This is a genomic window from Ralstonia pickettii (genome assembly GCF_030582395.1).
In the GTDB taxonomy this organism is placed as follows: domain Bacteria; phylum Pseudomonadota; class Gammaproteobacteria; order Burkholderiales; family Burkholderiaceae; genus Ralstonia; species Ralstonia pickettii_D.
The window spans coordinates 281,606-337,397 of sequence record NZ_CP104381.1 but is presented as its reverse complement, the minus strand read 5'-3'; the positions used below and the strand labels follow the sequence as shown (position 1 = coordinate 337,397).

The 55,792-nt window shown below is 63.5% G+C and carries 57 protein-coding genes and 1 tRNA gene (2 of these 58 cut by a window edge); 41 read left to right on the top strand and 17 right to left on the bottom strand.

The window, feature by feature from the left end:
* The 5 genes from N5B55_RS01595 to N5B55_RS01575 form a co-directional block, all read left to right on the top strand.
* On the top strand, positions 1–190 hold the 3' portion of the coding sequence (locus tag N5B55_RS01595; RefSeq protein ID WP_304538925.1) for a polysaccharide deacetylase family protein. It extends 662 nt beyond the left edge of the window; only the last 190 of its 852 coding nucleotides appear in the window; its start codon lies beyond the left edge, outside the window; the stop codon is at positions 188–190.
* An 82-nt stretch (positions 191–272) separates the two neighbouring features.
* Positions 273–1,490, top strand: a complete 1,218-nt coding sequence (locus N5B55_RS01590; RefSeq protein ID WP_304538924.1) for a beta-ketoacyl-[acyl-carrier-protein] synthase family protein — start codon at positions 273–275, stop codon at positions 1,488–1,490.
* Entirely contained in the window at positions 1,487–2,290 is an 804-nt protein-coding gene (locus N5B55_RS01585; RefSeq protein ID WP_304538923.1) for a beta-ketoacyl synthase chain length factor, read from the top strand. The genes N5B55_RS01590 and N5B55_RS01585 overlap by 4 nt, the downstream gene beginning before the upstream one ends.
* On the top strand, positions 2,287–2,748 hold the full coding sequence (locus N5B55_RS01580; RefSeq protein WP_154206298.1) for a hotdog family protein: 462 nt from the start codon (positions 2,287–2,289) through the stop codon (positions 2,746–2,748). The genes N5B55_RS01585 and N5B55_RS01580 overlap by 4 nt, the downstream gene beginning before the upstream one ends.
* Positions 2,749–2,771: 23 nt before the next feature.
* Positions 2,772–3,029, top strand: coding sequence for a hypothetical protein (locus N5B55_RS01575; RefSeq protein WP_065859629.1), 258 nt, complete (start codon positions 2,772–2,774; stop codon positions 3,027–3,029).
* Between the two features lie 88 nt (positions 3,030–3,117).
* Here N5B55_RS01575 and N5B55_RS01570 read toward each other — a convergent pair whose 3' ends face one another.
* Entirely contained in the window at positions 3,118–3,669 is a 552-nt protein-coding gene (locus N5B55_RS01570) for a single-stranded DNA-binding protein (RefSeq protein WP_065859628.1), read from the bottom strand.
* Positions 3,670–3,716: 47 nt separating this feature from the next.
* Positions 3,717–4,880: an MFS transporter gene (locus N5B55_RS01565; RefSeq protein WP_049779079.1), complete on the bottom strand. Its 1,164-nt coding sequence runs from the start codon at positions 4,878–4,880 to the stop codon at positions 3,717–3,719.
* A 242-nt stretch (positions 4,881–5,122) separates the two neighbouring features.
* Between N5B55_RS01565 and uvrA the strand changes: the two genes are divergently transcribed.
* Positions 5,123–7,987 carry an excinuclease ABC subunit UvrA gene (gene uvrA, locus N5B55_RS01560; RefSeq protein ID WP_154206295.1) on the top strand — a complete coding sequence of 955 codons (2,865 nt, stop codon included), beginning with the start codon at positions 5,123–5,125 and terminating at the stop codon, positions 7,985–7,987.
* Between the two features lie 80 nt (positions 7,988–8,067).
* Complete coding sequence (locus N5B55_RS01555) at positions 8,068–8,553, top strand: adenosine-specific kinase (RefSeq protein ID WP_304538922.1); 486 nt, start codon at positions 8,068–8,070, stop codon at positions 8,551–8,553.
* Positions 8,554–8,583: 30 nt separating this feature from the next.
* Here N5B55_RS01555 and N5B55_RS01550 read toward each other — a convergent pair whose 3' ends face one another.
* Positions 8,584–9,204, bottom strand: a complete 621-nt coding sequence (locus tag N5B55_RS01550) for a LysE family translocator (protein ID WP_304538921.1) — start codon at positions 9,202–9,204, stop codon at positions 8,584–8,586.
* Positions 9,205–9,328: 124 nt separating this feature from the next.
* On the bottom strand, positions 9,329–9,937 hold the full coding sequence (locus tag N5B55_RS01545; RefSeq protein ID WP_012761106.1) for an adenine phosphoribosyltransferase: 609 nt from the start codon (positions 9,935–9,937) through the stop codon (positions 9,329–9,331).
* A gap of 108 nt (positions 9,938–10,045) precedes the next feature.
* Here N5B55_RS01545 and N5B55_RS01540 point away from each other — a divergent pair, with 108 nt between their 5' ends.
* Together N5B55_RS01540 and N5B55_RS01535 are read left to right on the top strand one after the other, a co-directional pair.
* Positions 10,046–10,624: a DJ-1/PfpI family protein gene (locus N5B55_RS01540; RefSeq protein WP_304538920.1), complete on the top strand. Its 579-nt coding sequence runs from the start codon at positions 10,046–10,048 to the stop codon at positions 10,622–10,624.
* A 40-nt stretch (positions 10,625–10,664) separates the two neighbouring features.
* Positions 10,665–11,066 carry a ribbon-helix-helix domain-containing protein gene (locus N5B55_RS01535; RefSeq protein ID WP_304538919.1) on the top strand — a complete coding sequence of 134 codons (402 nt, stop codon included), beginning with the start codon at positions 10,665–10,667 and terminating at the stop codon, positions 11,064–11,066.
* A 16-nt stretch (positions 11,067–11,082) separates the two neighbouring features.
* Here the strand turns inward: N5B55_RS01535 and N5B55_RS01530 are convergent, their stop codons facing one another.
* Positions 11,083–13,062: a monovalent cation:proton antiporter family protein gene (locus tag N5B55_RS01530; RefSeq protein WP_065858690.1), complete on the bottom strand. Its 1,980-nt coding sequence runs from the start codon at positions 13,060–13,062 to the stop codon at positions 11,083–11,085.
* Positions 13,063–13,371: 309 nt separating this feature from the next.
* Between N5B55_RS01530 and N5B55_RS01525 the strand changes: the two genes are divergently transcribed.
* The 12 genes from N5B55_RS01525 (at position 13,372) to N5B55_RS01470 (ending at position 23,173) form a co-directional block, all read left to right on the top strand.
* Positions 13,372–14,355 carry a KpsF/GutQ family sugar-phosphate isomerase gene (locus N5B55_RS01525; protein ID WP_037027665.1) on the top strand — a complete coding sequence of 328 codons (984 nt, stop codon included), beginning with the start codon at positions 13,372–13,374 and terminating at the stop codon, positions 14,353–14,355.
* A gap of 16 nt (positions 14,356–14,371) precedes the next feature.
* A complete protein-coding gene (locus tag N5B55_RS01520) occupies positions 14,372–14,956 on the top strand; it encodes a KdsC family phosphatase (protein ID WP_304538918.1) in 585 nt (194 codons plus the stop codon).
* Positions 14,957–14,960: 4 nt separating this feature from the next.
* Entirely contained in the window at positions 14,961–15,593 is a 633-nt protein-coding gene (lptC, locus tag N5B55_RS01515) for an LPS export ABC transporter periplasmic protein LptC (protein ID WP_012761100.1), read from the top strand.
* A 58-nt stretch (positions 15,594–15,651) separates the two neighbouring features.
* Complete coding sequence (gene lptA, locus N5B55_RS01510) at positions 15,652–16,239, top strand: lipopolysaccharide transport periplasmic protein LptA (protein ID WP_154206292.1); 588 nt, start codon at positions 15,652–15,654, stop codon at positions 16,237–16,239.
* Between the two features lie 30 nt (positions 16,240–16,269).
* Complete coding sequence (lptB, locus tag N5B55_RS01505; RefSeq protein WP_004633384.1) at positions 16,270–17,058, top strand: LPS export ABC transporter ATP-binding protein; 789 nt, start codon at positions 16,270–16,272, stop codon at positions 17,056–17,058.
* Positions 17,059–17,154: 96 nt separating this feature from the next.
* Complete coding sequence (locus tag N5B55_RS01500) at positions 17,155–18,666, top strand: RNA polymerase factor sigma-54 (RefSeq protein WP_304538917.1); 1,512 nt, start codon at positions 17,155–17,157, stop codon at positions 18,664–18,666.
* A 50-nt stretch (positions 18,667–18,716) separates the two neighbouring features.
* Positions 18,717–19,070: a ribosome hibernation-promoting factor, HPF/YfiA family gene (hpf, locus tag N5B55_RS01495; protein ID WP_004633388.1), complete on the top strand. Its 354-nt coding sequence runs from the start codon at positions 18,717–18,719 to the stop codon at positions 19,068–19,070.
* Positions 19,071–19,416: 346 nt separating this feature from the next.
* Positions 19,417–19,872, top strand: coding sequence for a PTS IIA-like nitrogen regulatory protein PtsN (gene ptsN / locus N5B55_RS01490; RefSeq protein ID WP_012761097.1), 456 nt, complete (start codon positions 19,417–19,419; stop codon positions 19,870–19,872).
* Positions 19,873–19,945: 73 nt separating this feature from the next.
* Entirely contained in the window at positions 19,946–20,920 is a 975-nt protein-coding gene (gene hprK / locus N5B55_RS01485) for an HPr(Ser) kinase/phosphatase (RefSeq protein ID WP_004633393.1), read from the top strand.
* Between the two features lie 182 nt (positions 20,921–21,102).
* Positions 21,103–21,432, top strand: a complete 330-nt coding sequence (locus N5B55_RS01480) for a PsiF family protein (RefSeq protein ID WP_154206290.1) — start codon at positions 21,103–21,105, stop codon at positions 21,430–21,432.
* Positions 21,433–21,526: 94 nt separating this feature from the next.
* A complete protein-coding gene (gene rapZ / locus N5B55_RS01475; protein WP_012761095.1) occupies positions 21,527–22,420 on the top strand; it encodes an RNase adapter RapZ in 894 nt (297 codons plus the stop codon).
* 99 nt (positions 22,421–22,519) lie between these two features.
* Positions 22,520–23,173: an LON peptidase substrate-binding domain-containing protein gene (locus N5B55_RS01470; RefSeq protein ID WP_012761094.1), complete on the top strand. Its 654-nt coding sequence runs from the start codon at positions 22,520–22,522 to the stop codon at positions 23,171–23,173.
* A gap of 30 nt (positions 23,174–23,203) precedes the next feature.
* Here N5B55_RS01470 and mutY read toward each other — a convergent pair whose 3' ends face one another.
* From mutY to mutM, 3 genes are all read right to left on the bottom strand, one after another.
* On the bottom strand, positions 23,204–24,352 hold the full coding sequence (mutY, locus tag N5B55_RS01465) for an A/G-specific adenine glycosylase (RefSeq protein WP_304538916.1): 1,149 nt from the start codon (positions 24,350–24,352) through the stop codon (positions 23,204–23,206).
* 103 nt (positions 24,353–24,455) lie between these two features.
* Positions 24,456–26,399, bottom strand: coding sequence for a dynamin-like GTPase family protein (locus N5B55_RS01460; protein WP_027678307.1), 1,944 nt, complete (start codon positions 26,397–26,399; stop codon positions 24,456–24,458).
* Between the two features lie 288 nt (positions 26,400–26,687).
* Positions 26,688–27,563 carry a bifunctional DNA-formamidopyrimidine glycosylase/DNA-(apurinic or apyrimidinic site) lyase gene (gene mutM / locus N5B55_RS01455; RefSeq protein WP_304538915.1) on the bottom strand — a complete coding sequence of 292 codons (876 nt, stop codon included), beginning with the start codon at positions 27,561–27,563 and terminating at the stop codon, positions 26,688–26,690.
* A gap of 101 nt (positions 27,564–27,664) precedes the next feature.
* Between mutM and N5B55_RS01450 the strand changes: the two genes are divergently transcribed.
* The 8 genes from N5B55_RS01450 (at position 27,665) to N5B55_RS01415 (ending at position 34,479) form a co-directional block, all read left to right on the top strand.
* On the top strand, positions 27,665–29,602 hold the full coding sequence (locus tag N5B55_RS01450; RefSeq protein ID WP_304538914.1) for a tetratricopeptide repeat protein: 1,938 nt from the start codon (positions 27,665–27,667) through the stop codon (positions 29,600–29,602).
* Positions 29,602–30,225: a lipoprotein insertase outer membrane protein LolB gene (lolB, locus tag N5B55_RS01445; protein WP_065858770.1), complete on the top strand. Its 624-nt coding sequence runs from the start codon at positions 29,602–29,604 to the stop codon at positions 30,223–30,225. The genes N5B55_RS01450 and lolB overlap by 1 nt, the downstream gene beginning before the upstream one ends.
* A gap of 14 nt (positions 30,226–30,239) precedes the next feature.
* Positions 30,240–31,109: a 4-(cytidine 5'-diphospho)-2-C-methyl-D-erythritol kinase gene (ispE, locus tag N5B55_RS01440; RefSeq protein WP_304538913.1), complete on the top strand. Its 870-nt coding sequence runs from the start codon at positions 30,240–30,242 to the stop codon at positions 31,107–31,109.
* Positions 31,110–31,159: 50 nt separating this feature from the next.
* Positions 31,160–31,236 (top strand) — tRNA-Gln (locus N5B55_RS01435).
* A gap of 78 nt (positions 31,237–31,314) precedes the next feature.
* Positions 31,315–32,265 (top strand): ribose-phosphate pyrophosphokinase, encoded by a 951-nt coding sequence (locus N5B55_RS01430; protein WP_004633415.1) that lies wholly within the window; start codon positions 31,315–31,317, stop codon positions 32,263–32,265.
* A 152-nt stretch (positions 32,266–32,417) separates the two neighbouring features.
* Positions 32,418–33,044 (top strand): 50S ribosomal protein L25/general stress protein Ctc, encoded by a 627-nt coding sequence (locus N5B55_RS01425; RefSeq protein WP_037027681.1) that lies wholly within the window; start codon positions 32,418–32,420, stop codon positions 33,042–33,044.
* Between the two features lie 169 nt (positions 33,045–33,213).
* A complete protein-coding gene (gene pth, locus N5B55_RS01420; protein WP_304538912.1) occupies positions 33,214–33,816 on the top strand; it encodes an aminoacyl-tRNA hydrolase in 603 nt (200 codons plus the stop codon).
* A 24-nt stretch (positions 33,817–33,840) separates the two neighbouring features.
* Entirely contained in the window at positions 33,841–34,479 is a 639-nt protein-coding gene (locus tag N5B55_RS01415; protein ID WP_065858763.1) for a DUF4124 domain-containing protein, read from the top strand.
* A gap of 69 nt (positions 34,480–34,548) precedes the next feature.
* On the opposite strand, the gene N5B55_RS01410 is transcribed toward N5B55_RS01415, so the two are convergent.
* From N5B55_RS01410 to N5B55_RS01390, 5 genes are all read right to left on the bottom strand, one after another.
* Positions 34,549–34,812 carry a YfhL family 4Fe-4S dicluster ferredoxin gene (locus N5B55_RS01410; RefSeq protein ID WP_004633424.1) on the bottom strand — a complete coding sequence of 88 codons (264 nt, stop codon included), beginning with the start codon at positions 34,810–34,812 and terminating at the stop codon, positions 34,549–34,551.
* 50 nt (positions 34,813–34,862) lie between these two features.
* The gene (gene coaD / locus N5B55_RS01405; protein ID WP_004633426.1) at positions 34,863–35,366 is read right to left on the bottom strand and encodes a pantetheine-phosphate adenylyltransferase; all 504 of its coding nucleotides are present in this window, start codon (positions 35,364–35,366) and stop codon (positions 34,863–34,865) included.
* 197 nt (positions 35,367–35,563) lie between these two features.
* A complete protein-coding gene (gene rsmD / locus N5B55_RS01400) occupies positions 35,564–36,220 on the bottom strand; it encodes a 16S rRNA (guanine(966)-N(2))-methyltransferase RsmD (RefSeq protein ID WP_304538911.1) in 657 nt (218 codons plus the stop codon).
* A 94-nt stretch (positions 36,221–36,314) separates the two neighbouring features.
* Positions 36,315–37,667 (bottom strand): M16 family metallopeptidase, encoded by a 1,353-nt coding sequence (locus tag N5B55_RS01395; RefSeq protein ID WP_304538910.1) that lies wholly within the window; start codon positions 37,665–37,667, stop codon positions 36,315–36,317.
* Positions 37,667–39,163 carry a M16 family metallopeptidase gene (locus N5B55_RS01390; RefSeq protein ID WP_178959244.1) on the bottom strand — a complete coding sequence of 499 codons (1,497 nt, stop codon included), beginning with the start codon at positions 39,161–39,163 and terminating at the stop codon, positions 37,667–37,669. The genes N5B55_RS01395 and N5B55_RS01390 overlap by 1 nt, the downstream gene beginning before the upstream one ends.
* A 60-nt stretch (positions 39,164–39,223) precedes the next feature.
* Here N5B55_RS01390 and ftsY point away from each other — a divergent pair, with 60 nt between their 5' ends.
* The 6 genes from ftsY (at position 39,224) to N5B55_RS01360 (ending at position 45,077) form a co-directional block, all read left to right on the top strand.
* A complete protein-coding gene (gene ftsY / locus N5B55_RS01385; RefSeq protein ID WP_304538909.1) occupies positions 39,224–40,432 on the top strand; it encodes a signal recognition particle-docking protein FtsY in 1,209 nt (402 codons plus the stop codon).
* Positions 40,433–40,695: 263 nt separating this feature from the next.
* Positions 40,696–41,058, top strand: a complete 363-nt coding sequence (locus tag N5B55_RS01380; RefSeq protein ID WP_304538908.1) for a PAAR domain-containing protein — start codon at positions 40,696–40,698, stop codon at positions 41,056–41,058.
* Positions 41,059–41,069: 11 nt separating this feature from the next.
* Positions 41,070–41,681 carry a PAAR domain-containing protein gene (locus N5B55_RS01375; protein WP_012761080.1) on the top strand — a complete coding sequence of 204 codons (612 nt, stop codon included), beginning with the start codon at positions 41,070–41,072 and terminating at the stop codon, positions 41,679–41,681.
* Positions 41,678–42,301, top strand: coding sequence for a hypothetical protein (locus N5B55_RS01370; protein WP_304538907.1), 624 nt, complete (start codon positions 41,678–41,680; stop codon positions 42,299–42,301). The genes N5B55_RS01375 and N5B55_RS01370 overlap by 4 nt, the downstream gene beginning before the upstream one ends.
* Before the next feature lie 74 nt (positions 42,302–42,375).
* Positions 42,376–42,840: a hypothetical protein gene (locus N5B55_RS01365; protein WP_258035441.1), complete on the top strand. Its 465-nt coding sequence runs from the start codon at positions 42,376–42,378 to the stop codon at positions 42,838–42,840.
* Between the two features lie 1,706 nt (positions 42,841–44,546).
* Positions 44,547–45,077: a hypothetical protein gene (locus N5B55_RS01360; protein ID WP_304538906.1), complete on the top strand. Its 531-nt coding sequence runs from the start codon at positions 44,547–44,549 to the stop codon at positions 45,075–45,077.
* Between the two features lie 76 nt (positions 45,078–45,153).
* Here the strand turns inward: N5B55_RS01360 and maiA are convergent, their stop codons facing one another.
* Positions 45,154–45,798 (bottom strand): maleylacetoacetate isomerase, encoded by a 645-nt coding sequence (maiA, locus tag N5B55_RS01355; protein ID WP_304538905.1) that lies wholly within the window; start codon positions 45,796–45,798, stop codon positions 45,154–45,156.
* Between the two features lie 26 nt (positions 45,799–45,824).
* Entirely contained in the window at positions 45,825–46,526 is a 702-nt protein-coding gene (locus N5B55_RS01350) for a fumarylacetoacetate hydrolase family protein (RefSeq protein WP_304538904.1), read from the bottom strand.
* A 147-nt stretch (positions 46,527–46,673) separates the two neighbouring features.
* Between N5B55_RS01350 and N5B55_RS01345 the strand changes: the two genes are divergently transcribed.
* The 5 genes from N5B55_RS01345 (at position 46,674) to ybiB (ending at position 52,504) form a co-directional block, all read left to right on the top strand.
* Positions 46,674–47,300, top strand: a complete 627-nt coding sequence (locus N5B55_RS01345; RefSeq protein ID WP_065858742.1) for an ANTAR domain-containing response regulator — start codon at positions 46,674–46,676, stop codon at positions 47,298–47,300.
* A gap of 487 nt (positions 47,301–47,787) precedes the next feature.
* Entirely contained in the window at positions 47,788–49,068 is a 1,281-nt protein-coding gene (locus N5B55_RS01340; RefSeq protein ID WP_304538903.1) for a CmpA/NrtA family ABC transporter substrate-binding protein, read from the top strand.
* Between the two features lie 55 nt (positions 49,069–49,123).
* Entirely contained in the window at positions 49,124–49,975 is an 852-nt protein-coding gene (gene ntrB / locus N5B55_RS01335) for a nitrate ABC transporter permease (protein ID WP_065858738.1), read from the top strand.
* Positions 49,976–49,993: 18 nt separating this feature from the next.
* Positions 49,994–50,797 carry an ABC transporter ATP-binding protein gene (locus N5B55_RS01330; RefSeq protein ID WP_304538902.1) on the top strand — a complete coding sequence of 268 codons (804 nt, stop codon included), beginning with the start codon at positions 49,994–49,996 and terminating at the stop codon, positions 50,795–50,797.
* Between the two features lie 696 nt (positions 50,798–51,493).
* Complete coding sequence (ybiB, locus tag N5B55_RS01325) at positions 51,494–52,504, top strand: DNA-binding protein YbiB (RefSeq protein WP_304538901.1); 1,011 nt, start codon at positions 51,494–51,496, stop codon at positions 52,502–52,504.
* A gap of 14 nt (positions 52,505–52,518) precedes the next feature.
* Here the strand turns inward: ybiB and N5B55_RS01320 are convergent, their stop codons facing one another.
* Both N5B55_RS01320 and N5B55_RS01315 read right to left on the bottom strand, forming a co-directional pair.
* Positions 52,519–53,388: a pirin family protein gene (locus N5B55_RS01320; RefSeq protein WP_304538900.1), complete on the bottom strand. Its 870-nt coding sequence runs from the start codon at positions 53,386–53,388 to the stop codon at positions 52,519–52,521.
* 12 nt (positions 53,389–53,400) lie between these two features.
* On the bottom strand, positions 53,401–53,805 hold the full coding sequence (locus N5B55_RS01315; RefSeq protein WP_027678335.1) for an OsmC family protein: 405 nt from the start codon (positions 53,803–53,805) through the stop codon (positions 53,401–53,403).
* 240 nt (positions 53,806–54,045) lie between these two features.
* On the opposite strand from N5B55_RS01315, the gene N5B55_RS01310 reads away from it, so the two are divergent.
* On the top strand, positions 54,046–55,792 hold the 5' portion of the coding sequence (locus tag N5B55_RS01310) for a diguanylate cyclase domain-containing protein (protein WP_304538899.1). Its footprint extends 1,172 nt past the window's final position; the window shows 1,747 of its 2,919 coding nt (coding positions 1–1,747); the start codon lies at positions 54,046–54,048; its stop codon lies beyond the right edge, outside the window.

Here is a 55,792-nt window from a genome sequence, read left to right as displayed (position 1 = left end):
GCTCCACGGTCTCGCGCCGCGGGACATCCTGCTGCTGCACGACGGCCATGCAGCGCGCGATGCATACGGGGCACCTGTGTTGCTGGACGTGTTGCCGCAGGTGCTCGAAGCCGCGGCCCGCGCGCAGTTGCACTGGACGACGTTGCGCGCCGCCCTTCCGGCCCAGGCCGCGCAGGCCGCCCGCTCATAGATGCCCGTTTGATAAAATTTGTGCACGATCTGCGCTCCAGCCCGGCAGATCCCCATCCCACAATCGCCCCCACTCCATCCCCGTGAAGCCCGTCCTGCTCACGCATTTCACCGCCACGAGTTGCCTCGGACGCGGCCTTGACGCCACGCTCGATGCGTTACGCGGGCAACGTAGCGGGCTCACGCCGTGTGACTTCCCGCGTGCCGAACTCGACACGTGGATCGGCAAAGTGCCTGGCGCCGATGCTGCGCCCGTGCGCGCAGACCTGGCCGATTTCGAGTGCCGCAACAACCGGCTCGCCCAGATCGGCCTGACGCAGGACGGCTTTGCCGAAAGCGTTGAAGCCGCCAAAGTGCACCATGGCGCCGCGCGCGTCGGCGTGTTCATCGGCACCAGCACGTCGGGCATTCTCGAAACGGAACGCGCCTACCAGCAGCGCGATCCGCAAACGGGCGCGCTGCCTTCAAGTTTTCACTACGCGCATACGCACAACATTTATTCGCCGGCTGCGTTTGTGCGTGCGTACTTTGGGCTGAGCGGGCCGGCCATGGTTATCTCATCGGCGTGTTCGTCGGGAGCCAAGGTGCTTGCCTCTGCGCGACGCATGCTGGCTGCGGGGCTGATCGATGCGGCGGTGGTCGGTGGCGTCGATTCGCTGTGCCTGACTGCGCTGTACGGGTTCAATTCCCTGGAGCTGCTGTCGCGGCAGCCGTGCCGGCCGTACGACGCGGCGCGCGATGGCATCTCCATTGGCGAGGCAGCCGCCTTTGCGCTGCTGGAGCGCGCCCCCGACGCCAAAGACGCGTTGGACGACGATGCCATCCTGCTGCTCGGCATTGGCGAATCGAGCGATGCGCATCACATGTCGTCGCCGCATCCGGAAGGACTGGGGGCGCGCGCTGCCATGGCCCAAGCGCTTGCCACCAGCGGCCTGAGCGCAACGGACATCGATTACATCAACCTGCACGGTACCGGCACGCCCAGCAATGATGCTGCGGAGGCCCGGGCCATCGAGGCGCTGTTCAACGGCACGGCGTGCAGTTCGACCAAGGGCGCGACCGGCCACACGCTGGGCGCAGCCGGGGCTTTGGAAGCCGTGATCACAGCGCTGGCGCTGCGCCATCAATTTCTGCCTGCCGGCATCAACATCACACGGCCCGATCCGGCCTTGAACGTCAATTACCTGACAACGGGCCGCGATGCGCCTGTTCGCGCGGCACTCAGTAACGCGTTTGGATTTGGCGGCACGAATTGCAGCCTGCTGTTTGCCCGCGCAGGCAATGTCGGGGGGGCGTCATGACCCGCCTGGGCGTCTTCATCGAAAGCATTGGCGTGCTGGGCCCCGGGCTGCGGGATTGGCCGCACACGGCTGACGTGCTCGCAGGCCGCGCACCCTACGCACATGCGCCGACGGAATTGCCTCCGCCAGCCGGCCTGCCGCCGGTGGAACGTCGTCGGACGGGGCCGGTGATCAAACTCGCGCTGGCGGTCGGCCACGAAGCCGTCGCAGCCAGCGGACGCGATGCCGCCACGCTGGCCACAGTCTTCAGTTCGTCCGGCGGCGACGGCCATAACTGCAACGCCATCTGCGAGACCCTGGCAGGCGACGATCGCAAACTCTCGCCGACGCGCTTCCACAACTCCGTGCACAACGCGCCGGCCGGCTACTGGAGCATCGCCACGCACGCGATGGCGCCGTCCAACGTGCTGTGCGCGTATGACGGCAGTTTTGCCGCCGGGCTGCTGGACAGCCTCTGCCAGGTCGCAATTGACGCCACGCCAACGCTGCTGATCGCCTATGACGGCGACTACCCGGAACCGCTCAATGCAGTGCGGCCTGTGCCCGATACGTTTGCGGTGGCGCTCGTGCTCGCGCCCGAAGCCGGCCCGCGCACGCTTGCGCGCATTGACGTTGCGCTGACCGACGCGCCGCCGACAGCGTTGGCACACCAGGAACTGGGAACCTTGTGGCACGGCAACGCCGCAGCCCGCGCCCTGCCGCTGCTGGAAGCGCTGGCCGGAATGCGCCAGGGCCCGGTGGTGCTGGAGTATCTGGCAGAAACCCGCGTGCAGGTCGACATCACTCTCGGCACGACATGACGTCCAGCGCGCAGTCAACCCCGCCGCTCGATCGCGACTGGATTGCGGCACGCATTCCGCACAGCGGCGCGATGTGCCTCCTGGACGCGGTGGTCGCCTGGGACGACGCGCACATCCATTGCAGCGCCACGAGTCATCTTGATGCGGCCAATCCACTGCGCTCGCACGGCCAGTTGGCCGCCGTCTGCGGCATCGAATACGCCGCTCAGGCGATGGCCGTGCATGGTGCGCTGTGCGATGCTGCGCAAGCCCGACCGCGCGCCGGCTTTCTCGCCAGCGTGCGCAGCGTTGAAGCCCACGTGCCACGCCTCGACACCATCGAGACACCGCTCGACGTGGAAGCCGATCGCATCGGCGGCGACGGCAACAACGTGCTGTACCGATTCACCGTGCGCAGTGGCGCACGCATCCTGTTGACCGGTCGCGCCGCCGTGGTGCTCGACGCGTCCGTTGCATGAACCTGTCTGTGAGGATTCCCGCCGTGAAAGGTCGTCTGCTTTTGATCGCCGCGCTGCTGGCGCTGCTCACCCCCCTGGCCCATGCCGACTTGTCCGAGACCAAGGAAAACATCAAGCAGGACACGAAGGAAGCAGCCCGAAAAACCGGCCATGCCGCGAAGGAAGCCGGGCATGCGACAGCGAATGCCGCGCGCACAGTTGGGCATGGCGTGAAGAATGCGGCGCATGCGACCAAATGCGGCGTGAAGCATCTCTTCAAGAAGCCATGTGAGAGCGACTAGTACACTGCGACCCTGCAGACGAAAGGCCAACAAAAAACCCGGCGTCCTAGGCGGACTGCCGGGTTTTTTGTTGTGTGCCGAGAGGGCCTTAGAACGGAATATCGTCGTCCATATCCTCAAAGCCATTCGACGGTGCGGGCTGACGACGTGCTCCGCCGCCCTGACCACCACCTTCGCTGCCGCGCGAGTAGCCACCGCCTTGGCCTTGGCCTTGACTGCGGCCACCGCCGTAGCTGCCGCCACCACCGCCGCCGCCTTCACCGGCGCGCGAATAGCCGCCACCACCACCGCTGCCGCCGCCCTCACCGCCGCGGCCGCCGAGCATCTGCATCTGGTCTGCGACGATCTCGGTGCTGTATTGCTTCTGGCCGTCCTTTTCCCATTGACGGGTCTTGAGGCGCCCTTCGATGTAGACCGACGAGCCCTTCTTCAGGTATTCGCCCGCAATTTCTGCCAGGCGGCCGAAGAAGGCGATGCGGTGCCACTCGGTGGCTTCCTTCATTTCGCCGCTGGCCTTGTCCTTGTAGCGGTCGGTGGTTGCCACGCGAATGTTGGTGACAGCGTCGCCGCTGGGCATGTAGCGCGTTTCAGGATCGGCGCCGAGATTGCCGACGATGATGACTTTGTTGACGGACGCCATGATGAGTTTCCGAAGGTAATTGAAGTGATGCCGCCGTGTTGCCCGGATTAGTGTCGGCGCAATGCCGGCATCTGCATGGGGCTCGCAATTATAAGCCAGGCAAAAGCCAGCGCGGCGCAGGTTAGGAATACCGCGTGCTGCCCGGCGTGCAGCAGAATCCAGCCGCCGCCCGCGCCGCCGGCAAACAGACCGAGCGCTTGCGTCGTGTTGTACACCCCCATGGCCGCGCCCTTGCGCACGCCCGGCGCGTACTTCGAGACCAGCGACGGCTGCGACGCCTCCAGCACATTGAAACCGAGGAAGTAGACCAGCAGCGCAATCGCCAGCGCGGCCAGTGTCGGGTTGACCTCGCCCAGTGCCAGCTGCGCCACCATCACCAGCGCCACGGCAGACAGCAGCACGGCCTTCATCTTGCCGCGCTTCTCAGCGGCAATGATGGCCGGCACCATCAGCACGAACGACACGCCCATCACCGGCAGGTAGATTTTCCAGTGCGAATCGACGGGCAGGCCGGCAGCTTCCAGCATGTGCGGCAGCACGACGAACAGTGCCGTCTGCGTGGCATGCAAGGCGAACACGCCAAAGTTCAGGCGCAGCAGCTCTGGGTTGCGCAGGACCTCGCCGAATGGCGCTTTCACGTGCTCCGGCGGGCGCGGCGGGTTGGGCACCACCCACAGCACCACGCCGATGGCGACGATGGCCAGCACGCCAATCGCCGTGAACATGCCGGGCATGCCGACCCAGCGGAAGATGACCGGCGCACTCACGATGGCCACGGCAAACGACAGGCCGATGCTGCCCCCGATCATGGCCATGGCCTTGGTGCGATGCTCCTCACGCGTGAGGTCGGCCACAAAGGCAATCACCGCCGACGAAATCGCCCCCGCGCCCTGGATGGCCCGCCCCACGGCGATGCCCGCGACGCTGTGCGAAAACGCCGCCACCAGGCTGCCCACCGCAAAAATCACCAGCCCCGTCACGATGACGGGCTTGCGTCCGAAGCGATCCGACAGCCAGCCGTAGGGGATGTAGAGCACCGCCTGCGTGAGGCCATACACGCCGATGGCGAACGCGACGAGCTGGGTGTTGTTGCCGTCGGGCAGCGTTTTCGCGAACACCGCGAAGACCGGCATGATCATGAACAAACCCAACATGCGCAGCGCGAAGATGCCGGCCAGCGAGGCGGCCGCGCGCAGCTCAAGGCCGTTCATGCGGCCGGAAGCGGAAGTCATGGATGGGGAAGCGGAAGACATGATGCGGAAACCGCCGCGGAAACCGGAAAGAAAAGCGGCGACAAGAACACTTGAACGGCTTTGCGGATTGCCCCATCTGGGAGCAGATACCGGCAAAACCGAAGTTCGGTATATTAGCAGGCTTACCCTTTTCCACCCCTCCGCCGATTGCCGCAGGCGGTCCGCACTCCGACGCCGCATTCAGCTGCACTCAGCCGCACATGGACGAAATCAAGATTCGTGGGGCCCGTACCCACAACCTGAAGAACATCAACCTCGATCTGCCGCGCAATCAGCTGATCGTGATTACCGGGCTTTCGGGGTCGGGCAAGTCGTCGCTCGCGTTCGACACGCTGTATGCGGAGGGGCAACGGCGCTACGTGGAATCCCTGTCGGCATATGCCCGGCAATTTCTGCAGTTGATGGAAAAACCCGACGTTGACCTGATCGAAGGTCTGTCGCCGGCCATTTCCATCGAGCAGAAGGCCACCAGCCACAACCCGCGTTCCACGGTCGGCACCGTGACCGAGATCCACGATTACCTGCGTCTGCTGTATGCGCGCGCCGGTACGCCTTACTGCCCCGATCACGGCCAGCCACTGGAAGCGCAAAGCGTGTCGCAGATGGTCGATGCCGTGCTGGCGCTGCCGGCCGACACCAAGCTGATGATCCTGGCGCCGGTGGTGGCCAACCGCAAAGGCGAGCACGTCGACCTGTTCGAAGCGATGCAGGCCCAGGGTTTTGTGCGCTTTCGCATCCGCTCGGGCGGCGGCACGGCGCACGAGGCCGAGGCCAAGGTCTACGAAGTCGACAACCTGCCCAAGCTGAAGAAGAACGACAAACATTCGATCGAGGTCGTGGTCGACCGCGTGAAGGTGAACCCGGAACTCAAGCAGCGTCTGGCCGAGTCATTCGAAACCGCGCTGCGCCTGGCAGACGGCCGCGCGATCGCGCTGGAAATGGACACCGGCAAGGAACACGGCTTCAGCTCCAAGTTCGCTTGTCCCATCTGCTCGTATTCACTGCAGGAGCTGGAGCCGCGGCTGTTCTCGTTCAACAACCCGATGGGCGCGTGCCCGCACTGCGACGGCCTGGGCCAGATCACGTTCTTCGATCCGAAGCGCGTGGTGGCCTTTCCGAATCTGTCGCTGGCGTCTGGCGCGATCAAGGGGTGGGACCGCCGCAACCAGTTCTATTTCCAGATGCTGCAAAGCCTGGCGGCGTTCTACGACGTCGACATCGATGTCGCGTTTGAAGACCTGCCGGCCGAAATCCAAGAGATCGTGCTGCACGGCTCGGGCAAGCAGCAGATTCCGTTCACGTATATCAACGAGCGCGGCAAGACCACCGTGCGCGAGCACGCGTTCGAAGGGATCATCCCCAACCTGGAGCGGCGCTACAAAGAGACCGACTCCATCGCCGTGCGCGAGGAGCTGGCCAAGTACCAGAACAACCAGCCGTGCCCAGAGTGCCACGGCACCCGCCTGCGCCGAGAGGCCCGCTTCGTCAAGATCGGCGAGGCCGACCAGGCACGCGGCATCTACGAGATCAACGGCTGGCCGCTGCGCGATGCGCTCACGTATTTCCTGACGCTGAACATGCACGGCGCCAAGCGCGAGATCGCGGACAAGATCGTCAAGGAGATCACCGCGCGGCTGAACTTCCTGAACAACGTCGGGCTCGATTACCTCTCACTGGAACGCAGCGCCGATACGCTGTCGGGCGGCGAGGCGCAGCGCATCCGCCTGGCGTCGCAGATCGGCTCGGGGCTGACCGGCGTGATGTACGTGCTAGACGAGCCGTCCATCGGCCTGCACCAGCGCGACAACGATCGGCTGATCGGCACACTCAAGCACCTGCGCGATCTCGGCAACTCCGTGCTGGTGGTGGAGCACGATGAAGACATGATTCGCGCGTCGGACTACGTGGTCGACATCGGCCCCGGTGCCGGCGTGCATGGCGGCCAGATCATCGCTGAGGGCACGCCCCAGCAGGTCGAGCAATCGCCGGCGTCGCTGACGGGCGACTACTTGTCCGGCAAGCGCCGCATCGAGGTGCCCAAGCAGCGGACAGCGCCGGACGAGGAGCGCTGGCTGCGCATCATCAACGCCAGCGGCAACAACCTGAAGAACGTGTCGGCCGATATTCCGATCGGGTTGCTGACGTGCATCACGGGCGTGTCGGGTTCGGGCAAGTCGACGCTGATCAACGACACGCTGTACCACGCAGTGGCGCGCCATCTGTATGGCTCGACGCCGGAGCCGGCAGCGCACGATCGCATCGACGGCCTGGAGCATTTCGACAAGGTCATCAACGTCGACCAATCGCCGATTGGCCGCACGCCGCGCTCGAACCCGGCAACCTACACGGGCTTGTTCACGCCGATTCGCGAGCTGTTTGCCGGCGTGCCGTCCGCCAAGGAGCGCGGGTATGACCCGGGCCGCTTCTCGTTCAACGTCAAGGGCGGCCGCTGCGAAGCGTGCCAGGGCGACGGCGTGCTGAAAGTCGAGATGCACTTCCTGCCCGACGTATACGTGCCCTGCGACGTGTGCCACGGTAAGCGCTACAACCGCGAAACGCTCGAAGTGCTTTACAAGGGCAAGAACATCACCGAAGTGCTGGAGATGACGGTGGAGCAGGCGCACGAGTTCTTCGCGCCGGTGCCGGTCGTGCGCCGTAAGCTGCAGACACTGCTGGATGTGGGCCTGGGCTACATCCGCCTGGGGCAATCGGCGACCACGCTATCCGGTGGCGAGGCGCAGCGGGTGAAGCTGTCGCTGGAGCTATCGAAGCGCGACACAGGCCGCACGCTGTACATCCTGGACGAACCGACGACCGGCCTGCACTTCCACGACATCGAACTGCTGCTGAAGGTCATCTACAAGCTGCGTGATCACGGCAATACGATCGTGATCATCGAGCACAACCTCGACGTGATCAAAACGGCGGACTGGCTGCTCGACCTGGGCCCCGAAGGCGGCGCGGGCGGTGGGCAGATCATCGCCAAAGGCACGCCCGAGGATGTGGCCAAGAGCAAGGCGAGCTTTACCGGCAAGTACCTCGCGCCGCTGCTCAAGCGCAGATAAGGCGGCACCGGCGCAGCCGCTTGCAATCAAGCCGCTGCGCCCTACGATGAAGAGCGTTCCCATCGCACAGGAGCGTCGCCATGGACCTCACCGTGGTGCCCATCGTCAAGCCGGAGGCGACCAACTTCATCTTCGGCCAGTCGCATTTCATCAAGACCGTGGAAGACCTCCACGAGGCGCTCGTGGGCGCGGTGCCGGGTATCCGCTTCGGCATTGCGTTCTGCGAGGCATCGGGCAAGCGGCTCGTACGCTGGTCAGGCAATGACGATACCGCTCTTCAGCTCGCGCGTGACAACGCGCTCGCCATTGGCGCGGGCCATACCTTTTTGATCTTCCTGGGTGACGGGTTCTTTCCCGTCAATGTGCTGGCTGCCGTGCGCGCGGTACCGGAGGTGTGCCGCATCTACTGCGCCACAGCCAATCCAACGCAGGTGATCGTCGCGCAGACGGAGCTGGGGCGCGGCGTGCTCGGCGTGGTGGACGGCGCCTCGCCGCTGGGTGTCGAAACCGATGCCGACATCGCTTGGCGCAAGGACCTGCTGCGGCAGATCGGCTACAAGCTCTAAGGCAAACGCCCGCGGGATCCGGGCGTTTGCTTATTTGGTCAGGGCCACGCGCAAGCCCAACCCGATGAAGATGCAACCGCTCAAGCGATCGAGCCACAGCGACGCGCGTGGCGTGCGACGCATCCAACCGCCCAGCGCGGCCGCGCACCAGCCGTAGAGACTGAACACGACGATGGTCTGCGCCATGAACACGCCGCCCAGCAGCAACATCTGCGGCGCTGCGTGCCCCGCCTGCGCATCGACGAACTGCGGCAGGAACACCACGAAGAACAACGTCACCTTCGGGTTGAGCAGATTGGCGAAGACACTCTGGCGATACACGCGCCAAAGGTCGGGCGCCGCCTGCGGTCCAGCAGGATTCAGGCCGACGCTGCCCTTGCTGCGCAGTGCCTGGATGCCCAGCCAGATCAGGTACGCCGCGCCCAGCCAACGAATCGCCTGGAACGCCACCGGGGACGACTGCAGCACGGCGGCCAGCCCGAGCGCTGCCAGCGTCGTATGAAAGAGGCACCCTGATGCAAACCCCGCCGCGGCAGAGAGCCCCGCCTTGCGGCCTTGGCTGGCACCGCGTGCGATCACCTGAAGGTTGTCCGGCCCCGGCATCACGGTAATCGCGATCGAGGTCAGAAGAAACAGCACTACGTGTGGCATCGACGTCTCCCGGTGTGCGTCGAAAATGGGAAGGCTTATGCTACGGCGCGCGGCAGTCCAACGACATATTTTTGTCACATGAATGCGTGCGGCTAGCGCATCGCGCCACGTCGTTGCCGGCCGCTCAGTGTCCGTCGAAGCGGCAGACCGTGAAGAGCGGCAGACCGCCTTCGATCAGCAATTGCGAGCCGCCGAGTTCGGGCAGGTCGACAATCGCGGCGCCCTCCACCACCGTCGCACCCAGCCGCTCAAGCAGGCGCTTGCCGGCCATCATGGTACCGCCGGTGGCGATCAGGTCATCGATCAACAGGACGCGGTCGCCGGGCTTGCAGGCATCGGCGTGGATTTCCACCGTCGCGCTGCCGTATTCGAGCATGTATTCCTCGGTCACGGTGTTGAACGGCAGCTTGCCCTTCTTGCGGATCGGCACGAAACCGAGGTTCAGCTCATACGCCACGATCGAGCCCAGGATGAATCCACGCGCGTCGATGCCCGCCACCAGGTTCAGCCCCTGCCCCATGTAGCGATGGACGAACACGTCCACCAGCACCCGCAGGCTCTTCGGGTCCTGCAGCAGCGGCGTGATATCGCGAAACATCACCCCGGCCTGTGGCCAGTCCGGCACCGTGCGGATGCGGTCACGCAGGTAGCGCGACACATCGCCCAGCTCAGTGGCAGCGGGAATGGACGACGGCGTCAGCAGCGCCGCCTGATGATGGGGGACTTGGCTCATGGCAAAAACAGGAACGCAGGAAGCGTGGTCTGCGGTAATGGGTTACCACCCGGGCCGATTGGCGCCGAACCACAATGGGGAAACCGCAACCATACAGGAGACACGGCGATGGCAAAGAAAATTCTGATGCTGGTTGGCGACTACGTAGAGGACTACGAGGTCATGGTTCCCCACCAGGCGCTGCAGATGGTCGGCCACACGGTGCACGCTGTCTGCCCGGACAAGCGCGCCGGCGATTCCGTGGCGACCGCCGTTCACGATTTCGAAGGTGCACAGACGTATTCCGAAAAACCCGGTCATCGCTTTACCGTCAACGCCACCTTTGCCGATGTTGACCCGGCAGCGTACGACGCGCTGGTCGTGCCCGGCGGCCGGGCGCCCGAATATTTGCGACTGAACGCCCGCGTGCTTGAGGTCGTACGTCACTTCTTCCACGCGGACAAACCCGTCGCAGCGATTTGCCACGGTGCTCAGTTGCTGTCGGCGGCGGGCGTGCTGGAAGGCAAGACGTGTTCCGCCTATCCGGCATGTGGCCCCGAAGTCACGGCAGCGGGCGGCACTTTCAAGGACATTCCCGTCGACCAGGCGCACACCGATGGCAAGCTCGTCACGGCTCCCGCCTGGCCGGCACATCCGGCTTGGTTGGCGCAGTTTCTTGAAGTCCTGGGCACGCGGGTTCTACACTGATCCGGCTGCCCGCACGCCGGGCACTCCAGGAGCCCCGGCCATGTGCGAAATCTTCATCCGCGCCAATCCCCATTCGTACGACAGCCTCGCGCGATCGCTACGCCTGCATGGCGTGGCGACCAGCGTGCGGCTGGAATGCCTGTTCTGGGAGGTGCTGGAAGAGATCGGCCAGCGCGATGGTCTGACGGTCAACCAGCTCATCAGCAAACTCTATGACGAGCTGTTGGAGCGACGCGGCGAGGTGGCGAATTTCGCGTCGTTCCTGCGCGTCTGCTGCCTGCGGTATCTGAAGCTGCAGCAGGACGGGCGCATTCCGGCCGATACGCGGGTGTCGATCAGTTCGCTCGATGCCGCGACGGTGCTAGATGGCCTGCCGCCCAACATGGCGGATGCGCCGCCGCGCCGCTCGCGCGGGCCTCTGCTGGAAACATTCATCAAGTAAGCGCGGCGGGTGCGCCTCAACGCGGCGAGAGCCGCTCCTCTGCCATCTGCAGCCCCTCAGGCGTGCCGCGCAGCACGACGATATCGCCCAGTTCCAGCACGGTGTCCGGATCAGGATCGAGCGCGCGAATGCCCTGGCGCCGGATCGCCGTGACCGAGGTCTTGAACGTCTCCAGCCCCATCGTCCCGAGCTTGCGGCCGATGGCTGGCGACCCCTTCGCCAGCGGCACCGAATGCAGACGCACGGCGTCGCGCTCGAGCATGTCTTCTTCGTCATCCTGACCGTGAAAGTAGCCGCGCAGCAGGCTGTAACGCGCATCGCGCATCTGCTGCGCGCGCCGCACCACACGGCGCAGCGGCACGCCCAGCAGCACCAGCGCGTGCGAGGCCAGCATCAGGCTGCCTTCGATGATCTCGGGGACGACCTCGGTGGCGCCGGCCTGCTGCAGGCGGTCAAGGTCCGCATCATCGATCGTGCGCACGATCACGGGGAGGGTCGGCTCCAGCGCCTGCACGTGGTGCAGCACCTTCAATGCAGACGCCGTGTCGGCATACGTTATGGCGACCGCCGCAGCACGGTGGATGCCGGCGGCCACGAGTGACTCGCGCCGCGCCGCATCGCCGTAGACCACATGTTCGCCCGCTGCCGCGGCTTCGCGCACGCGGTCGGGGTCCAGATCGAGCGCGACGTAGCCGATGCCCTCCTGCTCGACCATATGCGCCAGGTTCTGGCCGCTGCGCCCGTAGCCGCAGATGATGACGTGGCGCTCGGTGGCGATGCTCTGTGCGGCAATTTTGGTCATGGCCAGCGATTGCATCAGCCAGTCGGTGCGCGACAGCCGCATGGCGATCACGTCGCTGTACTGGATCAGGAACGGCGCCAGTAGCATCGACAGCAGCATCGCCGCCAGGATCGCCTGGCCGAGCAGCGGGTCGATCAGGTGGAGCCCGTCGATCTGGTTGAGCAGCACGAAGCCGAATTCACCGGCTTGGGCCAGCCCCAGCGCCGTGCGGATTGCCGCGCCGCCGCCCGAGCCGAAGGCGCGCGCCAGCAGCGCGATCAGCACAAACTTGAACAGCACGGGCCCGGCCACCAGTGCCAGCACCAGGGCCCAGTGATCGACCACCACTCGGGGGTCCAGCAGCATGCCCACCGTCACGAAGAAGAGGCCCAGCAGCACGTCGCGGAACGGCTTGATATCTTCTTCCACCTGCAGCTTGTACGGTGTTTCCGACACCAGCATGCCGGCCAGGAACGCGCCCAGCGCCATCGACAGGCCCAGCCGCTCCGTCAGCGCGGCCATGCCCAGCGTGACCAGCAGCAGGTTCAGCATGAACAGTTCCTGCGAGCGCCGTGCGGCTACCAGATGGAACCAGCGCGACAGCAGCTTCTGCCCGAGGAACAGGATCAGCACCAGCGCCACGGTGATCTTCAAGGCGGCAACGGAGAGCGCCAGCACGAGGTCCGTCGGGTTCTTGCCCAGCGACGGAATCACGATCAGCAGCAGCACCACCGCCAGATCCTGGAACAGCAGCACGCTGATGATGTTGCGGCCGTGCTCGGTCTCCAGCTGCAGGCGCTCGGCCAGCATCTTCGAGACGATGGCCGTGGACGACATCGCCAGCGCGCCGCCCAACGCGAGCCCCGCCTGCCACGACAACGGATACCAGTGCGAGAGCAGCAGCGACACGGGAATCGTCAGCAGCATGGTCAGCACCACCTGTGACGCCCCGAGCCCCAGCACCAGCCGCCGCATCGAACGAAGCTTGGAGAGGTTGAACTCCAGCCCGATCGAAAACATGAGGAACACCACCCCGAATTCGGCCAGATAGCGCGTCTGGGCAGAATCGGACTCGAGCCCCGTCGCCTTCGGCCCGATCAGCACGCCCACCACGAGGTAGGCCAGCATCGGCGGCAATTGCAGCATGCGGAACAGCACCACGCCGATGACGGCGGCGGCCAACAGCACAAGGGTGAGTTCCAGCGGCGAATGCATGCGACGCGAAAAACCGATCGAAAAGGGGTTGGACAGGAGGTGCAGCACCCGCGCATCAGGACGGTGCGTGCACAAACGAGCACGCAGGCGCTGCAAGACCGATGCCAGGGTATAGACGAAGAACGCGATACGCGAGACGCCGCACAGCGAAAATGACGGCGTGGCGACGGGCAGAAAAGTGATTTGAAAGCCGATTTTCGCGGCGCAGCAAAACGGAGCGCCCGCACGCTCCGCCACTCCCCGCAAGCCAAGCCCCGACGCGCCACCCGCGGCCGAGAACTGTGTCAATCGTTGTTATACTTCGCCGCCATGATAGCGAATTTCAATCCGGATCGAGCACTTGCGCTGGCGCAGCAAACCTTCGACATCGAAGCGCAAGCCGTACTCGGCCTCAAAACCCAGGTGTCCGCCGACTTTGCGCGTGCGGTCGAAATGGTGCTCGGCTGCACCGGCCGCGTCGTCGTGTCCGGCATGGGCAAATCGGGTCATGTGGCGCGCAAGATTGCCGCCACGCTGGCCTCGACCGGCACGCCAGCGTTTTTCGTCCACCCCGCCGAAGCCAGCCATGGCGACCTCGGCATGGTCACCCGCGACGACGTTTTCATCGGCTTTTCCAATTCCGGCGAAGTCTCGGAGTTGAACGTCATCCTACCGCTCGTCAAACGGCTCGGCGCCAAGCTGATCGCCGTGACGGGCAACCCGGAGTCCTCGCTCGGCAAGCATGCCGACGTCGTGCTCAACTCGCACGTCGATGTCGAGGCGTGCCCGCTGAACCTGGCCCCCACCGCCAGCACTACCGCCCAGATCGCGCTGGGCGATGCCCTCGCCGTGGCCGTGCTGGACGCGCGCGGCTTCGGAGCCGAAGATTTCGCCCGCTCGCATCCGGGCGGCTCGCTCGGACGCAAGCTGCTGACGCATGTGCGTGACGTCATGCGCGCTGGTGACGCCATCCCCCGGGTGAACGAGGACACGCCGCTGTCGCAGGCGCTGATGGAGATTACCCGCAAGGGTATGGCAATGACCGCCGTGGTCGATGCCGAAGGCCGCGCCGTGGGCGTGTTCACCGACGGCGACTTGCGCCGCCTGCTCGAGACCCCGCGCGATTGGCGCACCGTGCCCATCCACGAGGTCATGCACCACAACCCCCGCTCGGTCGGCCCCGACCAACTCGCCGTGGAAGCGGTTGAAGTCATGGAAACCCATCGGATCAACCAGTTGCTGGTGGTCGATGCCGCCGGCCTGCTGGTGGGCGCGCTGCACATCCACGACCTGACGCGGGCCAAGGTCATCTGACCCGCTCTCGCCACTGATGACCACCCCGGCCGATTCTGTCCACAGCAACATCGATGCACGCTTTCCGCAGGCAATGGAACGCGCCGCGCGCGTGCGCCTGATGGTGTTCGATGTGGACGGCGTATTGACCGACGGCCGCCTGCTGGTCGGCCCCGAGGGCGAAATCAGCAAGGCGTTCGACACGCTCGACGGCCACGGCATCAAGCTGCTGGCACAGGCGGGGGTCACGCCAGCCATCATTACGGGACGGCAATCCGAAATCGTGGCCTGGCGCGCCGGGGAACTCGGCATCGAACATCTGTACCAAGGCGTAGCCGACAAGCGCGAGGCATTTGCCCACCTGCTGGCCGCCACGCAACTTCAAGCGGCCGATACGGGCTACATGGGCGACGACTGGCCCGACCTGCCGGTGATGGCGATGGTGGGCTTTACCGCCTGCCCCGCACAGGCCCATGCCGAACTGCGCAGCCGCGCTCACTATGTCACGCATGCCACGGGCGGACGCGGCGCGGTGCGCGAAGTGGCCGACCTGATCCTCAAGGCCCAAGGCGCCTACGACGCCCTGCTCGCGCAACTGCTGCGCGCCGTGCAACCCTCCTGACTTTATGGCCAGCGAACGCTCCCAACGCCTCGTCTCCTCCGTGCTGCAGATCATGCTGCGCGGGCTGCCGATCCTGCTGATGGCGATCGTCTGCGGCGTTACGTTCCTGCTCGTGCAGGTCAACACACCGCAAACCGACGAAGCCGCTACGCAGCCCAAGCGCCACATTCCCGACTACACCATGGACGGCATCTCGGCCACGGCGCTGGACGAGATCGGCACGACCAAATATCGGTTTACCGGCGTCCACATGAATCACTATGAGGACGACCTGACCTACGACGTCACGTACCCGGCGCTGCGCGTCTATGCGCCCGACCGGCCGCAGGTCACCGCCCGCGCGGATCTCGGCAAAATGAACGGCGACGGCACGATCATCGATCTGTACAACAACGCCAAGGTCATCCGCGCACAAGGGCCCGACGCCCGCCAAGACCCACTGATGACGGCCGACTCGACCTACTTCCAGGTGCTGCTCAACGAGGACATCGTGCGCACCGACAAGCCAGTCGAACTGCACCGTGGGCCGTCGATCATGAACGCCAACGGCCTCACCTTCAACAACGTGACGCGCCAAGTACAATTGCTGGGCAATGTGCGCGGCCGAATCGAAGGGCTGGGGGCGCCGAAGCAGTAAACTCTGCCCCCGACACCTGACGACGCCCAACGACCGCGCCACCTCCCACGTGATTCCCATGACTGATTCCCTCCGTGCCGCCGGCCTCGCCATCGTTGCTGCGCTGCTGCTTCCGGTCCTGCCCGCGCACGCCGAACGCGCCGATCGCGACAAGCCCCTCGTACTCGAAGCCGACAACGCCAGCTACGACGATCTGAAGCAGGTCTATCACTTGACCGGCAACGTGGTGCTGACCAAGGGCACCATGGTGCTGCGCTCCGACCAGGCCGATCTGCGGACGGACCCAGAGGGCTACAACTACGCGGTCGCCACGTCCAAGCCCGGGAACCTCGCCTTCATTCGCCAGAAGCGGGACAACGTCGACGAATACATCCAGGGTTGGGGCGAGCGCATCGAATACGACGGCAAGCAAGAGATCTCCAAGCTGATCACGCGCGCGCGCATGGAGCGCCTGCAAGGCGCCACACAGCTCGACGAGATCCGCGGCGCCGTGATTACGTATGACGGCCAGAAGGAGTTCTACACGGCCTCGGGTGGCGCGGAAAATGCGACCGCCGCCAACCCGTCGGGCCGTGTGCGCGCGGTTCTAGCACCGCGCACAAGCACCCCTGCTGCAACGGCATCCAACCCGGCCGCCAAGCCCTGATCTGCACCGCTCGCCATTTCTGCTTCGCCTATGTCCGCCACCACCCTCGCCCCCAAAACTGCAGCGCCGCAGGCCACGACTTCCAGCACGCTGGTCGTCCGCCATCTGAAGAAGCGCTACGGCACGCGCACGGTGGTGAAGGACGTGTCGCTTGACGTGAAGAGCGGTGAAGTGGTCGGTCTCCTGGGCCCCAATGGCGCCGGTAAAACGACCTCGTTCTACATGATCGTCGGCCTGGTGGCGCTGGACGCCGGCGACATCGTGCTCGACGGCGAGCACATCAGCCGCCTGCCGATCCACCAGCGTGCACGCATGGGCCTGTCGTATCTGCCGCAGGAAGCGTCCGTGTTCCGCAAGCTCAACGTGCAGGAAAACATCCGCGCGGTGCTCGAGCTGCAGGAGCAGAACGGCAAGAAGCTCTCGCAAGACGAAGTCAATCGCCGCCTCGACGGCTTGCTCGATGATTTGCAGATCGCTCATCTGCGTGACAACCCCGCGCTGTCGCTCTCGGGGGGCGAACGTCGGCGCGTGGAAATTGCCCGTGCGCTGGCCTCGTCGCCGCGCTTCATCCTGCTCGATGAACCGTTTGCCGGCGTCGACCCGATTGCGGTGGGCGAAATCCAACGCATCGTCAGCTTCCTGAAAGACCGCAACATCGGGGTGCTGATCACCGATCACAACGTGCGTGAAACGCTGGGCATTTGCGATCACGCCTACATCATCAGTGAGGGCACCGTGCTGGCCGCCGGCATGCCCGAGCAAATCATCGAGAACGAGGACGTACGGAAGGTCTATCTGGGCGATAACTTCCGGATGTAAGGCGCGCCGCACGCTTACGCCTTAAGGACGTGGCAAAGGCGCACCTTAAAGCAAAATCCGTTCCATCGGCGAAGTGTTGGGCATAGAATAGCCCGCATGAAACAGTCGCTCCAGCTCCGTCTCTCTCAGCATCTCGCGCTCACGCCGCAGTTGCAGCAATCGATCAGATTGCTGCAGTTGTCGACCATCGAACTGCAGCAGGAAGTTGAACAGGCCCTCACCGAAAACCCGCTGCTGGAGCGTGAAAACGAGTGGCTCGACACCTCCGCCCGCATTGGCGCAGACGGCTCCGTCAACGCGCTGCAAAGCAACAGCGCCACGCCCCTTCCCACTGAATCACCTCCGCCCGCACCCAACGGCGGCGAGAGCAGCAACAGCTCGGACAGCAGCTACGAAAACGGCCACGACAACGGTGCCGATTTCGACAGCGATTACGGCTCCGACCGCTCCGACTGGAGCCTTGACGACTTCGCCCGCAAACCGCAATCCGATGAAGACGATCGTGCTCCGCTGCAGTTGCGCGAAGCCGAACAAAGTCTGCGCGAATTCCTCATGGAACAGCTCGCGCCGCTCAAGCTCTCGATGCGCGACAAGGGCCTCGTCATCTTCCTGATCGAGTCGCTCGACGACGAAGGCTATCTGTCGGGCACGCTCGACGAAATCCTCGCAGACCTGCCGACCGAACTCGAAGTCGAACTGGACGAACTCCAAGCCGCCCTGCGCATGCTGCAGAGCTTTGATCCACCGGGCATTGGCGCGCGCTCGGCAGCCGAATGCCTTTCGTTGCAACTGCATCGGCTCGACTCGCCCGCGAAGGCGCTGGCGCTCGTCATCGTCAATCAGCATCTCGAACTGCTGGCCGCGCGCGACTACACGCGCCTGAAGAAGGCGCTGTCCGTCGACGAGCCCGCGTTGAAGGCAGCGCATGAGCTGATTCGCTCACTGACACCATTCCCGGGTCATGCTTTCGGCCGTGCTGAAGCAGATTTCGTGGTGCCCGACGTGATCGTGCGAAAAACGAGCGCAGGCTGGATGGCGCAACTGAACCCCGACGTCATGCCGCGCTTGCGCATCAACGACATGTACGCGCAGATTCTGCGCAGCAGCCGTGGCGAGTCGGGCGCCGCCAATCTGCAGCAGAAGCTCCAAGAAGCACGTTGGCTGATCAAGAACATTCAACAGCGCTTCGATACGATCCTGCGTGTCTCGCAAGCCATTGTCGAGCGTCAAAAGAGCTTCTTCACGCACGGCGAAATCGCCATGCGCCCCTTGGTTTTGCGGGAAATAGCCGATACACTGGGTCTACACGAGTCCACGATCTCCCGTGTGACAACCAACAAATACATGGCGACCCCGATGGGGACGTTCGAGCTGAAGTACTTCTTCGGCAGCCATGTATCGACGGAAACCGGCGGGGCGGCGTCATCCACCGCGATACGCGCGCTCATCAAGCAACTTGTAGGAGCCGAAGACCCGAAGAATCCTCTGTCCGATAGCAGAATTGCCGAACTGTTAGGCGAACAAGGATTCGTGGTGGCCCGTCGGACGGTGGCCAAATACCGCGAAGCCCTCAAGATCCCTGCAGTGAATTTGCGCAAGTCTTTATAGCCGCATCGCGGGCAGTTCCGGTGCGGCTCATCTTGAGAAGGAGAACCGCTATGAACTTCAAACTCAGTGGACACCACCTGGACATCACGCCTGCTTTGCGTGAGTACGTGGAAACGAAACTGGAGCGTGTGATCAGGCACTTCGATCAGGTGATTGGCGTCAGCGTGTTGCTATCGGTCGATAACCACAAGGAGAAGGATCGGCGTCAGTACGCGGAAATCAACCTGCACCTCAAGGGTAAGGATGTCTTCGTCGAATCACACCATGAAGATCTTTATGCGGCCATCGACCTACTCGTCGATAAGCTCGACCGGCAAGTGATCAAATACAAGGACCGCGTGCAAGGGCACGATCGTGACAGCATGAAGCATCAGGCCTTCCAAGCCGTGCAGATGCAGCAATAGCAAGACCGCACCACAGAAACCGCGCCCCGAGGTGGCGCGGTTTTTTTATGTGGTGGTGCATTCGTGACGAATCCGATTGCAACCGATTTAAGTCGGGCTAAAATCTGACGAAAGTATGAACGCTGGCGTGGCGCGGCTTTTGGCGCGATGCTGGCAAAAACAGGGTCGATGCCAGGAGCACATTGCCGGCACCGGCCGATTGCAGCCCTGGGGGATTCGCTTCTCTGCCCTGCGCGGTGCACCTCTAGTGCGCCGCACAAAGCCGCGCGGCGCGTGGTCTATAATGACCCGATTGTCCGTGCGCCATCTTGGTGCAGAAGGACGCCGCTCATTTCACGCATTGCACATGAATCGCTTGGCCAAACTGCTGCCGCCCGGGAACATTGCCCTCGACGTCAGCGTAACCAGCAAGAAGCGGGTATTTGAACAGGCCGGCCTGCTGTTCGAGAACAACCACGGCGTGACGCGCGCAGTTGTCACCGACAACCTGTTTGCGCGCGAGTCGCTGGGCTCCACGGGCCTGGGCGCCGGCGTGGCGATCCCGCACGGCCGGATCAAAGGGCTCAAACAACCGCTGGCAGCTTTCATGCGCCTGTCCGAACCGGTGCCCTTCGAGTCGCCTGACGGCAAACCTGTCTCACTACTGATTTTCCTGCTGGTGCCGGAACAGGCCACCCAGCAGCATCTGGAAATCCTGTCTGAAATCGCCCAGCTGCTGTCCGACCGCGACATGCGCGAAGGCCTCGCCACCCTGCCGTCGCCCGAGGCGATTCACCAGCTACTGACCGACTGGCGGCCCTGATTGCAACGCAATCGGGGGCAAGCGCAACCGATTGCGAACGCGCCATGCCCCGTCGGCACTACCGTGCCTTGCTATGGAACTGACCGGCGTCATCGCCCAATCGATCTTTGACGACAACGCAGCCGATCTGAAGCTGTCGTGGGTCGCCGGCCTGGAGGGCGCCGACCGCGCGTTCGACGTGGATTTCGCGAAGGAAGCGACCTCTGCTGCCGATCTGGTCGGACACTTGAACCTCATCCACCCGAACCGCATTCAGGTGCTCGGCAAGCCCGAGATCACCTATTACCAGCGCCTGTCGGAAGAAAACCGCAAGCGACAGATGGGCGAGTTGATCCTGCTGGAGCCGCCCTTCCTGGTGGTGGCCGATGGAGTGGATCCGCCCCCTGACCTGGAGCTGCGCTGCACGCGCTCTTCCACGCCGCTGTTCACGTCGCCGATTTCCTCGGCTGCCGTCATCGATCACCTGCGTTTGTATCTGTCTCGCATCTCGGCACCGCGCGTGACGATGCACGGGGTGTTTCTCGACATCCTGGGCATGGGCGTGCTGATCATGGGCGATTCGGGCCTTGGTAAAAGCGAACTGGGCCTGGAGCTGATCTCGCGCGGTCATGGCTTGGTGGCCGACGATGCTGTCGATTTTGTCCGCCTGGGGCCGGACTTCATCGAAGGTCGCTGCCCGCCGCTGCTGCAGAATCTGCTGGAAGTGCGCGGACTGGGGCTGCTCGACATCAAGACGATCTTCGGTGAGACGGCTGTGCGCCGGAAGATGAAGATCAAGCTGATCGTCCAACTCGTGCGCCGCAACGATGGCGAATTCGAGCGCCTGCCGCTCGACTCGCAGTACCTCGACGTACTCGGGTTGCCAATCCACATGGTGAAGATCCAGGTGGCGGCCGGCCGCAACTTGGCCGTGCTGGTCGAAGCCGCCGTGCGCAACACGATCCTGCGCCTGCGCGGCATCGATACGTTGCGCGACTTCATGGACCGCCAACGCGCCGCCATGCAGGCCGAAGCCGCATCCCACTCGCCCCAGGGCCGCCTGCTTTAACAAAGCCGCCACAAAGTTTCGTATTCAGACCGGTTTACCCTAGTTTTCGCTGCGAAACGTCAACCCGACGTGCGGCCTCCCCGTTGTGGGAGTGAATGCGCCGAGCACACGCGGTGGCGTTCATCGCGAGCGCGGCGGCCTTTTCCGCCGGCTCTTCTGACGGTACCAAGGAGAATACGACGATGAAACAACTGATTGCCGCTTGCGCCCTGGCGCTCCCGTTCCTGGCCGGCCAGGCTTTCGCCCAAGGCAGCGCACCCGCAGCCGCGCCGGCCGCCCCGGCAGCCAAGAATTCGCAGCAGGACAAGATGAAGCAATGCAACATGGACGCCGCCGGCAAGAAAGGCGACGAGCGCAAGGCTTTCATGAAAGGCTGCCTGTCGGACAAGCCGGCAGCTGCCGCCAAGCCGATGACGCAGCAGGAAAAGATGGCAGCCTGCTCCAAGGCCAACAAGGGCAAGAAGGGCGACGAGTACAAGAACGCCCAGAAAGAGTGCCTTTCGAAAGGCTGAGCAATCCCTTAGCCTCGCTTAAACAAAGGCGGCCGGATCGGTCGCCTTTTTTGTTGGTCGCTGCTTTGCAATACAGGGATGCTATCCTCGCGGCATGCGGATCATTCTCATCACCGGTATGTCGGGTTCAGGGAAATCGGTCGCCCTGAACGTACTCGAAGACGCAGGTTACTACTGCGTCGACAACCTGCCCGCGCAGTTCATCCCCGAACTGGCGCGCTATCTGGCGGACCAGGGTTATACGCATCTGGGCGTGGCCACTGACATCCGCAGCCGTGAGTCACTGCGCAAGGTGCCCGAGACGGTCACCGTGCTGCGCAAGGAACACGACGTTCGCATGCTGTTTTTGACGGCGAGCACGAACGCGCTGGTGCAGCGCTATTCCGAGACGCGCCGCCGGCATCCGCTGTCGATCCGTAACGGCCGCCCGGATGCCGCCGCCAATGTTCAGGCCGCCGCCAAGGGTCTCGACACCTCGCTCATCGAAGCGATCGAGATGGAGCGCGAGTTGCTCAGCCCGCTCGCCGATCCTGCACATCGCATCGACACCAGCACGCTGCGCACCAACGCCTTGCGCGCGTACATCAAAGAATTCATCAGCGACGAGCCGCACGACATCACGTTGATGTTCGAATCGTTCGGCTTCAAGCATGGCGTGCCGACCGACGCCGATCTCGTCTTCGACGTGCGCTCACTGCCCAACCCGTACTACGACACGCAATTGCGCCCGCTCACGGGCCGCGATCAGCCCGTCATCGATTTCCTGCAAAGTCAGCCGATGGTCCTTGCGATGGCAGAAGACATCCGCGCCTACGTGGAAAAGTGGCTGCCGAGTTTCATCGCCGACAACCGCAGCTACCTGACCGTCGCAATCGGCTGCACGGGAGGTCAGCATCGCTCGGTGTACATCGCGGAACGGCTTGCCACGTACTTCCGCGCGCATGGTAATGTGTTGGTCCGCCACCGCGAATTGGCCGTAGATGGCTGAGCGCGCCGGAAATCTCCCGCGCGAGTCGGTCCCGTTTGGATGCGGCTTCTTGCGCGGCGCCACGCGAAGGTCTTGCCGCCGCCTGCTGAAAGCCCGTCCATGCAAGAAGACATCGCTCTCTCTCCGTTCTCGCCGCTGCCGCCGCTGCCCACCGAGTTGCCGTTGTTTCCGTTGCACACGGTGCTGTTTCCGGGCGGTCTTCTCCCGCTGCGCATTTTCGAAGCTCGCTACATGGACATGGTGCGCACGTGCCTGCGCGACAAGACGCCGTTCGGCGTCTGCCTGATCGAGCGCGGCAACGAGGTCGGCACCACCGACAACCCGACTGTCCCGGTTGACGTGGGCTGCATTGCCCACATCACCGAATGCGATATGGAGCAGCTCGGCCTGCTGATGATCAAGGTGCGTGGCACGCAGCGCTTCAAGGTGCTTTCTTTCGAGACGACGCCCAACGGGCTCATGCGCGGCACGGTCGAACCCATCGGCGCCGACGTGGAAGACTGCAAAGGCGAACTCTTCGACGATTGCGTGGGCGCCCTGCGCCGCATCATCACGACGCTCGGCTCGCGCGAAGACGGCAACATCCCGATGGTCGAACCCTACGAGTGGAACAGCCCGAGCTGGGTCGCGAATCGGCTATGCGAGCTGCTGCCGGTGCCGCTCAAGGCCAAGCAGAAATTGATGGAGCTGATGGACGCCGGCATGCGCATCGAGATTGTCCATCGCTACATGAAGCAGCATCACATTCTGTGATGCCAACGCAGCTAAGCCTGCCCGTGTTGCTCAGATCAGGCTTGGCTGTACCAGCGTCTCAAGCGCCAATTTCACCGGCGCAGGCAATCCCACTGAATTGAGTTGTGCAAGCGGTACCCAGCGCCAGTCGTCGTCGAGCGCGGCGGGGGCGGCGATCGTCGCGCGCAGCAAATGCATGTGCAGACGGAAGTGCGTGAAAGCGTGCGTGAGCGCGCCGGCCGTCTCCACGGTTGAGACGTCGCCATAGGCCTGCGCGGCACGACGCACGGTGCCCACATCCAGCGGATGCGCTTCGAGCGCGTCGTCCATCTCACCTACCAGCGGCAAAGACCATAAGCCGCCCCAGATACCGCGTTGCGGTCGGCGCTGCAGCAGTACCGCGTCGGCGTTCAGTGCGATGACGAGTGTCGCCGCGCGCTCGGGTATCGCCTTGCGCGGCCGCGGCACGGGCAGCTCCATCACGCGATCAGTCCTTCGCGCTTCGCACAGCGATTCCAGCGGACAGGGCCGTTCGCCGCTGAGGCAGGCAGGCTTGCCGCGCGTGCACACCGTCGCCCCAAGGTCCATCAAACCCTGCGTGTACGGTTGAATGCCCTCTGCCGGCGGCAGCACGGCTTCGGCGATGCGCCACATGGTGTCTTCGACGCGCTTGTCGCCAGGAAAGCCGTCAATGCCGAACACGCGTGCGAAGACGCGCTTGACGTTGCCATCGAGAATGGCCGCGCGCACGCCGTACGAGAACGCTGCGATGGCCGCCGCAGTCGAGCGGCCAATGCCCGGCAGCATCGCTAGCACGGCGGGATCGCGCGGAAAGATGCCGCCGTGTTCTGCCACCACGAGCTGCGCGCAGCGATGCAGGTTGCGTGCGCGCGTGTAGTAGCCGAGGCCGGCCCACGCAGCCATCACGTCGTCTGCCGGCGCAGCGGCCAGCGCCTGCACGGTCGGGAAGCGCTCGATGAAGCGGGCGTAGTAGCCCAGCACCGCGCTCACCTGCGTCTGCTGCAGCATGATCTCTGAAAGCCACGTGCGATACGCGTCGCCGGTGTTCTGCCACGGCAGATGGTGGCGGCCATGACGCTGCTGCCAGGCGACGACGCGCGCGGCAAAATCGTCGGGAAGAGAAGGCAAAGCGGCGGCAGGTTGCGCGGCGCGGCGCGTGCGGCGAGGGGTGGCGGTCATGCGTGTGATGAAAAAGCGGCCAGCAGAAGAGGCGCGCTGGCGGCGATCCTACCAGAACGAAAAAAGCGCCCGCAGGCGCCTTCTTCGGGAGCAACGATGCGCGTCAGGCCGCGAACGACTGACGTTCCAGGATGGTCCCGGCCGCGAGAATGCGGTCGGTGTACTGAGCGATCGTCCCGCTGCGCTCATCGAGCGTATTGAGCAGCGCTTCGAGTTCGGTGATGCGCGCTTCCAACGTATCGGTGGCCTCGTGAATGCGCTCGATCGAATCCACACGCTTGCGCAGTTGCTTCTGATGATCGCGGACCTGCGCTTCGAGTGGCGTCATGACCGACTTCAGCCAAATCTCGATGTCGCGGTTCATGTCCTGGAAGGTATCCAGTACGCGGCTGGCCACCGTCGAGAACGCGCCATGCACGAGCTGCGGCTTCGGACGGGTCAGGAAGCTGAATGCGCCAAAGTGGTTGTGCGCCAGCATCAGCGTCTCTTTCAGGTCAGCGTCATAGCGCGTGCCCAAAAAGCGCAGCGGCGGCGACAGCGTGAAGCCGTGCTCGGCGTTGAACTTCTTGTACATGCCGTCGACCATCTGGTGCAGTTGGTCGATGCGGTTGGCCGCGTCGCGCACCAGGCCCGTCAGGTGGCCGAAGAGCTTGTCCATGTCGTCGCGCAGGCCGCGCGAGAACACGCGCTCCTTCATCTTCTCGCGCGCCTCGCGCATCGTCGAGCGGATCTGCTTGAGCTGCACGCTCTTGATGATCTCCGCGCTGTGGCGGCCGAACACCGTGCGCAACGCCTGGAACTTGGCAATGCTCTGCTCGAACTCTTCCTTCTCGCCCTGCACGCGCATCAACATGTGCTTGACCATCGTGTGGTTCTTGCCGCGCAGGCCGCGCAGTTCGAACAACTGCTCGACGATGTCACGGCGGCGCATCTGCAGCAATTGCTGCGCGCCCGCGGCCATGTCCTTCACCGCCAGCTGCACTTGTTCAGTGACGATCTCGCGACGCTGAGGGATCAGCTGATCCGACAGCACCGACTCCAACTCCGGCAGCCGGCTCTTTGCCAGCAGCTCATGATCGTGGCTGACCTTAGCGAGCAGACCCTTCTGCGCCGACACCGGATACACGCGCTCGACATCGATATCGAGCACCTGCGCCGTCGTCATGATCTGCCGGCTGACTTCGCTCTCGACTTCCTCTTCGGACTTGAGCGGATCCCACAGGCCATCGACCTTGTTGAGCACCGCGATGCAGCCCTTGCGCTGGCCACCGCCCACGTGCGAGCGCCACAGCTCCAGGTCGCTCTTGGTCACGCCGGCGTCCGCGGCCAGCACGAACACAACGACGTGTGCATCCGGAATCAGGCGCAGCGTCAGTTCCGGCTCGGTACCGATGGCGTTCAGGCCCGGCGTGTCCAGGATCACCAGCCCCTGCTTGAGCATCGGGTGCGGGAAATTGATGATCGCGTGGCGCCACTTCGACACTTCCACCGTACCGGCGGCATCCACCGAGAAGGCGGCGTCCGGATCGGCGTCGTTATAGAGGCCTAGCTGCTCGGCTTCTTCCTTCGGCACGCGCACGGTTTCCACCACGTGGCGAAACGCTTCCAGCATGCCCTCGGGCGACGAAGGATCGAGCGGCACCGACAGCCAGTGGCTTTCGGCATCGCGAAAATCGGCGGTCGACGCATCATGCAGACGCGTCTCGATCGGCAACAGACGGATCGACGGCGGATAGCTTTCGTCGTACATCAGCTCGGTCGGACACATCGTGGTCCGGCCCGCTGACGAAGGCAGGATGCGGCGGCCGAAATCAGCGAAGAAGATCGCGTTGATCAGCTCACTCTTGCCGCGAGAGAACTCGGCTATGAAAGCAACCTTGAGCTTGTCGCTGCGCAGCACGCCTCGGATGCGCTGTGCGCGCATGTCAGCCTGCGCGTCGTACAGCTCCTGGGCTTGCAGCCAGTCTTGGAATTCCCCCACCGACTGCAGTACCGAAGCGCGCCAGGCGCTGTACTGCTCGAACTGTGTGCTCAGTGTGTTGTTCATCGTTCTGTCTTATTGTGTGCGCGACCGGACAGCGGGAAAATGCGCGCGCCCCTCGACATCGCTGTTACCGCCCAATTACGGCACAGAAATGCACAAATTTAGGTGGAACGATACAGCGAACCGCCGGCTTCCGGGCGAACTTTCAGCACGGTTCTCCGGCCCGGGCGGACAAGTGTTGCGGGATGCCATCGAAGACCCCGCACCCCACTTCAAAAACCTTGCGAAATGGCGTGCAGATCGCTCCGGCACGGCGTTTCCAGGCAGCTCCCGGTGGCTTGAGCCCTCCGATCAGCGCTGGCAGGTCGGGCAGTAGAACGTGGAGCGCTGGCCCTGCACGATCTGGCGGACCGGCGTGCCGCACACACGACACGGCAGACCGGCGCGGTCGTACACGAAGGCATCAAGCTGAAAGTAGCCGCTTTGCCCGTCGGAGCCGACAAAGTCCCGCAGCGTGCTGCCGCCCCGGGCGATGGCATCGGCCAGCGTGGCGCGAATGGCCTCGGCCAGCGCCGCATAGCGCGGGCGGCTGATGCGTCCCGCTGCCGTGGTCGGCCGAATGCCGGCGCGAAACAGGCTTTCCGAACAATAGATGTTGCCCACGCCGACCACGATGTCGCCCGCCAGCAGTGCCGACTTGATGGCCACCCGGCGCCCGCGCGTGCGGGCAAACATCCAGTCGCCGTCGAATCGCGCGTCGAACGGCTCAATGCCGAGGTTGCGCAGCAGCGGGTGTTCGGCCAAGCCGGCTTCGTCGCCTGCATGCCAAAGCACGGCACCAAACCGGCGCGGGTCGCGATAGCGCAGTGTGACGGGTACGCCAGTTGCGTCGGCGAGTTCGATATCGACGTGATCGTGCAGGCCGGGCGGCACGGGCGTTTCCAGCACGCGCAAGGTGCCTGTCATACCAAGATGGATGAGCAACCAGCCGCCTGCGGTTTCGGCGCGGCCGCCGGATTGTTCGGCCCCGGGCATGCATTCGATGAGCAGGTATTTGCCCCGGCGCAGCAAGCGCGTGACAGTCAGACCGGCCAGCAACTCCGGCAGCGCCGGATCGACGGGCCAGCGCAAGCCGTGATGGCGCACCACCACGCGAACGATACGTCGCTCCGTAATATGCGGTAGCAAACCCAGGCGAGTGACCTCGACCTCCGGCAACTCAGGCATCGAACCTCCATCCCATGTGCTGCTCCAACCTTTTTTACGATGCGGGCGATTGTAGCGGTCAGGCTACAATGCCCCGAACCCCTATCCGGAGCTTCGAGACCATGCCTCACGCCCTCTCCCATTCGCCCGCGACGCAACGCCCGCGGCGATTCCCGCGCAGCAGAACGGCCCTGCTGGCCGCGCTGCTGGCGGGAGGGCTGACGAGCCTGCCGGCATGGTCGTCGCAGTCGACGGCCGTCGCCCCGCTGATCGCCCAAGCTACAAAGGAAGGCGGCGCGGGTGATCGCGCGGCCGTGCAGATTGAGCGCTCACGCCCGCGCACCGGCCTGCTGAGTTCGGAGCGGACGGATCTGCCGCGTGTCGCACTCAATGAAGACATCATGTACCGCGTGCTGGCATCGGAAGTGTCGCTGCAGCGGGGGTTGGTCGAACCGGCGTACCGCACCTATCTTGCGCTCGCGCAAGATACGCGCGACCCCCGCTTTGCCCAGCGTGCGACCGAAATCGCGTTTCTGACGCGCTCGCCTGCGCAAGCGATGACCGCGGCGCGCCTGTGGGTGGAACTGTCGCCGACGTCGATGCCGGCTCGCCAGGTACAGCAACTCTTGCTCGTGGCCACTGGCCAGTGGTCGGAAGTCGAACCGATGCTGCAGGCGCAATTGAACAAGGTCTCGCCGGGCCAACGTGCCGATGCCCTGCTGCAATTGCAGCAGCAGATGTCCAAGAGCAGCGATCCGGCGGGTGCCGTCGGTGCGCTGCAGCGCATCGCCTCGCATGACATGCAGCGCCCCGAAACGCATCTGGCCTTGGCGCGCGCGAAGGTTGCCGCCAAGGATATCCCCGGCGCGCTGGCGGAACTGGACACCGCGCTCAAGCTGCGCCCCGGGTATGAAGACGCCGCCATCCTCGCCGCCGAACTGCGTGCCGACGGCGACCCTGATGCGGCCATCGCCGGCCTGCGCAGCTTCCTGAAAGCCGCGCCGGCGTCCATCGACGGCCACCTGGCGCTCGCCCGCATGTACCTCGTGCGCAATCAGCAGGACAAGGCGCGCGCTGAATTCGAAACGCTCAAGAAGATCGCGCCCAACGATGCGCGCATCACGCTTGCCCTGGGCCTGCTGAACCTGCAGCAGCGCCAGTACGACGACGCCGAGCGTTACCTGAAGGAATACGTCGCCGCCACCGCCAAGTCGCCCACACTGAGCCCCGAGCCCGGCTACCAGGGCCTTGCCCAGCTGGCAGAGGAAAAGCGCGACTACGCCGGTGCGCTGGGCTGGGTCGACAAGATCACCGGTTCCGCCAACGGCGACGCCGACGGCCAGACCGCATTGGCGGCCGGCATCAAGCGCGGCCAGCTGCTCGGCAAGCTGCGCCGCATCGACGAGGCACAACAGACCTTCGACGAGCTCGTCGCCGATTCCGAAGACGTGCCCGACGGCCCGCGCCGCCAGGCCCTGATGGATGGCATCCGCCAGGCCGAAATCGGCATGCTGATGGACGCCAAGGCCTACGGCCGCGCCCGCGCCCGCGTCAACGAGCTGCTCAAGAACGATCCGGATAACGTCGAGTATTCGTACCAACTGGCGATGCTCGAAGAGCACGACGGCCACTACGACAACATGGAGACGCTGCTGCGCAAGGTGATCGACCTGCGTCCCGGCCAGGCCATCGGCTACAACGCGCTCGGCTATTCGCTGGCCGATCGCAACGTGCGCCTGCAGGAAGCACAGGAACTGCTCGAGAAAGCCGTATCGCTGGCGCCGGATGATCCCTATATCGCCGACAGCCTCGGCTGGGTCAAATACCGTCGCGGCGATCTGCCCGGCGCCACCGACATCCTGCGCAAGGCCTGGACTGCCGCGCCGCAAGCCGAAATCGGCGCGCACCTGGGCGAAGTGCTGTGGCAATCCGGCAAGCAGGACGACGCGCGCCAAGTCTGGACTGAAGCGTCCAAGCTTGACGTGAACGACACCACGCTGCGCGACACGCTGCGCCGCTTCGGACAGCCGGTACCCAACGTTCCCGTGAGTGCAAATTGATGGCCATGCGGTTCACGCGCGCGCTTGGCGCGCTGATGCTCGGCGCCGGCTGCGCACTCTTCAGCGGCTGCACGAGCTTGCGACCAGCCAACGACCTCTTTGCCGGCGCGCAAGACGCCGATGCCAACATCACGCGCTATCAGGGTCGCTTCTCAGCGCGTTACACGCAGAACAACGCCGAGCAAAGCGCCGTCGGCAGCTTCCTCTGGCGGGAGCGCGGGCCCGACGTCCAGCTTGAGTTGATGTCGCCGTTGGGCCAGACGCTGGCCATCGTCAGCCAGAGTACCCAAGGCGCCACGCTCGAGCTCCCGAACCAGCCGCCGCGCCGGGCGCCCGAAGTCGACACGCTGATGCAGGACGCGCTCGGCTTCTCGCTGCCGGTTTCCGGCTTGCGCGATTGGCTGCGCGCCCGCCCCGCTCCCGGCACACCGGCACGCGTGGCACGCGATGCGCAATCGCGCCCCGAAACCATCGAGCAGAACGGCTGGACTGTCCACTACGTCGCCTGGGCTGACGACAGCAACCATGCCGACCGCGCCAAAGCCAGCATCCGTCGACTCGATCTCGATCGACCACAGGGCGCCAATGGTCCGCTATCGGTGCGGCTCGTGCTCGACCAGTAACGCCTCGCTTCGTCATGTCTTCCGCCCCCGTCGAGCTGCGTGATTGCCCCGCGCCGGCCAAGCTCAACCTCTTCCTGCACGTGGTTGGTCGCCGCCCCGATGGCTACCACCTGCTGCAAACCGTCTTCCAGTTGATCGACTGGTGCGACACGCTGCATTTCGCGCGCCGCACCGACGGTCGTCTCGTACGCACCACGGATATCCCCGGCGTGCCTGCCGATGACGACCTCATCATCCGCGCCGCGCGCCTGCTGCAAGCAGAAGCGGGCTGCACCTTCGGCGTCGACATCGCGATCGAGAAATGCCTGCCGATGGGCGGTGGCATTGGCGGCGGGTCATCTGATGCCGCCACCACGCTGCTTGCGCTTAATCGTCTCTGGGGCCTTGATCTGCCACGCACGCAACTGATGGCGCTCGCCCTAAAGCTGGGCGCCGACGTGCCCTTCTTCGTGTTCGGCCAGAACGCCTTCGCCGAGGGGATCGGCGAAGAACTCACGCCGGTCACGCTGCCGCCGGCTGCCTTCGTGGTGATTCACCCACGCGTGCATGTGCCGACCCCTGCAATTTTTTCCGATGAAGGGTTGACACGCGATACGCCACTCACCATAATTACGGACTTTCCTGACCAACAAATTGTTTTCGCTTACGGTCGCAACGACCTGCAGGCGGTGGCGGAAAGGAAATACGGCGAAATCGCCCGAGCACTTGTCTGGCTGCGTCAGTTCAGCCCTCTGGCAAGAATGACCGGATCCGGCGCCTGCGTATTTGCTCCGTTCGACAACGTTGAGCAGGCGCAAGCGGTGGCGGATCAGGTGCCTTCCGAATGGGAAGGTCGGTGTGCGGCAGGTCTGTCGCATCATCCGCTCGCAAGATTTGCTGTGTAAGGTTTGCAGTTATTGCTTCTGCAATGGAAGCAGTAACCGATCGGTTGTGTAGGGGCGTCGCCAAGCTGGTTAAGGCACCGGATTTTGATTCCGGCATGCGTAGGTTCGAATCCTTCCGCCCCTGCCATTTTCTTCCTTATGTTCCCAGCAATAGCCCGGTTGGTTCCGACCAGCCGGCGCGTCTGAAGTCAAAACAGGTGCCCCGATGAGCAGCGAAGGCTTGATGGTTTTTACCGGCAATGCCAACCCCAAACTCGCAGAAGCTGTCGTCAAGCACCTGGGCATTCCGCTAGGTAAGGCCCTCGTCGGCCGATTCTCCGATGGTGAAGTCCAGGTCGAGATCCAGGAAAACGTGCGCGGCAAGCACGTGTTCATCCTGCAATCCACCTGCGCCCCCACCAACGACAACCTGATGGAATTGATGGTGATGGTCGATGCGCTCAAGCGTGCGTCTGCCCGTCGCATCACGGCCGCCATCCCCTACTTCGGCTATGCCCGCCAGGATCGTCGCCCGCGTTCGGCGCGTGTGGCCATCACGGCCAAGGTCGTTGCCAACATGCTGGAAGTCGCCGGCGTCGAGCGCGTGCTGACGATGGACCTCCACGCTGACCAAATCCAAGGCTTCTTCGATATCCCGGTCGACAACATCTACGCGTCGCCGATCCTGCTCGAAGACCTGCGCAAGAAGAACTACGAAGACCTGCTGGTGGTATCGCCCGACGTCGGCGGCGTGGTGCGCGCACGTGCGCTCGCCAAGCAGCTCGGCGTGGACCTGGCGATCATCGACAAGCGTCGCCCGAAGGCCAACGTGGCTGAGGTGATGAACATCATCGGTGAAGTCGACGGCCGCAATTGCGTGATCATGGATGACATGATCGACACCGGCGGCACGCTGTGCAAAGCCGCGCAGGTGCTGAAGGAGCGCGGTGCCAAGCAAGTGTTCTCGTATTGCACGCATCCGGTACTGTCGGGCGGCGCCGCTGCTCGCATTGCAGACTCGGCGCTCGACGAAGTCGTCGTGACCGACACCATCCCGCTGCGCGAAGACGCCATCAAATGCGGCAAGATCCGCCAGCTCTCGACCGCCCCGCTGCTGGCCGAGACCTTCACCCGCATCGTGCGCGGTGACTCCATCATGTCGCTGTTTGCTGAATAATTCGGCATCCGAGCAGCTTACTGTTATAATTCAAGGCTTTACTGCGGAAAACGTCGGTTAGACGGCACTTCTGCGGTGTCCGCGGGGCGCAATATGGCGCCCCGTTCACCAGACGGCTTGGTCGCGAGTCGTCTTTTTCGTTTGGAGCAATCATGAAAGTTGTCGCTTTCGAGCGTAGCGTTCAGGGCACTGGTGCGAGCCGCCGCCTGCGCAATTCCGGCAAGACCCCGGCCATCATTTACGGCGCGGGCGCCGAGCCGAAGCTGATCGAACTCGATCACAACGCGCTGTACCACGCGCTGAAGAAGGAAGCCTTCCACTCGTCGATCCTCGACATCGAAGTGGCTGGCAAGGTGGAAAAGGCGCTGCTGCGCGACTTCCAACTGCACCCGTTCAAGCAACTGGTTCTGCACGTCGATTTCCAACGTGTGTCGGCCAAGGAAAAGATCCACGTCAAGGTGCCGCTGCACTTCCTGAACCAGGAAACCGCACCGGGCGTGAAGCTGGGCCACGGCATCGTGAACCACATCCTGAACGACGTGGAAGTGTCGTGCCTGCCGGCCGACCTGCCGGAGTTCATCGAAGTGGATCTGGGTTCGCTGGAAATCGGCCAGACCCTGCACATCGCTGACCTCAAGCTGCCGAAGGGCGTGACCATCCTCACCCACGGTGGCGATGAGAACCCGGCTGTTGCCAACATCAGCGTGCCGGCTGGCGAGAAGTCCGCTGCCGCCGAAGAAGGCGCTGCTGCTGCAGGCGAGGACAAGCCGGCAGCCTAAGTTGCCGCACCTCGCACTTCGGTGCGAGCAAAGAAAGCCCGCCGAGCCAGTCTCGCCGGGCTTTTTTTCTGCCTGAGCGGGGCGAGCCGCACCGCCTCCAGGCTAGGGAAAGCAGCTATGCTTGTACGATCAAGGGGCGCTGCCTGCACCTCAACCTGATACGAATCGCATGATCAAACTCATCGTCGGCCTCGGCAATCCGGGCGCCGAGTATGCGGCGACGCGACACAACGCCGGCTTCTGGCTGGTCGACCAACTCGCGCGCATGGGCAATGTGACACTGCGCAACGAGACGCGCTTTCACGGCTATGCAGCGCGCGCCAACCTCTGGGGCAACGAGGTGTGGCTGCTCGAGCCACAGACCTTCATGAACCGCTCCGGCCTGGCTACCGTCGCACTGGCCCGCTTCTACAAGGTCATGCCCGATGAGATCCTGGTCGTGCACGATGAATTGGATTTGCCGCCCGGCGCTGTCAAACTCAAGCTCGGAGGCGGATCCGGTGGACACAACGGCCTGAAGGACATTGCGGCCCATCTGACCACGCAGCAGTTCTGGCGACTGCGGCTGGGCATCGGCCATCCGCGCAATCTCTTGCCGCCGGGCACGGCAGCATCTGGCCAGCATGACGTCGCCAACTTCGTGCTCAAGGCGCCTCGCAAGGAAGAGCAGGACCTCATCGACCGCGCGATCGATCAAAGCCTGGATGCGCTGCCCGAATTGATTGCCGGCAACGCCGAAAAAGCCATGATGCGCCTGCACACGGCACGCTGATCCGCCAACCCCGAGGACACCGCCATGACACCGTTCGCCACTCTCACCTCACGCGCCGCCGTGCTGGCGGGTCTGGCGCTCGGCTTGGCTGCGGCTAGCTTGCCAACGCACGCGCAGGTGTATCGCTGCAGCGAGAACGGTCAGACGACCTATTCCGACCACCCCTGCGGCACGCGCGCGAAGCCCGTGCCGATGATCGACAACACGCCCACGGCCGCCGACCAGAAGGCTGCCCGCGAACGCGCCAGCGCTGAAGCCGCGGAAGTGCAACAGATGGAAACCGCGCGCCGCAAAGCGCAGGCGGCCGAAGACGCTCGCCAAGCCCAGATCGCGGCACAGGCCGCTGAACAGGCGCGCCGCGAGCAACGGCAGAAAGTAGTGGTTGCGCAGGAAGGCGTTCGCTACTGCCATCGCATCTACATTGGGCCGCTGCCCTATCCGCAACCTTATCCGACGCCGATGCCGGTGATCCGCCAGCCTCCTGCGCCGGCTGCTGGCGCAATTCGCCAACCCGGCAATGGCCCCAAGCCGTTCGTGCAGGCACCTGTGGCGCCTTCACCGATCGTGCCGCGCCCCCTGCATCCGCATTACCCGCACTACCGCATCGTCTGCGAGCCGGGCTATGCGTACGAAGGGCCGGAAGATCTGTTGCCGATCCAGTAAGCGCACAGTCAACAGGTTGGTAGGCACCAATGAAAAGAGACGGCTTTGGCCGTCTCTTCTTTTGTCCGTTCACGCCGCCCGTGGTGGTGCGGACGTGAGCTGGGTGTACTTCTGCATCAACTGCTCGTGCGTTTCCTCATGGGCCGGGTCCTTGGGGATGCAATCCACCGGGCAGACCTGTTGGCACTGCGGTTCGTCAAAGTGGCCGACGCATTCGGTACATTTGCCCGGGTCGATCACGTAGATCTCCGGACCCATCGAAATCGCGCCGTTGGGGCACTCTGGCTCGCATACGTCGCAATTGATGCACTCATCGGTGATTATGAGCGCCATGATGCCTTCCTTGAAATAGCCGGCGAGCCAGCGCTCGCCAAAGCGTCATCTTATTCCGATTTGCCCGACCCTTCCGTCTTGCCGGTCTTTTCCTTGAGCCACTTTTCGACCGAGGGGAACACGAACTTGCTCACATCGCCGCCGAGCACCGCAATTTCGCGCACGAACGTGCCCGAGATGAACTGGTATTGATCCGACGGCGTGAGGAACATGGTTTCCACGTCCGGCAGCAGGTAGCGGTTCATGCCGGCCATCTGGAATTCGTACTCGAAGTCCGACACGGCACGCAGGCCCCGCACGATGACGCGCGCGCCGTTCTTGCGCACGAAATCCTTCAAGAGACCAGAAAACCCTTCGACCCGCACGTTGGGGTAATGGCCGAGCACTTCACGGGCGATCTCGATGCGCTCTTCCAGCGCGAAGAACGGCCGCTTGTTCGGGCTCTGCGCCACCCCGACGATCAACTCGTCGAAGATGTTGGACGCACGCCGCACGAGATCCTCGTGGCCGCGCGTGAACGGATCGAAAGTGCCGGGATAAACCGCGATCACCATGGTTCCTCCACCAAGGGGAAAAGAGCATCCGCAAGCGTCGGCGTGGGACGTGGCCGCGCCGGTACTGCGTTCGGACGCCGTTGCGTTGTCGACCGCGGCAGGTCCCGAGCCTGCCGCCTGTGCCACCGATATCCACCAAGCGGACCCGGGTTGCAGGTGCCGCCCGATGCTCATGCATCGGTTGCGAGCGGCGTAGTTTAACCGTTTTTGCGCAGCAACAAATGTGCATGCACCGCACCGGCGCGCAGGTGTTTGTGGAACGTCAGACCGGTAGGCAATTCGGTGCCTGCCATAGGTTCAGCGTCATGTGAATTAGTACTCACATCCACTAATGGCTGCGCTGCTTCAACATAGATGACGCCGCCGGGCTTGACGACCCGTGTCGCTGCCTCCAGCGCACGCAGCGTCCAGTCGTGTGCAAACGGGGGATCGATGAACACCGCGTCGAACGCGGCATCTGGCTGCCGCGCCAGCCAGGCAAAGGCGTCACCGGAAACGATGTCGACCATGCGTGCGTCCAGCTTGTCGCGGATGGCGTGCAGCGCGCGCACGGCCGGGGCGTGGTTTTCGATGAGCGTCACGTGCGCGGCCCCGCGCGAAGCCGCCTCGAAGCCGAGCGCGCCGGTGCCCGCAAAGATGTCGGCGCAGCGCCAGCCGGTCAGGTCCTGACCGAGCCAGTTGAAGATGGTTTCGCGGACGCGGTCGCTGGTCGGGCGCAGGCCATCGGCATCCACCACGGGGAGCGGCGTGCGCTTGTATTGCCCGCCGATGATGCGAACCTGCTGCGGTGCGCGCGCATGCGACGTGGCGGTCTTGGCCTTGGGGCCTTTGGAGCTGGAGGTACGAGGTGCCATGGGCGGGATTTTAGGGGCTGTTGCCCGATAAAACGAGCGCAAACAAAAACCGGCGGGAAATGCCGCCGGTTTTTTCGGATCAAGACGCGGTACGTCAGTTCGCGGCGGCTTTTTCCGGACCGCCCACCACGATCGTCGCCATGGCCTGCGGTTGCAGCGCGCGCTGGAATGCCGTACGCACCTGGTCACGCGTGACGGCCGCGATGCGCTGCGTCCATGTATCCAGATAGTCGAGCGGCAAGTTGTACCAGCCGATGTTGGCCACGTTGTCCAGCAGCTTGCGGTTGCTGTCCAGGCGCAGCGGGAAGCCGTTGACGAGGTTGTCCTTGGCGGCTTTCAGTTCCGCATCGGTTGGGCCATCGGCCACAAACTTGGCAACAGTGTCGCGCACCACGCCCAATGCTTCTTCGGTTTGGTCCTTGCGCGTCTGCAGTGCCAGTTCGAACGGACCAGGCTGTGCGGCGGGCGCGAAATAGCTGCCAATGCTGTACGTCAAACCGCGCTTCTCGCGCACTTCGTTGGTCAGACGCGCACTGAAACCGCCACCACCGAGCACGTAGTTACCGACCAGCAACGGGAAGTAATCCTTGTCGCCGCGTGCGATACCCGGTTGACCGATGATGATGGTCGCCTGCTGCGCCGGGTGCGGAATGCGGATCGTCTCCGCCTTTGCCAGCGGCATCTTCACGTCGGGCAGCGCCGGCGGCGTGGCGCCATCAGCGGGCAGGCCGCGCGTGATCTGCTCGGCGATGGCCTCGGCTTCCTGACGGCTGATCGCGCCGATCAGCGTCACAACCGCGCGCTTGGCCGTGTAGTTGGCCTGGTAGTAACGCAGGATGTCGTCACGCGTGATGCTCTCCACCGTTTCCGGCGAAGCGGTCTGCCCATACGGATGTGTGCCGTAGATGGCCTTGCCGAACGCGCGCTCGGCCAGCACCGATGGCTTGGTCAGGGATTCTCGGATCGCAGCCACCAGGCGCTGCTTGTCCCGCGCGAGCACGGCATCGGGAAAGGTCGGCGCTGAAATGATCTGCGTCATCAGCGCGATGGCCGGGCCGCGCTCAACGGGATCGGACAGCGTGCGCAGACGCAGGCTCGTGCGGTCACCACCGGCGCCGCCGCCGAAGCTCGCGCCCACATCGGCAAACGCATCGGCAATCGCCGCTTCATCGCGGGCGGGCGCATTGCCCTGCGCGGCAACGCCCTTGTCGAGCATGCCCGCTGTGAGCGAGGCGAGGCCCACCTTGTTGGCGGGCTCATAGCGCGAACCCGCATCCACGTCGAGGTTGATGTCGAGCATCGGAATCGACGGGCTCGGTACGAAAAACACGCGCGCGCCGGTCGGCGCCGTCCAGTGTTCGATAGGCAGCGCGGCCAGGGCACTCTGCGCCGCCGCTGCAACAATGGCGACCAGCGCCGACTTCAGGGTCAGAGACATGGCGCGCATCAACGCAGCCCTCCTTCATCGCGCATACCTGGAACAGGCTTGCGCGCCGGTTTGTTGGGATCGATCGGTTGCGGCAGCAGCGTGGCGACGACGAGGTTGTCTTCGTTGAAATACGTCTGCGCCACGTGCTGGATCTGCGCCGACGTCACGGCCTTGATCTTCTCAAGCTGGCGATCGATGGAACGCCACGACAGACCGGTCATCTCGTTCATGCCGATCTCCATGCCCTGGCCGAACACCGAGTCGCGCTTGTAGATCTGCGCGGCCACAACCTGCGCCTTCACGCGCTTCAGTTCAGCGTCGGTCACGCCTTCCTTGGCGATGCGTTCGATCTGCGCGCGCAGCGCCTGTTCGATCTCGGCGGTGGTGTGACCGTCGGCGGGCGTGCCGTCCATCAGGAAGATCGACGGGCCGCGGTTCAGGCCGTCGTAGCCGGCATTGACGTCGTCAGCGATCCGCTTTTCGCCTTTGACGAGCTGGCTCGACAGGCGCGCGTTGTCATAGCCATCGAGCACGGCCGAGAGGACTTCCAACGCATACGGATCGACGTCTTTCTCCACATCGCTCAGGCGCGGCACCTTGTACGCCAGCACAACGTACGGGTTCTCGGCGGGCGCCTTCACCCAGATGCGCTTCACGCCGATCTGCTTGGGCTCTTCCTGCGCGTAGCGGCGCGGCAACGCATGCGGCTTGAGCTTGCCGTAGGTGCGCTGCGCCAAGCGGAAAACTTCATCGGGGTTCACGTCGCCCGCCACGATCACGGTGACGTTGTTGGGCGTGTACCAGGCGTGATACCAGTTTTGCGCATCTTGCACCGTCATCGTGTCGAGATCGCCCGGCCAGCCGATGGTCGGGTTGCGGTACGGCGCGGCATTGAACAGCGTGGCGAGCATCTGCTCATACACGGTGGAACGGGCGGAGTCGTCGATGCGCATGCGGCGCTCTTCCTTCACCACATTCATCTCCGGCTTGAACTCCTTGTCGGTCAGCTGGAGATTGACCATGCGATCGGCTTCGAGCCCCATCACATCGGCCAGGTGCGATTTCTCGATCTGCTGGAAGTACATCGTGAAGTCACGCGTGGTCATGGCGTTTTCACGGCCGCCCAGCGCCGCCACCCGGCGGGAGAACTCGCCGGGGCCGACTGCCTTGGTACCCTTGAACATCATGTGTTCGAGCATGTGGGCGACGCCGGTGGTGCCGTTGTGCTCGTCGATGCTGCCAGCGTGATACCACACCATGTGCGCCACGGTGGGGGCGCGGTGGTCTTCCTTCACGATGAGTTGCAGCCCATTGGGCAGCTTGTATTCGTGCGTGTCGGACTGGCTGGCGCCCACCTTGGCACCGCTGGCGATGGCCACCGGGCGGCCCGGCGCAGCGGCCAGTTCCTGCGCGCCTACATGGCCGGCCAGCAGGCCCGCCGCCAGGGCCGTCGCGGCCAATTGCCAGACTCGCGACCGAGCCCGGTTTGAAACGATTCGCATGGAAGAGCGCATAAGGGCTGTCTGATAAAATTCGACGCTTGATTCTAACGGCGAAATAGACTGCCTTTTACGATGTTTAGTTTCTGGAAGAAGCGCAAGGCAGAGCCCCAACCGGCCGCCGAACCCACGCCCGCAGCGGCACTCGAAGCCGCGCAGGCGCCTGCCCCGGCTGCCATCCCCGGCGCCATCCCCGGCGCCACCCCCGCCCCCATACCCGCACCGGTTGCAGCCCCCCAGCCCGTCTCTGCGCCGGCTCCCGCGCCCGCACCTGTCGCGGCGCCGGCCCACGTTGCCGTGCCGGACGCACCTGCTGCGCAGCCTGCGCTCGACGTGCAAGCCGGAGACGTCGAAACCGTCCCCACGCCCGCCGTGATCGAACAGGCCCGCAAGGGCTGGATGTCACGCCTGCGCTCCGGCCTGTCGAAGACGAGCAAGGGCCTGACCACACTCTTCGTCGGCGTCAAGGTGGACGAAGCGCTGTTCGAAGAGCTGGAGACCGCCCTGCTGATGGCCGACGCGGGTGTCGACGCCACCGAATACCTGCTGGCCGAACTGCGCCGCCGCATCAAGGCCCAGCGCATCGAAACCTCGGAGGGCGTGAAAACTGCCCTGCGCGACCTGCTCGTCGAGCTGCTGCACCCCCTGGAAAAAACCATGGTGCTCGGCCGCGAACAGCCGATGGTGATCATGATCGCGGGCGTGAACGGCGCCGGCAAGACGACCAGCATCGGCAAGCTGTGCAAGCACTTCCAGACGTACGGTCAATCGGTGCTGCTGGCCGCGGGTGACACGTTCCGTGCCGCCGCGCGCGAGCAACTCGTGATCTGGGGTCAGCGCAACAACGTCACGGTCGTGGCGCAGGAATCGGGCGACCCCGCCGCCGTGATCTTCGATGCAGTGAATGCCGCTCGCGCACGCGGCATCGACATCGTCATGGCCGACACCGCCGGCCGCCTGCCGACGCAGCTGCACCTGATGGAAGAGCTGAAGAAAGTGCGCCGCGTGACCGCCAAGGCGATGGCCACGGCGCCGCACGAAACGCTGCTGGTGATCGACGGCAACACGGGGCAGAACGCCCTTGCGCAAGTCAAAGCCTTTGATGAAGCGCTTGGCCTCACGGGCCTGATCGTCACCAAGCTGGACGGCACGGCCAAGGGCGGCATCCTGGCCGCGATTGCGCGGCAGCGGCCGGTGCCGGTCTACTTCATCGGCGTGGGCGAGCAAGTGGAGGATCTGCAGCCGTTTTCGGCGCGGGAATTTGCGGATGCGTTGTTGGGATAACGTCCTGCGAAACCTTGTTGCACAGAAACGCCCTGAATTGTTCAGGGCGTTTCCATTTGCGGTCGAACTTATCGGTGCTCAGCATTTGCCAGCACACACCAGCACATCGCATGTGTTAAAGCTCAACTAGCCGCCCTCTGATCAGCATGCCCTCTGCGCTGAGTTCAAACATTCAACGAATTGGAATTGTCTGATTGAGATTCAGCGCATGGCGCCGCTCCAATGGAGCACTTCAGCGAAGTGCTCTCATGTGGAGATGGCAGATGCAAAACACACAATCCGGCAAGGTCTACGTCGCGGCGTTCAACGGCGCGAAGAAAGCCAACGGCGGCGAGATCATTCAGGGCTCCTGCAGCATCCGAGATAGCGGACCCACGCTCTTGCTTGTAGGCGATGAAGCTGTCTACCCAGACGGCAGCACGGCCGTCATTACTGCGGGTGCAGGCATTGCACTAGTGGGCGATGACCGGCCTGCTGCCATCATTGGCAGCCCACTAAGCAACGGCGGCACCCTTGTTTCATCGCCAATCATGGCCCTAACTTTCGATGAACCGGCGGACGCGCCCATCATCGGCCTGCTTGACCCGGCATACCGTCCGGAGCCGGCGACCGACAGCGTGATCTGAGGGGGCCGATCATGGAATACATGCGCCCCGGCCTCAGGCATGGTGATTTAACAACGACGGGTGGCGTCATAACTGCCACCGGCAGGATGCGGTTCCACGGCAAAGAGGTGGCTGCGGAAGGGGATCTGGCAACTTGCCCAGCCTGCAAATCCATGGGCTACCTAGTCAATGACGCCTACCCAGCGTTCGGGCTTCCGAGCGGTCGCCAGCTCGCCATTCAAGGTGCGTGGATCTTCTGCAAATGCGCCAATCCCCCTCGCGCCATTGCTTCGACGGACAAGTTTCGGGTTGCGGTGAATCGAGCGGGGAGTATTGCTCAGGGGCATGCCGGAGTGCTGCCGTTGTCATCTGTGCCATCGGGTGCTCCCGACTATGTTCAGCAGCGCGAGTCTGTGCATGACCGTATTCACCCCGACGAGGAAGACATTGTCGAGCAGTACTACGAACTCGTTGATGCAGACACAGGCCAACCCGTGCCAGGTTATCGCTATGACCTGCTAACCAACGGCAAACGTAGTAGCCAGGACGCAGCACTCATTGATGGACGCAGCGTCATCGTGCGTGGCGGACTTTCGATTGGCATTGTCCTGTGGCTCGATAAATCGCGGGAGGCCCAAGCATGAGCCAATCAGCAACATCCGATTTGGCGCCTGAGGAGCGCCTTCTGGCAGCCATCGCGTATGGAGAATCTTCTACACAAAACAAGTACGAAGAGATGGCTGCCCTCGCCAGTGTCATGGTCCGCCAGATGAAGGCTCGCGGCTATCAATCAATCGAAGCTTTCACCTCGAAAGACCCGACGTTTTCGTTTGTACGAACGGACGGAAACAAGCGGTATGCCCTGCTAATGGAGGCCACAGCAGATGAAATTGGGAAGAGCGCACCAATGACCCACGCAGTCAGGGCTGCGAGGAACGCTTTCTCCGGTGGATTTGATTACTCGAATGGCGCCTATTTTTGGGACGGCGCAGATATCAAGTCAAACTATTCGAAGCATTCGAAGGTATGGCATGGCGTGCGCGTCGACCCAGCTCACAACGTGTACGGGATTCCTGATTCAAGGAGAACAAAAATCCTCTACAAGACCGTCAAGAAGAAAGTCAACGGGAAGACGGCCTCAGTGCAAGAAGAGGTAGGTCGATACTCATGGGTCTACGAATCTACGGCGGGCGTTGGCGGCACGATCTTCTGGCGTTACAGCAGAGACTTCGTCAACGTCACTCGCGCAAAGGAGTACAAGTGATTAGATCGATTGCTGCATCGATACTGTGCCTTCTTTCCCTGCAAGCACGCGCTAGCGCTCCATCCGATTCAATCGTGGACAGTTGCCTTCTATTCGACAAGCCGGTCCGCAGCACGATTTCCATCCTTCCGATCGATGGGGCAGAGGTTCTCCAAGATGACTACGAAGTACCCGGTTACACGGTCTTTAGGCCTGGCTTTAAGTCAAACAGTCTCGGCGTTGGCTATGCGACAAGTAAGCACGGCAACGATGATTTCGTGATAGTGGGTCGCCATCGGGGATACATCAGCCGGGCAATCCCACGCGGGCAGTACAAACCTCAACGGATCGAACCGCCTGAACGGGCCCTGTACGCGGTGATTCGCGAGGATGCCCAGCAGTACGTTTGCCTTGTCGAGAGCAACGGCAATGGAAGTGCAGCCTTTGTGCGGTCCGCTTTCGTAGCCCGCATTCCGCCCGACAGAAATGCCGGGCTCACGCTTTATTTCAAGGTGGCGGACATCAAGAAACTCAAGACATTCACTGAGGGCAGTCGCTGATCAACGGATGGGCATTGAAATGCATAGCCTCCTAGGCTACGCGCTGCTACTCCCAGCCACACGGCGTTTATGATGTATCTCACTAAAATAATCGCCCCAATCTTGGTAACCGTATCGGGCTTCGCCTTTTTCTCCTCGAATAACAAATCCGATTGCCTGAAACATCTTGGAGGCGGATATGGGGATGCGCAATGTTACCAAGTATCAAGAATTAATTTTATCAAAGAGAATGAAATAATTTACATGAGTATTTTGAAATCAATTCCCCATGGAAATTTTCATGCTCGGCTACTAGACGAATACATGAATTCGCAATCGCACGCTGAAAAATTTTGCGAGCCGCAACGAGACGCGGGCGCAAAATGGGAAAAGTGTTCCGATGGAACTATGTATCCTGCAATTTATGAGGGATGCCTCCATGAACTCAGGAAGGCACAAAATTCATTCCTTAAAAATATTCTAGAAATGTCAAAATGGTAAGGAAGAGGCAAAATAGAAACATAGATAAAAGCAAAATACGCTTCTCAGCGGGATTTTTCTTTCTTCTCAATTCGAGACTCAGGAGTTATGGCTTCTCGAGGCGAAAAATCCGGTCAAGCACAGCTATAGCCTCCTTGACAACAGCTGCTCGTCGAATGTGGCTGACGTGCTGAACTTGGTGGGGATCGTTGCCTATGACCCCCGTTGGTCAGCCTTTGGCATGGTGAGCCCCGAAGACATTGCTGTTGGTTTGTCTCGCTCGAAGCGGGTCAAGGAAAAACGGTTTTACGCCAAGGAGAGTCCATGAGGATTTCTGTCCCAATGCTTCTACTGAATGCCCTGGTAGCCACCGCTTGCTCAAGAGAACATGCAGCTGCAGTGTGGACAGCGAAGCAAAGTACCTCCGCCTATGCTTCAGAAGAGGACACCGACGACCGGGTCTTGTTCACCTTGGTGCCCGGCGACACATGCACCCCACTGCGCAGCGTGGTCATGAAGGTCTATCTCCACACCGAGATTCAGTGCAAGAATGGGCGTGGCTGGGTCATCGACAGGCAGAATTTTGATATCCAGCCAGCCCGTATCAGATCTGGGGCTGCGCAGCACTCCACGTCGTCGTCACCGGACTGATTGTGAAGTGCGCTCGCTTCTACTTGCCGTCATCATTTTCATGGGCGCATCTTCAGCAGCAGCGCCGACGATTACTCAGCATCTTGGTTCCTTCTCTAACCAGCGCACTGTAGGGAGTACAGACGACCCACATACTGAGGGGTATAGCCTTGATCTTTACCGTGAGGGGAAACGGATCTTCGGAAAGCTGTGCGTGTCGACCGGGATCGAAACGCCGTGCGGCATCATCGATAACGCTCAGATCATCCCTTCGACAAGCGCCATCAGATTTCGGGCAAAGTTGTCGACTGGCACTGAGTTCAGCCGAAGCTCAGGTCCGCAAGGGCGCCCATCACGAGATCTATTCGAGTTTGCCGGCACGATCGGCGCCAGCGCTGTAAAAGGTCGCCTCGTACATCGAAGCGGTTATGACGCGGAGAGCGCCATTCAATCTCAACGCATCGTGCTACGCCGAATCCATACGAGCACGTCGCCGGTCGGGTACGCCGAATGGTCCAAAGACCCCACCAACGTACCCGCTGATTGGTGACTTTCAACTTTTCGACAGACGGGCGGCGCCGCAGAAGGAAACGACGACGCCCCTCCAAACATTGGCTATGGCTCTGCGCCCCCATCCCTTGCTCTATTTGCAAGCAATCACAGCGCTGTCTTTTGCAATGCCACCGGACACAACGTACGCCAACTGCCCGCACGTGCTCACCGGCAAGCCAAGCTATCAAGCTGAAACGTCACTCTCTACTCCATCGCGTTCGGCAAAAAATGTGTTTCGTAGAGCATTGAATGAACAAGCTGGCTTGGACTTTGACGAGGCAAAACTATTCTTTGACTGCTTGAAGGACGCGACCAAGCGCGATGACAAGAATGCCCTTAGTCGGCTCGTCCAATACCCCTTGCGCGTCCATGCTCTAGACCGAGCAAGCACCATCGCGACGCCGGCAGCATTTAGAAAGGAGTACCCGTCGATCTTCAACCAACGCGTGAAGGACGCGATCGAAGCACAACGATTTGAGGATGTGTTCGTGAGCTACCGGGGCATCATGATCGGGAACGGCGAGCTTTGGATCAGCGGCATCACGGAACGAGGCCGAAGTAAGCCGACGATCAAGATCATCTCCATCAACAACTAGCGAACCGACTTTTGTTCCTAGGGTTGGATGTCCGATGGAAAAAAAGGCGCCGCCACCGCGACGCCCCACATCTCAATCACGCCGCATCCGGCTGCGCCGCAGGCGCAGCCCGCTGAAACGCCTCCTGCGCCATGCAGTGCTCAAAGATGCGCGCAAGCGTGGGGTAATCCTCCACCGCCACATCAAGCCGCTTGCCGTTGAACACCTGCGGCACGAGGCACACGTCGGCCAGCGTCGGCGTATCGCCAACACAGTAGGCGCCGGTCAGCGGCGACTGTGACAGCCGCGTTTCCAACGCCGCAAACCCCAGCTTCACCCAGTGGCGATACCAGTCGTTGCGCGCCTCTTCTTCCACGTTGAAGGTGTTCTTCAAGTACTTGAGCACGCGCGGGTTGTTCAGCGGATGGATCTCGCATGCGATGGCAAGCGCAATCGCGCGGATGTGCGCGCGATTGCTGGGCGAGCCCGGCAGCAGCGTGGGCTCGGGATGCGTCTCTTCCAGGTATTCGACAATCGCCAACGACTGGTTCAGCACGTCGTTGCCGTCGCACAGCACGGGCACCAGCGCATCGGGGTTCAGCTTGACGAACTCCGGCGCGAGCTGCTCGCCCTTGAGCAGGTGCACCGGCGCGTAGTCGTACGGCAGGCCCTTGATCTCCAGGGCGATACGCACGCGGAACGACGCCGAGCTGCGGAAGTAGTTGTACAGCTTGATCGACATGGCTTCTGACTCTTCTAGCGGGTCTATCAAATGACCTTCACGTGCAGCTCGCCCACGCCGTCGATCTTGCCGACCATCAGGTCGCCGACGACCACGGGGCCGACGCCTTCTGGCGTGCCGGTGTAGATCAGATCGCCGGGGCGCAGTTCGAACAGGCGCGACAGATACGCAATGGTTTCCGGCACCGACCAGATCAGGTCGGACAGGTCACCGCGCTGGTGTTCGCGGCCGTTGACCGACAGCGTGATGGCACCCTTGTCCGGATGCGCCACATCCTTGGCCGGCACGATCGGACCGATGGGCGCCGAGCCGTCGAATGCCTTGCCGGTTTCCCACGGGCGGCCGCCCTTCTTGGCGGCGTTCTGCAGATCCCGGCGCGTCATGTCCAGGCCGATGGCGTAACCGTAGATATGGTTGGCTGCCGTTTCCACGGCGATGTCGCGCCCGCCCGTGCCGATGGCGACCACGAGTTCGATCTCGTAGTGGCAATCCTTCGTTTCGGTCGGGTAGACGAACTGGCCGGTCTCGCCGTCTGCGATGTAGCGCACGGCGTCGGCCGGCTTGCAGAAGAAGAACGGCGGTTCGCGGTCGGGGTCGGAACCCATCTCGCGTGCATGGGCGGCGTAGTTGCGGCCGACGCAGTACACACGGCGCACCGGAAACTGGCCCTGCCCGCCACGCACGGGAATGCCATTGACGGCGGGCGGGGTGACGACGAATTCGGTCATGCGGGTCTCCTCGGACTCAGCTGGATTGGAACAGGTGGGAAACTGCGGCCACCGCCCCCCGGCGACCGACGAGTTTGCGAGGATACACCCGCACCTGCCCGGCGCGGTTCTTGCATGAGCGGCGTGCACCCTGCCCCACTTTGCACCATGCAAACGAAGCCGCCCCATTCATCCGCCCCGCCCGCCGCCGCGCCCATGCGCGTGCTGCTGGTGCGCGATCCGCTCGACGCTGAACAGATCAACCTCGAGCTGATCCGCGCCGGGCTGGCGGAGGCCGGCTTTGTGGATGTCGGCCTGGCGGACGCCGACCTGACGCTGCCCGAGCGCATTGCCGAGACACAACCCGACATGGTGATCGTCGCCTCTGAATCGGCTGCTCGGGACACCATCGAGCACGTCTGCGTGGCCACCCAGCATGCGCCCCGCCCGATCGTGCTCTTCACCGACAACGACGACGCCACGCGCATCAAGACGGCGTTTGCCGCCGGCATCACCGCCTATATCGTCGACGGGATCAAGCCCACGCGTGTGAAGGCTGTGCTGGACGTCGCCTATGCCCGTTTCGAGCACGAGCGCGAACTGCGGGCCGAGCTGGATACCGCCAAGACCCAGCTGGCCGAGCGCAAGGTGCTCGAGCGCGCCAAGGGCCTGCTGATGAAGCAGATGAACCTGTCGGAAGACGACGCCTTCAAGCGCCTGCGGAAGATGGCGATGGATCGCAACATCAAGCTGGTGGAAGCCGCCCAACGCGTGATCGATGTGATGGCCGGCTGAGCGGTCAGACCACCGCCCAGTTTTGGTGCGTCGCACAACTCCGGCGCCGGAAACGCACCAGTCGCGCGCGGCGTTCCGAACCCCACACGTGGCGTTCCGAACCTCAATCGCGGGGTTAAAAGCCTCGCACGTCGAGTTCCGAGCCCCAACTGCCGAGCTAAAAGCCTCACACGCCGAGTTCCGAACCTCAACCGCCGAGCTAAATGCCTCACGCGCCGAGTTCCGAGCCTCAATGGCCGAGCTAAAAGCCTCACGCGCCGAGTTCTGAACTCGGAACGCCGAGAAAAAAGCTCGGCGCGTGGAGATCGGAACTCGGAACGCCAGCATGCATCGCTCAACGTTGGCATACCCCTTGCAAGTGTCGCTCCGAAGCCGGTGCCAACGCGGGTATCGGCATGGGACAACGGCGTCCCGATGCACGGCAGCGCGCCCCTCTTTTGGACGGGCGGCAGTCGCGCATCGGGACGCTTTTTCTTTGGAGCCATGGATGGCCGCGCCAGACAAGACCGACGCTCTCGTCAACCCGATCAACCCGAAGCGCCGCACCATCATGAAAGCCGCGGCGACGATTGCAGGAGGCAGTGCCGTGGCAGTGATCGATCCGCTGGTGCGTGCCGGGGCATGGGCCGCCGGTTCCGATGCGCCCGAGAAGACGGAGCTGAAAATCGGCTTCATTCCGCTCACGGACTGCGCCTCGGTGGTCATGGCGTCCACGCTTGGCATCGACAAGAAGTACGGCATCAAGATCACGCCGTCGAAAGAGGCCTCGTGGGCCGGCGTGCGCGACAAGCTCGTATCGGGCGACCTGGATGCGGCGCACGTGCTCTACGGCCTGATCTACGGCGTGCAGCTCGGCATTGGCGGCCCCAAGAAAGACATGGCGGTGCTGATGACGCTCAACAACAACGGCCAGGCGATCACGCTGTCGTCCAAGCTGAAGGAAGCGGGCGTCAAGGATGGCGCGTCGTTGAAGGCCGTCATGGCAAAAGACAAGCGCGAATATGTGTTCGCGCAGACCTTCCCGACCGGCACGCATGCGATGTGGCTGTATTACTGGCTGGCCGCGCACGGCATCCACCCGCTGCAGGAAGCGAAGGCGATCACCGTGCCGCCGCCGCAGATGGTGGCCAACATGCGCGTCGGCAACATGGATGGCTACTGCGTGGGCGAGCCGTGGGGTGCCCGCGCAATTGCGGACAACATCGGCTTTACCGCCGAGACAACACAGGCCATCTGGAAAGACCACCCCGAGAAGGTGCTCGGCACCACGGCGGAGTTCGTGCAGAAGTATCCGAACACCGCGCGTGCCCTCACGGCCGCGGTGCTGGAAGCGGGCAAGTTCATCGATGCGTCGGCGTCGAACCGACGCAAGACGGCCGAGACCGTCGCCGCCAAGTCGTACGTCAACACCGACATGGACATCATTCTCGACCGCATGCTGGGCCGCTACACCAATGGCCTGGGCAAGACGTGGGACGACCCCGACCCGATGCGCTTCTATCACGACGGCGCGGTCAACTTCCCGTACTTGTCGGACGGCATGTGGTTCCTCACGCAGCACAAGCGCTGGGGCCTGTTGAAGGCGCATCCGGATTACCTGGCCGTCGCCAAGCAGGTCAACCGCATCGACATCTTCAAGCAGGCCGCAACCGCCACCGGCACGCCGCTGCCCAAGAGCGATATGCGCACGGCCAAGTTGATCGACGGCGTGGTGTGGGATGCGAAAAACCCCGCCGCGTATGCGGACGGCTTCAAGCTGAAAGCCTGACGCCTCCGTCCGTCCGAATTTTCGATTGCGGTCCCTCACATCGATGGAGCCCGACATGAACACGCTCGTCAAAACATTGTCTGGCGTGCAGTCCGACGCCGCCCCTGAACGTCGCAGGTTCGTTGCGCGCGACTGGTTTGTCGCTGCCGTGGTGCGCGGCTTTCCGCCCGTGCTGGGCTTGGTGCTTTTTGTGCTGGCGTGGCAAGGCATTGCCACGGCCATCCCCGCATTGCCAACACCGGCGGTGACGTGGAAAGCGGCCGTTGCGCTCTTCGCCGATCCGTTCTATCGCAATGGCCCGAATGACCAGGGCGTAGGCTGGAACGTGCTGGCCTCGCTGGCGCGCGTGGGTGCGGGCTTCGGCATGGCGGCAGTTGTCGGCATTCCGGCGGGCTTCCTGATCGGGCGCTTTGCGTTTCTCAATGCGATGGCCTCGCCCATCATCAGCCTGCTGCGGCCGGTGTCGCCGCTGGCGTGGCTGCCGATCGGGCTGCTGCTGTTCAAATCGGCCAACCCGGCGGCCATCTGGGCGATCTTCATCTGCTCGATCTGGCCGATGGTCATCAACACCGCCGTGGGCGTGACGCGCGTGCCGCAGGACTACCTGAACGTGGCCCGTGTGCTGAATCTCTCCGAATGGAAGGTGTTCACGCGCGTGCTGTTTCCCGCCGTGCTGCCGTACATGCTGACGGGCGTGCGGCTGTCCATCGGCACGGCATGGCTGGTGATCGTGGCGGCGGAGATGCTCACCGGCGGCGTCGGCATCGGCTTCTGGCTGTGGGACGAGTGGAACAACCTGAAGGTCGAGCACATCGTCATCGCCATCTTCGTGATTGGTGTGGTGGGCTTGCTGCTCGAGCACGCGCTGCTGGCGATTGCGCGGCGCTTCTCGTACGACGCGGTTTGAGGAAAGAGGGGGAGCGCCATGACAGACAAATTCCTGCGCATTGAAAACGTCGGGCAGACGTTCAAGACCAAGCGCGGCCCGTTCGTCGCCCTGCGCGATATCGACCTGACGGTGGCGCGCGGTGAGTGCATCGCGCTCATCGGGCACTCGGGGTGCGGTAAGTCGACGTTGCTCAATCTCATTGCCGGCCTCACGCGGCCGACCACGGGTGGATTGATTCTGGCCGAGCGGGAGATTGCCGGGCCGGGGCCAGATCGCGCGGTGGTGTTTCAGAACCATTCGCTGCTGCCGTGGCTCACGTGCTTTGACAACGTGTATCTCGCCGTCGAGCGCGTCTTCGGCAAGACCGAGACCAAGGCGCAGTTGCGTGATCGCACGCATGCGGCGCTGGCGTTGGTGGGCTTGTCGCATGCCGAACAGAAGCATCCGCACGAAATCTCGGGCGGGATGAAGCAGCGCGTGGGCATTGCGCGGGCGTTGTCCATGGAGCCGAAGGTGCTGCTGATGGATGAGCCCTTTGGCGCGCTGGATGCGCTCACGCGCGCGCATCTGCAGGATGAGCTGCTGAAGATCGTGGCGGCGACCGGCAGCACGGTGGTGATGGTGACCCACGATGTGGATGAAGCGGTGCTGTTGGCAGACCGCATCGTGATGATGACGAATGGGCCGGCGGCGACGATTGGCGAGGTGTTGACGGTGGATTTGCCGCGGCCGCGGGATCGGATGGCGTTGGCGGAGGATCCGACTTATCACGCTTGCCGGACGGCGGTGTTGGATTTTCTGTATCGGAAGCAGAGGCATCCGGTGGCGGAGGCTGCCTGAATTATTGTGTTTTGCTTGTTGGTTTTGAGGTTGGTGGTTGGCCTCTGTTTCGTCCCCTGCCGGGACCGACTCACTTTCTTTGTCTTGCCAAAGAAAGTAAGCAAAGAAAGGCGCGCCCGAGATGGCGACCCACTCCTTGAATTTATGTCGCAGGGAGGGAGGGGAGGCAAACTCGCTTCGCTCAGACAGGCCTCCCCTCTTTTTCCTCCCTGCGACAGAAATTCAAGGCGCCATCTAGGGCAAGGGAAAAGCACACCATCTTTTGCCAGCGCGCCACTTCGTGTTACAGGCCGAACCCGTCGTTCGGTGTCCGTCGTTCGTCGTCCATCGCTCTGCACTGAGCGCGAGTTTCAGCGCTCACATCGGCACGCCAACGGTGTGGCCGTTGACGTTCCTGCCCTAGATGGCGCCTTGAATTTGTGTAAGCGGGCGGAAAAAAGAAGGAGGCCTGTCTGAGCGCAGCGAGTTTGCCTTCTTCTCCGCCCGGTTACAGAAATTCAAGGAGGAAGTCGCCATCTCGGGCGCGCCTTTCTTTTGCTTACTTTTCTTTGGCAAGACAAAGAAAGTGACTCAGCCCCGGCAAGGGATGAAACAACGGATGCACCACCAACAAAAACCAACCCAACCCCCACGCTAGCGCCAGCGCAAACCCCAGCGCTATGATCAAACCCAAGCAAACACCCCCACCACATCCTGATGCCCGCTCCCCCCATCCTCCCCGCCACCGCGACTGAAGACGCCTTCGCCAATGGCCCCTTCCCCGCTGCCCGCTTCATCAAGGAAATCGGCCGCGGCGCAGACGGCGCCCGAGCGCTGGTCAAGCACGATGCCCGCGCGCTCTTCACCGCCATGCTGGAAAGCCGCATCTCTGACGTGCAGCTCGGCGCCATCCTCATGGCCTACCGCATCAAGGGGGAAACGCCGGAGGAACTCGACGGCATGCTGGAAGCCACGCATGCGCATTGCCGGCCGCTGCCGGCCCCGAACACGCCGGAGCACGCGCTGCCGGTCGTCATCCCCAGCTACAACGGCGCCCGCCGCCAGCCGAACCTGGTGCCGCTGCTGGCGAAGCTGCTGGCGCGCGAAGGTGTGCCGGTGCTGGTGCATGGCATCCGCCGCTTCGATGGCCGCATCACTACGGCGGCGCTGTTCGCAGCGCTCGGCTGGCCTGTCTGCGAGCACATGGACGACGCACGTCAGCGGCTGGAGCGCGATCGGCTGGCGTTCGTGCCGATCGACGTGCTCTCGCCCCAGCTGACCTCGCTCTTGGACAAGCGCGAGATCGTCGGCCTGCGCAATTCGGCCCACACAGTGGTGAAGATGCTGCAGCCCATTGGTGGGCATGCGCCCCACGAGGCGCTGCGGCTGGTCAGCTACACGCACCCGGAATACCGCGACACGCTCACCGATTACTTCCTGCGCCATCCGGCCAATGTGCTGCTGGCACGTGGCACCGAGGGCGAGGCGGTGGCCGATGCGCGGCGCGGCAGCGCGGTGGAGTGGCTGCACGACGGCGCGCATGAAACGGTGATCGATGCGGTGGAAGGTTCGAGCGACGCACCGCCTGAGCTGCCCGCAGGAACGGACGTGGCAGCAACGGCACGGTGGATTGAGGCGGTGCTCGAAGGCAAGCAGCCGGTGCCGGAGCCGATCGCCAAGCAGGTCCGCGCGATCGTGCGGTGTGCACGACCGGCGCAGGCTACCTGATCGACCGCCCGGTCTTACTTGGACGGCAGCGGAATGCGCTCCGTTTCGCCCGGCACGTGGGCGAACGCGTCGGCCTCCCAGCGCTGCTTGGCGTCTTCAATGTCGGCCTTATCGCTGGCGACGAAGTTCCAGTAGATGTGACGGTGGCCGTCGGTCGGGTCACCGCCCAGCAGCATCACGCGCGACGACACCTGCGCGGTGAGCGTCACGTCGCCGCCGGGCTCCAGCACCGCGAGGTGGTGCGGGTCGAGCGCCTCGCCGTCGATGGTGACAGCACCCTCGACCAGATACAGGCCGCGGTCTGCATGCTCGGGCGGAATCACCAGCGATGCACCGGCCGCGAGTTCCAGCGCCACATAGAGCGTGCGCGAACTCACCTTCACCGGCGACGTCAGCCCAAACGCATCCCCCGCAATGACAACGCCCTGCACGCCCGGGCATTCCAGCTTGGGCAGCGTGTCTGCCGCGTGATGGGCGAAGCTGGCGCCCACCTTTTCCTGATCCTTCGGCAGCGCCACCCAGGTCTGGATGCCATGCACGCGCGCGCCCTTTTCGCGCCCTTCCGGGGAAGAACGCTCGGAGTGGACGATGCCGTTGCCGGCCGTCATCCAGTTCACGTCGCCGGGGGTGATGGTCTGCACGCTGCCGAGGCTGTCACGGTGAACCATGCTGCCGTCGAACAGATACGTGACAGTGGCCAGCCCGATGTGTGGGTGCGGACGCACGTCGATGCCCTCGCCGGGGGCGAAATCAACCGGGCCCATGTGGTCGAAGAAGATGAAAGGGCCCACCGTCTGGCGCGCGGCCGAGGGCAGCACGCGCTTGACCGAAAAACCGCCGAGGTCCCGCACGTGCGGGCCGATGATGTGCTGAATGGACGTCATGGTGAAAGCTCCTCAGGCGCGCTCGGCAAGCTCGGTGTCGACGCTGATCTCGACCTCGGTCATCAGCTTGTGAATGGGGCATTTACCGGCCACGCGCAGGAGGTCGGCGCGCTGCTCGTCGCTCAGGTCGCCGTGCAGAGTCAGCACCGTGCGCAACTTGTAGCGGCCCTGACGCTCCTGGGTGCCGTCGTGCTCGACGGCCACGTCGATCGAATCGAGCGGGTACTTGCGCTGGCGCGCATACAGCGTGACGGTGAGCGCCTTGCAGCTCGCCAGGGCCGCGTCAAAGTAGGCGTGGGGGTCGGGCGCGCTGCCTTCGCCTGTCGGCTTGGGCACATCGGTATAGGTGACGCCTTCGGGGAACGTCACCTTGTGGCGGAAAAGGCCTTCGGTGTCCTTGCTGACGACGATCGTCATGACGGCTCCTGTAACGGTTTCTGCAATGTCTGGGCAGTGTAGCCAACTTGCGTGACGTCACGGGAGCCGGCGTAAAGTGCGGCGCGCATCGCATTGATCGGCGTTGCGGTCGCCGGACATTGCAGACATGACAATTCTGCCCGCCCATTTGGGTGGAAACGCTCAAGCGGCGCGGTTTTCCGCCGATCTTCCGGTTAGAAGACATTCGCCCAGAAACCGCCCCGCTTACGCGTTATTTGCATGGTTCCTCGCCGGCCGCTTGTCGCCATTGCCGGCGGCATCGGCTTCCTCCTCGTCCTTGTCGGGCTGACCGTGATGGTCGGCTGGCTGCGGCATTGGCCGTGGGCGGTGAAGCTGGGCACCGATCGGCTGCTGATCGTGTTCGCCACGGGGATCAACCTGACCCTGCTCGGCGCGGGACTGACAGCGCTGCTGGTCGGGACGGTACGGCCAAATATTCGCTGGGCAGATCCGATGGCCCGCGGGCTGGGCGGCGTGGTGGCGGTGCTGGCCGGGCTGCGGCTGGCCGAGATGATCACGGGATGGCCGATCGGGTTGGACTTTCCAGGCGTGCACGCCTGGCTCGACCGCCAATGGGTGACCGGATGGATTGGCGGCATGCACCCCAGCCACGCGCTGGCGATGGCCGCGTCGGCGACGGCCCTGAGCCTCGTGCCGACGTTGCGCAAACCGCACCGTGCGCGGTGGTTCTGGGGCCTGGTCGGCCTGTCGATGCTGCTGTGCGCCGGGGACCTGCTTGGGCGCGCCATGGCGCTGGAGTATCTGTACCCGACGTGGTTGGTGTGGCGCGCCTCGGACGTGGCGGCCATCTGCACGCTGCTGGTGGTCACGGGCGTGCTGTCCGTGGCGGTGATCCGGCATCCGGGCGTGTTGCACCTGCGCCTGTCGCCGGAAGACACCATCGTGTGGATCAGCGGCGGCTGCGTGTTGCTTGCGGGCCTGGGCGCCACCATCACGGCATTCATCATCCAGGTGGACAGCGTCAGCCTGACATTCGGCACCACGCGGACGCGGGCGCTCTCCAGCTACGCAGAAGAGTTCGATCAGCTGCTGGCCATGCGCGCCGAGAGCCCCCGTCTGGTGGCCGCCGCCACGCACATCCAGGAGGTGCTGCGGCATCCGGCCGACAACGCAGCGCGCCTGCGCGGCGCGAGCGCACTGCAGGCGTATCGGGAACAGGGCTACTCGTACCTGCAACTGCGTACGCTGGCGGGCGAGGGCATCGTCAGTCTCGGCATGCAAACGCTTAAGCCGGAGCTGTCGATTCCGCTGCACGCCGGCCTCGCGCCTGAGCGCGTCACGCTGCAATGGGTACACGGATTCGCCATGCGCACGGAAACGCCTGTCATGGCAGACGGCATGCAGATCGGCTGGTTGGTCGCAGAGCAACCGCTTGCCCACATGACCGCGCGCTACGCCAGCGAACGCGGCATCGGAAAGACCGAAACGCTGGCAATGTCGGGCTTTGATGCACGCGGCCGCGCCATGTCGTTTCCGCAGCGCTTCGATGCGTACGTATTTCCGCTGCCGGCGCTTACGGTCGACCGCCGACCACTGCCGTCGCGCCTTGCGCTGGCGGGCGAGGCAGGTTACGGCCAATGGCAGGACATCCACGGCATGCCGACGTCGTTCAGCTACACGCCGATCGGCCATACGGGCCTGGCGCTGATCAGCAAGATCGCCTGCGCCGAGTTGTACGCACCCATGCGCGTGCAGTTCGAGCGGCTGGCGGCCTTCATGCTGTGCCTGATGATCGGCAGCGTGCTGGTGATCCGTTTGACGGTGCGTCCGTTCGCCAATCGGCTGGCCGCGTCCGAACGGGCGCTGCGCACCGCCAACGAAAGCCTCGAGCGCCGCCGCGACGCCCTGCGCGCCAGCCGCGAACAACTGCGCCTGGTGGCCGACAACGTGCCGGCGCAGCTCAGCTATGTCGACCCCGACGGCATCGTGCGCTTTGCCAGCCGCA

Excerpts from the sequence above, each read along its gene's own strand:
- N5B55_RS01585 (WP_304538923.1), top strand. The coding sequence starts at position 1,487 with ATGACCCGCCTGGGCGTCTTCATCGAAAGCATTGGCGTGCTGGGCCCC.
- N5B55_RS01375 (WP_012761080.1), top strand. The coding sequence starts at position 41,070 with ATGGAATACATGCGCCCCGGCCTCAGGCATGGTGATTTAACAACGACG.
- lolB (WP_065858770.1), top strand. The coding sequence starts at position 29,602 with ATGGCCATGCGGTTCACGCGCGCGCTTGGCGCGCTGATGCTCGGCGCC.
- ntrB (WP_065858738.1), top strand. The coding sequence starts at position 49,124 with ATGAACACGCTCGTCAAAACATTGTCTGGCGTGCAGTCCGACGCCGCC.
- N5B55_RS01345 (WP_065858742.1), top strand. The coding sequence starts at position 46,674 with ATGCAAACGAAGCCGCCCCATTCATCCGCCCCGCCCGCCGCCGCGCCC.
- N5B55_RS01535 (WP_304538919.1), top strand. The coding sequence starts at position 10,665 with ATGTGCGAAATCTTCATCCGCGCCAATCCCCATTCGTACGACAGCCTC.
- N5B55_RS01395 (WP_304538910.1), bottom strand. The coding sequence starts at position 37,667 with ATGCGCGCCATGTCTCTGACCCTGAAGTCGGCGCTGGTCGCCATTGTT.
- N5B55_RS01415 (WP_065858763.1), top strand. The coding sequence starts at position 33,841 with ATGACACCGTTCGCCACTCTCACCTCACGCGCCGCCGTGCTGGCGGGT.
- N5B55_RS01570 (WP_065859628.1), bottom strand. The coding sequence starts at position 3,669 with ATGGCGTCCGTCAACAAAGTCATCATCGTCGGCAATCTCGGCGCCGAT.
- N5B55_RS01530 (WP_065858690.1), bottom strand. The coding sequence starts at position 13,062 with ATGCATTCGCCGCTGGAACTCACCCTTGTGCTGTTGGCCGCCGCCGTC.
- N5B55_RS01545 (WP_012761106.1), bottom strand. The coding sequence starts at position 9,937 with ATGAGCCAAGTCCCCCATCATCAGGCGGCGCTGCTGACGCCGTCGTCC.
- N5B55_RS01470 (WP_012761094.1), top strand. The coding sequence starts at position 22,520 with ATGCAAGAAGACATCGCTCTCTCTCCGTTCTCGCCGCTGCCGCCGCTG.
- mutM (WP_304538915.1), bottom strand. The coding sequence starts at position 27,563 with ATGCCTGAGTTGCCGGAGGTCGAGGTCACTCGCCTGGGTTTGCTACCG.
- N5B55_RS01500 (WP_304538917.1), top strand. The coding sequence starts at position 17,155 with ATGAAACAGTCGCTCCAGCTCCGTCTCTCTCAGCATCTCGCGCTCACG.
- lptA (WP_154206292.1), top strand. The coding sequence starts at position 15,652 with ATGACTGATTCCCTCCGTGCCGCCGGCCTCGCCATCGTTGCTGCGCTG.
- N5B55_RS01460 (WP_027678307.1), bottom strand. The coding sequence starts at position 26,399 with ATGAACAACACACTGAGCACACAGTTCGAGCAGTACAGCGCCTGGCGC.
- mutY (WP_304538916.1), bottom strand. The coding sequence starts at position 24,352 with ATGACCGCCACCCCTCGCCGCACGCGCCGCGCCGCGCAACCTGCCGCC.
- N5B55_RS01350 (WP_304538904.1), bottom strand. The coding sequence starts at position 46,526 with ATGACCGAATTCGTCGTCACCCCGCCCGCCGTCAATGGCATTCCCGTG.
- rsmD (WP_304538911.1), bottom strand. The coding sequence starts at position 36,220 with ATGGCACCTCGTACCTCCAGCTCCAAAGGCCCCAAGGCCAAGACCGCC.
- lptB (WP_004633384.1), top strand. The coding sequence starts at position 16,270 with ATGTCCGCCACCACCCTCGCCCCCAAAACTGCAGCGCCGCAGGCCACG.
- N5B55_RS01450 (WP_304538914.1), top strand. The coding sequence starts at position 27,665 with ATGCCTCACGCCCTCTCCCATTCGCCCGCGACGCAACGCCCGCGGCGA.
- ispE (WP_304538913.1), top strand. The coding sequence starts at position 30,240 with ATGTCTTCCGCCCCCGTCGAGCTGCGTGATTGCCCCGCGCCGGCCAAG.
- N5B55_RS01520 (WP_304538918.1), top strand. The coding sequence starts at position 14,372 with ATGACCACCCCGGCCGATTCTGTCCACAGCAACATCGATGCACGCTTT.
- N5B55_RS01430 (WP_004633415.1), top strand. The coding sequence starts at position 31,315 with ATGAGCAGCGAAGGCTTGATGGTTTTTACCGGCAATGCCAACCCCAAA.
- ptsN (WP_012761097.1), top strand. The coding sequence starts at position 19,417 with ATGAATCGCTTGGCCAAACTGCTGCCGCCCGGGAACATTGCCCTCGAC.
- ftsY (WP_304538909.1), top strand. The coding sequence starts at position 39,224 with ATGTTTAGTTTCTGGAAGAAGCGCAAGGCAGAGCCCCAACCGGCCGCC.
- N5B55_RS01370 (WP_304538907.1), top strand. The coding sequence starts at position 41,678 with ATGAGCCAATCAGCAACATCCGATTTGGCGCCTGAGGAGCGCCTTCTG.
- N5B55_RS01555 (WP_304538922.1), top strand. The coding sequence starts at position 8,068 with ATGGACCTCACCGTGGTGCCCATCGTCAAGCCGGAGGCGACCAACTTC.
- N5B55_RS01565 (WP_049779079.1), bottom strand. The coding sequence starts at position 4,880 with ATGAACGGCCTTGAGCTGCGCGCGGCCGCCTCGCTGGCCGGCATCTTC.
- N5B55_RS01540 (WP_304538920.1), top strand. The coding sequence starts at position 10,046 with ATGGCAAAGAAAATTCTGATGCTGGTTGGCGACTACGTAGAGGACTAC.
- N5B55_RS01480 (WP_154206290.1), top strand. The coding sequence starts at position 21,103 with ATGAAACAACTGATTGCCGCTTGCGCCCTGGCGCTCCCGTTCCTGGCC.
- maiA (WP_304538905.1), bottom strand. The coding sequence starts at position 45,798 with ATGTCGATCAAGCTGTACAACTACTTCCGCAGCTCGGCGTCGTTCCGC.
- N5B55_RS01580 (WP_154206298.1), top strand. The coding sequence starts at position 2,287 with ATGACGTCCAGCGCGCAGTCAACCCCGCCGCTCGATCGCGACTGGATT.
- N5B55_RS01390 (WP_178959244.1), bottom strand. The coding sequence starts at position 39,163 with ATGCGCTCTTCCATGCGAATCGTTTCAAACCGGGCTCGGTCGCGAGTC.
- hpf (WP_004633388.1), top strand. The coding sequence starts at position 18,717 with ATGAACTTCAAACTCAGTGGACACCACCTGGACATCACGCCTGCTTTG.
- hprK (WP_004633393.1), top strand. The coding sequence starts at position 19,946 with ATGGAACTGACCGGCGTCATCGCCCAATCGATCTTTGACGACAACGCA.
- N5B55_RS01330 (WP_304538902.1), top strand. The coding sequence starts at position 49,994 with ATGACAGACAAATTCCTGCGCATTGAAAACGTCGGGCAGACGTTCAAG.
- lptC (WP_012761100.1), top strand. The coding sequence starts at position 14,961 with ATGGCCAGCGAACGCTCCCAACGCCTCGTCTCCTCCGTGCTGCAGATC.
- N5B55_RS01410 (WP_004633424.1), bottom strand. The coding sequence starts at position 34,812 with ATGGCGCTCATAATCACCGATGAGTGCATCAATTGCGACGTATGCGAG.
- N5B55_RS01380 (WP_304538908.1), top strand. The coding sequence starts at position 40,696 with ATGCAAAACACACAATCCGGCAAGGTCTACGTCGCGGCGTTCAACGGC.
- uvrA (WP_154206295.1), top strand. The coding sequence starts at position 5,123 with ATGGACGAAATCAAGATTCGTGGGGCCCGTACCCACAACCTGAAGAAC.
- N5B55_RS01550 (WP_304538921.1), bottom strand. The coding sequence starts at position 9,204 with ATGCCACACGTAGTGCTGTTTCTTCTGACCTCGATCGCGATTACCGTG.
- N5B55_RS01525 (WP_037027665.1), top strand. The coding sequence starts at position 13,372 with ATGATAGCGAATTTCAATCCGGATCGAGCACTTGCGCTGGCGCAGCAA.
- ybiB (WP_304538901.1), top strand. The coding sequence starts at position 51,494 with ATGCCCGCTCCCCCCATCCTCCCCGCCACCGCGACTGAAGACGCCTTC.
- coaD (WP_004633426.1), bottom strand. The coding sequence starts at position 35,366 with ATGGTGATCGCGGTTTATCCCGGCACTTTCGATCCGTTCACGCGCGGC.
- pth (WP_304538912.1), top strand. The coding sequence starts at position 33,214 with ATGATCAAACTCATCGTCGGCCTCGGCAATCCGGGCGCCGAGTATGCG.
- N5B55_RS01340 (WP_304538903.1), top strand. The coding sequence starts at position 47,788 with ATGGCCGCGCCAGACAAGACCGACGCTCTCGTCAACCCGATCAACCCG.
- rapZ (WP_012761095.1), top strand. The coding sequence starts at position 21,527 with ATGCGGATCATTCTCATCACCGGTATGTCGGGTTCAGGGAAATCGGTC.
- N5B55_RS01425 (WP_037027681.1), top strand. The coding sequence starts at position 32,418 with ATGAAAGTTGTCGCTTTCGAGCGTAGCGTTCAGGGCACTGGTGCGAGC.
- N5B55_RS01320 (WP_304538900.1), bottom strand. The coding sequence starts at position 53,388 with ATGACGTCCATTCAGCACATCATCGGCCCGCACGTGCGGGACCTCGGC.
- N5B55_RS01315 (WP_027678335.1), bottom strand. The coding sequence starts at position 53,805 with ATGACGATCGTCGTCAGCAAGGACACCGAAGGCCTTTTCCGCCACAAG.
- N5B55_RS01360 (WP_304538906.1), top strand. The coding sequence starts at position 44,547 with ATGGCTCTGCGCCCCCATCCCTTGCTCTATTTGCAAGCAATCACAGCG.